55 protein-coding genes and 1 pseudogene (1 of these 56 running past the window's edge) are annotated in these 57,671 nt (G+C 35.7%); 11 read left to right on the top strand and 45 right to left on the bottom strand.

The window, feature by feature from the left end; translation table 11 throughout:
• Positions 1-63: 63 nt before the first annotated feature.
• The 5 genes and pseudogenes from DFR78_RS04765 to DFR78_RS04785 all read right to left on the bottom strand — a co-directional run.
• Positions 64-393 (bottom strand): annotated as a pseudogene (locus tag DFR78_RS04765) (sodium:proline symporter); the annotation flags it as partial.
• A gap of 198 nt (positions 394-591) precedes the next feature.
• Positions 592-1,239, bottom strand: coding sequence for a protein-L-isoaspartate(D-aspartate) O-methyltransferase (locus DFR78_RS04770; protein WP_199505551.1), 648 nt, complete (start codon positions 1,237-1,239; stop codon positions 592-594).
• A gap of 64 nt (positions 1,240-1,303) precedes the next feature.
• Positions 1,304-2,800: a long-chain fatty acid--CoA ligase gene (locus DFR78_RS04775; protein WP_114457698.1), complete on the bottom strand. Its 1,497-nt coding sequence runs from the start codon at positions 2,798-2,800 to the stop codon at positions 1,304-1,306.
• A gap of 108 nt (positions 2,801-2,908) precedes the next feature.
• Positions 2,909-3,868: a D-Ala-D-Ala carboxypeptidase family metallohydrolase gene (locus DFR78_RS04780; protein WP_114457699.1), complete on the bottom strand. Its 960-nt coding sequence runs from the start codon at positions 3,866-3,868 to the stop codon at positions 2,909-2,911.
• A gap of 20 nt (positions 3,869-3,888) precedes the next feature.
• On the bottom strand, positions 3,889-5,649 hold the full coding sequence (locus tag DFR78_RS04785; RefSeq protein ID WP_114457700.1) for a murein L,D-transpeptidase: 1,761 nt from the start codon (positions 5,647-5,649) through the stop codon (positions 3,889-3,891).
• A gap of 519 nt (positions 5,650-6,168) precedes the next feature.
• Between DFR78_RS04785 and DFR78_RS04790 the strand changes: the two genes are divergently transcribed.
• The 4 genes from DFR78_RS04790 (at position 6,169) to DFR78_RS04805 (ending at position 9,780) form a co-directional block, all read left to right on the top strand.
• Complete coding sequence (locus tag DFR78_RS04790) at positions 6,169-7,074, top strand: ABC transporter substrate-binding protein (protein ID WP_114457701.1); 906 nt, start codon at positions 6,169-6,171, stop codon at positions 7,072-7,074.
• Positions 7,074-7,811, top strand: coding sequence for an ABC transporter ATP-binding protein (locus tag DFR78_RS04795; RefSeq protein ID WP_114457702.1), 738 nt, complete (start codon positions 7,074-7,076; stop codon positions 7,809-7,811). Before DFR78_RS04790 ends, DFR78_RS04795 begins: the two co-directional genes overlap by 1 nt.
• Before the next feature lie 5 nt (positions 7,812-7,816).
• Positions 7,817-8,638, top strand: a complete 822-nt coding sequence (locus tag DFR78_RS04800) for an ABC transporter permease (RefSeq protein ID WP_233486982.1) — start codon at positions 7,817-7,819, stop codon at positions 8,636-8,638.
• A 65-nt stretch (positions 8,639-8,703) separates the two neighbouring features.
• Positions 8,704-9,780 carry an ATP-grasp domain-containing protein gene (locus DFR78_RS04805; protein WP_114457703.1) on the top strand — a complete coding sequence of 359 codons (1,077 nt, stop codon included), beginning with the start codon at positions 8,704-8,706 and terminating at the stop codon, positions 9,778-9,780.
• Between the two features lie 451 nt (positions 9,781-10,231).
• Here DFR78_RS04805 and DFR78_RS04810 read toward each other — a convergent pair whose 3' ends face one another.
• From DFR78_RS04810 to DFR78_RS04960, 31 genes are all read right to left on the bottom strand, one after another.
• Entirely contained in the window at positions 10,232-12,232 is a 2,001-nt protein-coding gene (locus DFR78_RS04810; protein ID WP_114457704.1) for an FAD-dependent oxidoreductase, read from the bottom strand.
• 314 nt (positions 12,233-12,546) lie between these two features.
• Entirely contained in the window at positions 12,547-13,047 is a 501-nt protein-coding gene (folK, locus tag DFR78_RS04815) for a 2-amino-4-hydroxy-6-hydroxymethyldihydropteridine diphosphokinase (protein ID WP_114457785.1), read from the bottom strand.
• A 175-nt stretch (positions 13,048-13,222) separates the two neighbouring features.
• On the bottom strand, positions 13,223-13,606 hold the full coding sequence (gene folB, locus DFR78_RS04820; RefSeq protein WP_114457705.1) for a dihydroneopterin aldolase: 384 nt from the start codon (positions 13,604-13,606) through the stop codon (positions 13,223-13,225).
• Positions 13,596-14,456 (bottom strand): dihydropteroate synthase, encoded by an 861-nt coding sequence (folP, locus tag DFR78_RS04825; protein WP_233486983.1) that lies wholly within the window; start codon positions 14,454-14,456, stop codon positions 13,596-13,598. Before folP ends, folB begins: the two co-directional genes overlap by 11 nt.
• Positions 14,449-15,453, bottom strand: coding sequence for an ADP-ribosylglycohydrolase family protein (locus DFR78_RS04830; RefSeq protein ID WP_114457706.1), 1,005 nt, complete (start codon positions 15,451-15,453; stop codon positions 14,449-14,451). Before DFR78_RS04830 ends, folP begins: the two co-directional genes overlap by 8 nt.
• A gap of 143 nt (positions 15,454-15,596) precedes the next feature.
• Positions 15,597-16,310 (bottom strand): hypothetical protein, encoded by a 714-nt coding sequence (locus DFR78_RS04835; RefSeq protein WP_114457707.1) that lies wholly within the window; start codon positions 16,308-16,310, stop codon positions 15,597-15,599.
• Positions 16,311-16,370: 60 nt separating this feature from the next.
• Positions 16,371-17,417 carry a hydantoinase/oxoprolinase family protein gene (locus DFR78_RS04840; RefSeq protein WP_114457708.1) on the bottom strand — a complete coding sequence of 349 codons (1,047 nt, stop codon included), beginning with the start codon at positions 17,415-17,417 and terminating at the stop codon, positions 16,371-16,373.
• Positions 17,404-18,132: a (5-formylfuran-3-yl)methyl phosphate synthase gene (locus DFR78_RS04845; RefSeq protein WP_114457709.1), complete on the bottom strand. Its 729-nt coding sequence runs from the start codon at positions 18,130-18,132 to the stop codon at positions 17,404-17,406. Before DFR78_RS04845 ends, DFR78_RS04840 begins: the two co-directional genes overlap by 14 nt.
• Before the next feature lies 1 nt (position 18,133).
• Positions 18,134-19,135: a GTP cyclohydrolase MptA gene (mptA, locus tag DFR78_RS04850; protein ID WP_114457710.1), complete on the bottom strand. Its 1,002-nt coding sequence runs from the start codon at positions 19,133-19,135 to the stop codon at positions 18,134-18,136.
• Positions 19,136-19,171: 36 nt separating this feature from the next.
• Positions 19,172-20,104, bottom strand: coding sequence for a triphosphoribosyl-dephospho-CoA synthase (locus tag DFR78_RS04855; RefSeq protein ID WP_114457711.1), 933 nt, complete (start codon positions 20,102-20,104; stop codon positions 19,172-19,174).
• A gap of 33 nt (positions 20,105-20,137) precedes the next feature.
• Positions 20,138-21,001, bottom strand: a complete 864-nt coding sequence (locus DFR78_RS04860) for a RimK family alpha-L-glutamate ligase (protein ID WP_114457712.1) — start codon at positions 20,999-21,001, stop codon at positions 20,138-20,140.
• A 1-nt stretch (position 21,002) separates the two neighbouring features.
• Positions 21,003-21,968 (bottom strand): methenyltetrahydromethanopterin cyclohydrolase, encoded by a 966-nt coding sequence (mch, locus tag DFR78_RS04865; protein WP_114457713.1) that lies wholly within the window; start codon positions 21,966-21,968, stop codon positions 21,003-21,005.
• A complete protein-coding gene (locus DFR78_RS04870) occupies positions 21,953-22,807 on the bottom strand; it encodes a formylmethanofuran dehydrogenase subunit C (protein WP_114457714.1) in 855 nt (284 codons plus the stop codon). The genes mch and DFR78_RS04870 overlap by 16 nt, the downstream gene beginning before the upstream one ends.
• Positions 22,800-23,702 (bottom strand): formylmethanofuran--tetrahydromethanopterin N-formyltransferase, encoded by a 903-nt coding sequence (fhcD, locus tag DFR78_RS04875; protein WP_114457715.1) that lies wholly within the window; start codon positions 23,700-23,702, stop codon positions 22,800-22,802. The genes DFR78_RS04870 and fhcD overlap by 8 nt, the downstream gene beginning before the upstream one ends.
• Positions 23,693-25,363, bottom strand: coding sequence for a formylmethanofuran dehydrogenase subunit A (locus DFR78_RS04880; RefSeq protein WP_114457787.1), 1,671 nt, complete (start codon positions 25,361-25,363; stop codon positions 23,693-23,695). The genes fhcD and DFR78_RS04880 overlap by 10 nt, the downstream gene beginning before the upstream one ends.
• Positions 25,356-26,642, bottom strand: coding sequence for a formylmethanofuran dehydrogenase subunit B (locus DFR78_RS04885; RefSeq protein ID WP_114457716.1), 1,287 nt, complete (start codon positions 26,640-26,642; stop codon positions 25,356-25,358). The genes DFR78_RS04880 and DFR78_RS04885 overlap by 8 nt, the downstream gene beginning before the upstream one ends.
• Entirely contained in the window at positions 26,639-26,992 is a 354-nt protein-coding gene (locus DFR78_RS04890) for a molybdopterin dinucleotide binding domain-containing protein (RefSeq protein ID WP_114457717.1), read from the bottom strand. The genes DFR78_RS04885 and DFR78_RS04890 overlap by 4 nt, the downstream gene beginning before the upstream one ends.
• Positions 26,993-26,994: 2 nt before the next feature.
• Positions 26,995-28,209, bottom strand: a complete 1,215-nt coding sequence (locus DFR78_RS04895) for an ATP-grasp domain-containing protein (protein ID WP_114457718.1) — start codon at positions 28,207-28,209, stop codon at positions 26,995-26,997.
• Positions 28,210-29,070, bottom strand: coding sequence for an NAD(P)-dependent methylenetetrahydromethanopterin dehydrogenase (locus DFR78_RS04900; RefSeq protein WP_114457719.1), 861 nt, complete (start codon positions 29,068-29,070; stop codon positions 28,210-28,212).
• Positions 29,071-29,171: 101 nt separating this feature from the next.
• Positions 29,172-30,659: a DUF2193 domain-containing protein gene (locus DFR78_RS04905; protein WP_114457720.1), complete on the bottom strand. Its 1,488-nt coding sequence runs from the start codon at positions 30,657-30,659 to the stop codon at positions 29,172-29,174.
• Between the two features lie 288 nt (positions 30,660-30,947).
• A complete protein-coding gene (locus DFR78_RS04910; protein ID WP_158531712.1) occupies positions 30,948-31,931 on the bottom strand; it encodes a beta-ribofuranosylaminobenzene 5'-phosphate synthase family protein in 984 nt (327 codons plus the stop codon).
• A 401-nt stretch (positions 31,932-32,332) separates the two neighbouring features.
• Positions 32,333-32,884: a DUF447 domain-containing protein gene (locus tag DFR78_RS04915; protein ID WP_114457722.1), complete on the bottom strand. Its 552-nt coding sequence runs from the start codon at positions 32,882-32,884 to the stop codon at positions 32,333-32,335.
• Between the two features lie 162 nt (positions 32,885-33,046).
• Complete coding sequence (locus tag DFR78_RS04920) at positions 33,047-34,432, bottom strand: DUF6513 domain-containing protein (protein ID WP_114457723.1); 1,386 nt, start codon at positions 34,430-34,432, stop codon at positions 33,047-33,049.
• Entirely contained in the window at positions 34,411-35,688 is a 1,278-nt protein-coding gene (locus DFR78_RS04925) for a HisA/HisF-related TIM barrel protein (RefSeq protein WP_114457724.1), read from the bottom strand. The genes DFR78_RS04920 and DFR78_RS04925 overlap by 22 nt, the downstream gene beginning before the upstream one ends.
• 4 nt (positions 35,689-35,692) lie before the next feature.
• On the bottom strand, positions 35,693-37,291 hold the full coding sequence (locus DFR78_RS04930; RefSeq protein WP_114457725.1) for a sigma-54-dependent Fis family transcriptional regulator: 1,599 nt from the start codon (positions 37,289-37,291) through the stop codon (positions 35,693-35,695).
• Between the two features lie 173 nt (positions 37,292-37,464).
• Positions 37,465-37,797, bottom strand: coding sequence for a DUF5320 domain-containing protein (locus DFR78_RS04935; RefSeq protein WP_114457726.1), 333 nt, complete (start codon positions 37,795-37,797; stop codon positions 37,465-37,467).
• 127 nt (positions 37,798-37,924) lie between these two features.
• The gene (locus tag DFR78_RS04940; protein ID WP_114457727.1) at positions 37,925-38,257 is read right to left on the bottom strand and encodes a NifB/NifX family molybdenum-iron cluster-binding protein; all 333 of its coding nucleotides are present in this window, start codon (positions 38,255-38,257) and stop codon (positions 37,925-37,927) included.
• Between the two features lie 2 nt (positions 38,258-38,259).
• Positions 38,260-39,132, bottom strand: a complete 873-nt coding sequence (locus tag DFR78_RS04945) for an ATP-binding protein (RefSeq protein WP_114457728.1) — start codon at positions 39,130-39,132, stop codon at positions 38,260-38,262.
• The gene (locus tag DFR78_RS04950) at positions 39,110-39,976 is read right to left on the bottom strand and encodes an ATP-binding protein (protein ID WP_114457729.1); all 867 of its coding nucleotides are present in this window, start codon (positions 39,974-39,976) and stop codon (positions 39,110-39,112) included. Before DFR78_RS04950 ends, DFR78_RS04945 begins: the two co-directional genes overlap by 23 nt.
• A gap of 10 nt (positions 39,977-39,986) precedes the next feature.
• On the bottom strand, positions 39,987-40,349 hold the full coding sequence (locus tag DFR78_RS04955) for a NifB/NifX family molybdenum-iron cluster-binding protein (protein ID WP_114457730.1): 363 nt from the start codon (positions 40,347-40,349) through the stop codon (positions 39,987-39,989).
• A complete protein-coding gene (locus tag DFR78_RS04960; protein ID WP_114457731.1) occupies positions 40,350-41,192 on the bottom strand; it encodes an Mrp/NBP35 family ATP-binding protein in 843 nt (280 codons plus the stop codon).
• A gap of 513 nt (positions 41,193-41,705) precedes the next feature.
• Here DFR78_RS04960 and mnmH point away from each other — a divergent pair.
• Positions 41,706-42,794, top strand: a complete 1,089-nt coding sequence (gene mnmH / locus DFR78_RS04965; RefSeq protein WP_233486985.1) for a tRNA 2-selenouridine(34) synthase MnmH — start codon at positions 41,706-41,708, stop codon at positions 42,792-42,794.
• Here mnmH and DFR78_RS04970 read toward each other — a convergent pair.
• The 3 genes from DFR78_RS04970 to DFR78_RS04980 form a co-directional block, all read right to left on the bottom strand.
• Positions 42,760-43,260 carry a nitroreductase family protein gene (locus DFR78_RS04970; protein ID WP_114457733.1) on the bottom strand — a complete coding sequence of 167 codons (501 nt, stop codon included), beginning with the start codon at positions 43,258-43,260 and terminating at the stop codon, positions 42,760-42,762. The genes mnmH and DFR78_RS04970 overlap by 35 nt on opposite strands.
• 155 nt (positions 43,261-43,415) lie before the next feature.
• On the bottom strand, positions 43,416-44,891 hold the full coding sequence (locus DFR78_RS04975; RefSeq protein ID WP_114457734.1) for a sodium-dependent transporter: 1,476 nt from the start codon (positions 44,889-44,891) through the stop codon (positions 43,416-43,418).
• Positions 44,892-45,077: 186 nt separating this feature from the next.
• Positions 45,078-45,974, bottom strand: coding sequence for an MBL fold metallo-hydrolase (locus tag DFR78_RS04980; protein WP_158531713.1), 897 nt, complete (start codon positions 45,972-45,974; stop codon positions 45,078-45,080).
• Positions 45,975-46,345: 371 nt separating this feature from the next.
• Between DFR78_RS04980 and DFR78_RS04985 the strand changes: the two genes are divergently transcribed.
• Together DFR78_RS04985 and rlmD are read left to right on the top strand one after the other, a co-directional pair.
• A complete protein-coding gene (locus DFR78_RS04985) occupies positions 46,346-47,674 on the top strand; it encodes a sodium-dependent transporter (RefSeq protein WP_114457736.1) in 1,329 nt (442 codons plus the stop codon).
• An 80-nt stretch (positions 47,675-47,754) separates the two neighbouring features.
• Positions 47,755-48,921 (top strand): 23S rRNA (uracil(1939)-C(5))-methyltransferase RlmD, encoded by a 1,167-nt coding sequence (gene rlmD / locus DFR78_RS04990; protein ID WP_114457737.1) that lies wholly within the window; start codon positions 47,755-47,757, stop codon positions 48,919-48,921.
• A 357-nt stretch (positions 48,922-49,278) separates the two neighbouring features.
• Here rlmD and DFR78_RS04995 read toward each other — a convergent pair whose 3' ends face one another.
• Genes DFR78_RS04995 through DFR78_RS05005 form a run of 3 tightly spaced genes read right to left on the bottom strand, consistent with a single transcriptional unit; the run spans position 49,279 to position 51,890 of the window.
• Positions 49,279-49,914, bottom strand: coding sequence for a nitroreductase family protein (locus tag DFR78_RS04995; RefSeq protein WP_114457738.1), 636 nt, complete (start codon positions 49,912-49,914; stop codon positions 49,279-49,281).
• Between the two features lie 27 nt (positions 49,915-49,941).
• Entirely contained in the window at positions 49,942-51,291 is a 1,350-nt protein-coding gene (mgtE, locus tag DFR78_RS05000; protein ID WP_114457739.1) for a magnesium transporter, read from the bottom strand.
• 41 nt (positions 51,292-51,332) lie between these two features.
• Positions 51,333-51,890 carry a manganese efflux pump gene (locus DFR78_RS05005; protein ID WP_233486987.1) on the bottom strand — a complete coding sequence of 186 codons (558 nt, stop codon included), beginning with the start codon at positions 51,888-51,890 and terminating at the stop codon, positions 51,333-51,335.
• A 144-nt stretch (positions 51,891-52,034) separates the two neighbouring features.
• Between DFR78_RS05005 and DFR78_RS05010 the strand changes: the two genes are divergently transcribed.
• From DFR78_RS05010 to DFR78_RS05025, 4 genes are all read left to right on the top strand, one after another.
• A complete protein-coding gene (locus DFR78_RS05010) occupies positions 52,035-52,451 on the top strand; it encodes a HutP family protein (protein ID WP_199505552.1) in 417 nt (138 codons plus the stop codon).
• 198 nt (positions 52,452-52,649) lie between these two features.
• On the top strand, positions 52,650-53,633 hold the full coding sequence (locus DFR78_RS05015) for an ABC transporter substrate-binding protein (protein ID WP_114457742.1): 984 nt from the start codon (positions 52,650-52,652) through the stop codon (positions 53,631-53,633).
• Positions 53,634-53,731: 98 nt separating this feature from the next.
• Entirely contained in the window at positions 53,732-54,598 is an 867-nt protein-coding gene (locus DFR78_RS05020) for an ABC transporter permease (RefSeq protein WP_114457743.1), read from the top strand.
• A 4-nt stretch (positions 54,599-54,602) separates the two neighbouring features.
• A complete protein-coding gene (locus DFR78_RS05025) occupies positions 54,603-55,400 on the top strand; it encodes an ABC transporter ATP-binding protein (RefSeq protein ID WP_114457744.1) in 798 nt (265 codons plus the stop codon).
• 52 nt (positions 55,401-55,452) lie between these two features.
• Here DFR78_RS05025 and DFR78_RS05030 read toward each other — a convergent pair whose 3' ends face one another.
• The 3 genes in view from DFR78_RS05030 to DFR78_RS05040 are tightly spaced (at most 33 nt apart) and all read right to left on the bottom strand, a layout consistent with a single transcriptional unit that may run on beyond the window.
• On the bottom strand, positions 55,453-56,427 hold the full coding sequence (locus DFR78_RS05030) for an ABC transporter ATP-binding protein (RefSeq protein ID WP_114457788.1): 975 nt from the start codon (positions 56,425-56,427) through the stop codon (positions 55,453-55,455).
• A gap of 5 nt (positions 56,428-56,432) precedes the next feature.
• Positions 56,433-57,464: an ABC transporter ATP-binding protein gene (locus DFR78_RS05035; RefSeq protein ID WP_114457745.1), complete on the bottom strand. Its 1,032-nt coding sequence runs from the start codon at positions 57,462-57,464 to the stop codon at positions 56,433-56,435.
• A gap of 33 nt (positions 57,465-57,497) precedes the next feature.
• Positions 57,498-57,671, bottom strand: partial view of an ABC transporter permease gene (locus DFR78_RS05040; RefSeq protein ID WP_199505553.1) — the final stretch only. The gene runs 744 nt beyond the window's last position; only the last 174 of its 918 coding nucleotides appear in the window; its start codon lies beyond the right edge, outside the window; its stop codon occupies positions 57,498-57,500.

The following is a 57,671-nucleotide window of genomic DNA, read 5'->3' on the forward strand; positions in this document are numbered from 1 at the left end:
TTATTAGCTAAACATAATAATTGAAATTCAAAACCGTCTGCTATTTTCTCGGGGCAAGCCCACGAGGTTTGCTAGCAGACTATAACTTCTATCACGAAAGCGGTCCTCGAAAAAAGATGGGAGTGTCATAGAATCTGTCACTTCTGTATATACACGCAGGCGGCTGGCAACATATTTCCAGTTCAAAAATGTGCCGATAAAAAGACCAATTGCTATCCAGGACTGGCTTAATCCACCTAAATATACTGCACCGGGGAGCCCCATAAGAAGCCATCCACTCATATCACTTGCCTGAGCTGAAAGGGCTGTTACCCAGCTTCCCATAGCTCTTCCTCCAATAAGATAATCCTCAAGACTGGCTGTTTTATTATAAAAATAAACTCCAATTCCCATTAAAAAAATCAGATAAACAGAAAATGATGTATAAGTTGCTGACAATATTCCTCCACTCCTATCTTCTTAAATTAATTATAGTAATTATATATACTATACCAAAAAATTATTGCTAAATAAAGTTTCTGCAGCTGTATACATTTTTTCAATCAGAGATTTAAATCTGGCAGAACTGCTGCTTCAATATATAATAATTCATTAGTATCCATTTTCTCCAATCAAAGGCACAAATCTTACATAATCAAGTTCCCTGCAGCTGAACTTCTCTGCCGACTTTCTTTCTATCAACATCAGCTGCTGTATACCACCTTTTTCGCCAACAGGAACAACCATTAAACCTCCATCAGCAAGCTGTTTTTTCAACTTTTCCGGTACTGATGGAGCTGCCGCAGAAACTAAAATTTTGTCAAAAGGACTGTATTTTTCCCAGCCCAGAGTCCCATCAGCAGTTTTAACCATAATATTGCTGTATTCGAGATCTTTAAATCTTTTTTCTGCTTTTTTAGCAAGCTCAGCTATTCTTTCTACAGTATAGACTTCAGCAGCTATCTGGGCCAGAACTGCAGCTGCATATCCGGAACCTGTACCGATTTCCAGTATTTTATCTTCCTTTTTGGGTTTAATTAACTGAATCATGGCTGCAGCAATATAGGGCTGGCTAATTGTCTGCCCGAAATCAATCGGAAGTGCACTATCTGCATAAGCCCTATTTTTGTATTTTCCCAGCACAAATTTTTCGCGGGGTACAGTTCTCATCGCATCAAGTACATTTTTATCATTAATTCCCCTTGGAACAAGCTGTTTTTTTACCATTTCTTCTCTCATTTTTTTGTAATCAGCTGTCACAAGTAATCCCTCCAGTTTTTTAAGGCAGCACTAATAAAATACTGCCCGGTCTGCAGTCAGCTAGTTATAAATCTCTAAGCACTTTTTTGTCAATCTTTCCAGTAGTTCCTTTGGGCAGTTCATCCACAAAGTCCACCAATTTGGGTATTTTATAATTTGCAAAATACTCCATACAGTATGTTCTTATTTCTCTTTCAGTAGCAGTTTCTCCTTCTTTCAGCACAATCACAGCTTTTGGTATTTCACCTCTGAGCTCATCCTTTGCTGCTACAACTGCTGCTTCCAGTATTTTAGGATGTTTGTAGAGCTGTTCTTCTATTTCACGCGGATACACGTTCATACCCCCAACATTAATCATATCTTTTTTCCTGTCAACTATATAGATATAGCCGTCTTCATCCATTTTCCCGAGATCTCCAGTGTGGAACCAGCCACCTCTCAATGCTTTTTTAGTTGCTTCAGGATTTTTAAAATATCCCTTCATAACATTATCACCCTTAACAGCTATTTCTCCAATTTCTCCTCTGGGCAGTTCATTATCATCTTTATCTACTATCTTTACTGCTGTTCCAGGAATAGGCAGTCCAACAGAAGTGGGTTTTCTGATACCTTTTGGTGGATTGGCGTAGGCAACAGGTGAAGTTTCTGTTGGTCCATTACCTTCAATTATTGTTACATTAAATGTCTCTTCAAACTCTTTCATAATCTGCTGAGGCATGGCTGCTCCACCAGAAAGACATAACTTTAGATGTGAGAGATTATACTGATCTCTGTTTTTTACATTTAATAAAGCTGTATACATGGTGGGGACACCAGTAAAAAATGTTACATTTTTCTCCTGAATTGTACGCAGCACCTTTTCGGGGAGAAACTTTTCGGCAATAACTATATCTGCCCCTAAAAATATAGGCATCAGCATACACACAGTTTCTGCAAAAGCGTGGAACATAGGCAAAACACATATATATCTGCCGGTATCATCTACATGCAGATGTTCTATCGTAGCCTCTGTATCATAAATTAAATTATGGTGTGTCAGCATTGCACCTTTAGGATCACCAGTAGTTCCAGAAGTATAAAGACAGGCTGCCACTGACTGTTCATCTACATTTTGCAATTCCGGCAGCTTATCTGATTTATCAGCAAATTCATCAATATGGATTGTTTCCTCTTCCTTTTCATCAACCAGTATAATATTCTCCAGATAATCAAGCTCACATTTTTTCAGCAGGGGCAAAAAGCCTCTGCTTGTTATTACTGCTTTAGCTTCAGAATTATTAAGAATATATTCGACTGCAGGAACTTTAAACATTATATTTATTGGAACCATTGTGGCTCCAGATTTTATAACACCAAAATAGGCTGTCAAAAATTCCAGACTGTTGGGCAGCATTATACTAACCATATTTTCTGGCTCTATACCCAGATCTATCAGCCCATGGGCCAGTTTGTTTGATCTGATATTTAGTTCTTTATAACTTATCGTATCATTAGCAAAAAAAGCCGCTGTCTTATCACCTTTTTCTGCTGCAACTTTATTTAAAACATCTCCTACTAACACTTTTTTGCCTCCTTTAAATTAAATAAAACAAATTGATTTTCTCCGCTCTACTCAGCTGCTCTGTAATTTAATTTTAATCAAACAATATTAGGAAAACGTCAGATGTAATTACCACCTTGCTTTAAAGCCTCTACTGTCTAAATGAATAAATGGGCCGCGGATTCCGTTTGCCCTGTATTTTGCAATTCCTCCAATAAGTGGTCTGTAAAATTCTTTATTTTCTAGGGAAATAAAAATACTGTACAGAACATCTGCATCTCTAATATCAATTCTTCCATCACCATTTAAATCATCCATAACTCCATTCTGATTTTGATCTATAAAAATATCGACTGCATCTCCAAAAATATGACGGCTGTGCTCAGAGTTACCCAGTGAGCTGTTGTAAAAGGGTGTCCTGTATCCACTCATTATGTTAAAGGTATCTGCTTTGATACCTTTCTGATTTATTTCTATTAAAAAATATTCCAGCTTAATCAGTATATCTTCTTTTAAAACAAGATATTTAGGGTAATCACCTTTCTGACTGCAGATAAACTGTCCCAATTTAAAATGTGGGCTTACTTTTACATCCAGTATAGATGGCATGATCTCGACAAAACCGCTTGGCGTTTGATAATACTGCCTCATTTTTTGTGGAATCGATGGATAATTACCTATCCGATAATTATTAATAAAACTTCCCTTTTCATTCTGATAGGGATAAAGGACAAAAACTTTAAAGTTTATCTTACAGTTGTTAGAAGCACTGCTTCTTCTCAGCTCCAGTTCATAGAGTCCTACCTCTTCTGGTGCCTTCCACCTGAAGCTGTATTTTCCTTTTTTGATCAGCTGACCTGAATCATAGAGCAGCTCATAACTGCTATTTTGGAATTCTTCTGCTGCTGTAAGTTCTATAGTTTCTCCAGGTATAACAAAAAGGCTGAATTCTTTAAAAGGTATTCTATGATTTTTATAATTTACTGCAAAATCTGCTTTTTGAAGAGAAAAAGCCTGCAGTGGAGCTGCTGTAGTGATTAAAAATGCTGATGTTATTAATATTAATACTGCTGTTTTTCTTATTTTCATCAAAGTGGTCTCCTTATGTCTTAGTTTAATCGCTCTTTTTTAAAAAATGATTCCTTTAATTTTGCATCTCTTCCATAGATATCTTTTCTAAAATTTATTTTCCCTTCTTCTCCAACCCAGGCTGTAGAATACTGAAGGTGAATGGTAAAGGGACTGCTTAAAGTTATATATTTTTCTTTATTTTTCTGCAGCTCTTTGTCTATCTTTTCTTTAGTCCACTCCGGATTATCTCTCAGCAAATATTGGGCCAGCTCCAGCGGCTTCTCGATACGAATACAGCCTGAACTGAAGCTCCTCTCACTGTGATCAAACAGCCCTCTGTTGGGTGTGTCATGAAGATAAACACTAAATTTGTTGGGAAAAAGAAATTTTACCCTCCCCAGTGCATTGTTATCACCGGGATCCTGTCTTATAATAAAATTAAAATTATCTTTATCTATATTTTTCCATTCAATATCTGCCGGATCAACCTCTACCAGTGAGCCTTCTCTGTATTTAAAAAGTCGGTAGTTATTTTCCGCTAGATATGATATATCTTTTTTTATCAGAGGAAGTTTGTCCTCGACAGCTATTGTTTTGGGAACAGTCCAGTAAGGATTCAGCACAACATATCTAATCCTGTCACTGAAAACAGGTGTGCTCCTCTGATCATTCCCGACTATAACCTTCATCTCCATAACCTTTTTGCTGTTTTCCACAACATCAAGGCTGAAATCAGCAATATTGACATAAATATAATTTTTACCAAGGCTGTCAGGCAGCCAGCGCAGTCTCTCCAAATTTACTGTAATCTGATTTATTCTGTCGTCAAGGTTTATATTAAGCTCTCTAACAGTATTATTGCCCAAAATCCCATCTGTGGTCAATCCATAATCAGACTGAAACTCCATAAGAGCTTTTTCTAAATTTTTATCAAAATAATCGTCAGAAGCATCTCCACCTATACTGTAGCCGTGTGCAAGCAGATTCTGGCGCAGCAGTTCAACCCTCCTGCCTGAAGCTCCAACTGCAAGCAGTTCTCCAGGTGGTATATAAGACCACTCGGAAACACTTTTTTTTCTGCAAAATTCCTTAAGCTTTTCTCTTAAATCACTGTACTGCTCAAATCCCGGCAGCAGAGTCTGGAGAGAGCCCTCTATATTTTTATTTTTTAAAGCCATATTTAAATAGCTCATAAAATCCATATTGTTTTTTTCTATATAAAATTGAGTTTCAAATTCCAATGTTTCCGGATCTATCTTTCCCAAAAGATAGTCACCGGCAAGAGTAAAATATGCATCAGTAAGCAGTATATCCAGCAGATAAAGATCATCAAATTTCTCAGGCTCTTTACTATTATATTTTTTCAGCAGAGCTGTCAGCGAATCAGCATGATAATCAGCTGGGTTCAGTCCTTCTTCCCGGCTCCTTTTTACCTCTGCAATAAGGTCATATGCATTATTATCTATCATATTATTACTAAACCAGATCAATTGATATTCATTATCTTCATAAAAGGATAGTATTTTATCCCGGTAGTTAATGCTTTCTCCTTCCAGCAGTCCTTTACTAAAAGAAGGTGCTTTTAAGAGATAATTTTTTACAGAAGTGTCAAGAACAGCAGAAGCTGACAGGCTGAAAGATATAATCAGCACTGCTGCTGTAATAAAAATTAATTTAATTATTTGAAGCTTCCACCTGCTGTCCTCTTCTCTACTATGTTTTTCTATACTATTCTCTCCTGTACTGCACTTTTTCCTGCTGAGTCTGTCAAAAATATATTTTTCTGCTAATTTCTGCATAGAGTCCCCCTTGTATATCTATCTTTTACCTCTATTTACTTAATTATCTTATCTGATATGCTTTCACTGTAAAAAGTATTAAATGATAATTTTTGACTTATATAATCCCTATCTTAACAAGCTTCTCAAATTGGCATGATATTAAAAATCGACTTTTTTCGCACTGCAATCATGATATACATTGACACTCCACTGGGCAAGTACGTCAGGTTTTCTAGTGTCTAACTTCTATAACTACTAATTATTTTATCATAAAAAAGAAAAAGCCGAAAGTTACATATTTTAAGGGCAGCCAGCAATATTTTTTATCCATTCAAAACAAAAAACTGCCAATAATAAATAGTTTAGCTGTTGTCAGATAAAATTTCGTTGATGACTAAAGCCCCCTTTTTGCAGCTTGAAAATAAATTTTGGGGAAACTCCTATTAATTTTGTAAATTGTAAAATGTGCTTAAAAGTTATATAATATATTACAAAGTTAAATTTATCACATTTTAAATATTATGGAAGGATGATAAAATGAAAAAAATAATTACTCTACTTATACTAACAACTGCAGTTTTAACTATCGGCTGCTCAACTATAAACTATGCTGAGGCTGAAGACCTTTCTCTAAAGATAGGACTTATGCCTGCTGTTGATTCTGCCCCGATTTTTTTAGCTGAAGAAAAGGGGTATTTTGCAGAGCTGGGTTTAGATGTTGATATGCAGATCTACAGAAATGCAAATAACCGTCAGACCGCCCTGCAGAGTGGTGCTCTGGATGGTGCTATAACAGATCTAATCGCCTTTATTAATAATGTTAACAATGGTTTTGGTATAAAGATAACTACCAGTACTGATGGAAGTTTTCCCTTTCTTGTAAAAAAAGATTTTAAAGAAAAAGATAAAATTGAAATAGGTATGATGAAGGTAAGTGTATCCAATTTTCTTTCTGAAAAATTTTTGGCTGATAAGTATGAGCTGAAAAAAATATATATTCCAGCTATTCCAGCCAGACTGGAAATGATCGCTGCAGGTCAGCTGGATATGGCAATTATTCCGGAACCGATGGCTTCAATGGGAGAACTGAGGGGCCTCAAAAAAAGGTTTTACGAAAATAAAGATGAATTTATGCCTGAAGCAATGATTTTTACAGAAACAGCTTTAAAAAACAAAGAAAAAGAAATTGAACTGTTCCACAGAGCTTACAATAAAGCGGTAGAAGATATTAAAAAAGATGATGCTTGGGCAAGAAAAGTATTGATTGCAAGGCTTGAGCTTAATCCAAAAATAGAAGGTATGATAGAGATGCCTGAATACCATTATTCTCGTGTGCCGAGCCAGGAATATATGTCAGAAATTATTGACTGGGTGGAGAAGGTTCAAAATGAAATTATTGATGTAAAATATGAAGATATGGTTGAAAGGAAGTTTAATAAATAGTGATTAAGATTAATAATCTCTCAGTCAGCTACACTGATAAAGAGAAAAAACTTTTTGCTCTGCAAAATATTAATCTCACCATAGAAAAAAACAGCACCTGTGCTGTGATAGGTCCTTCTGGCTGTGGAAAAACCACCCTTATTTATGCTCTGGCAGGTCTGCTTGAAAAAGAGAGCGGCAGTATTGAGATATTTGGTGAAAAGCAGAATGGCATTCGCAAACAGACCGGACTTATTCTTCAAAATTACGGTCTTCTGCCCTGGAAAATAGTTCAGGAAAATATTGCCCTTGGTCTTAAAGTTAGAGGTGAAGATCCAAAAGTTATTGAAACAAAAGTAAATAAAATATTAAACAAACTTGATATAGAAGGACTTGAACAAAAATATCCCGCACAGTTGAGCGGTGGACAGAAACAGCGGGTTGCTATCGGGAGGTCACTAGCCTTAAGTTCTGATCTGCTTTTGATGGATGAGCCTTCTTCTTCACTTGACGAAATTAGTAAAGAAAAACTGCAGAACCTGATATTAAAGCTGTACAAGGAAAATCAACTTACACTGGTCATTGTTACCCACAATATTGCTGAAGCTGTATTTTTAGGACAGAAAATTGTAGTTATGAAAGATTCTGGGATAAAAGATATTCTGGATAATCCCTATTTTGGAGATGAATCTCTGCGCTATAAGATGGATTTTTATAAAATATGTCTGGAAGTAAGAAAAAGTCTGGAAAAGGAATGAATTTCATGAATAATAAAGAAGAAAAAAAAGAGAAAAAAATATTATATAGTAAGAATAAAAATAATGATAAAAATTCAATTTACAGATTGATAGAAAATCTGAATACTGCTTACGGAACTTTTATGATTTTTCTTTTCTGGTATGGCTTTTATTATCTTATTGATTCACCTGTTATTCCAGCACCACACCGAGTTCTGCTCAACTTTATCGAACTGTTCCCTGAAGTAATATTTATCCATTTAATAAGAAGTCTAATCCGCATCACAACAGCTGTATCTATCTCTCTTCTGCTCGGTGTTTCAATTGGTCTGGCCCTGGGCATGAACAAAAAAGTGGATGAAGTATTAAGTCCGGTAATTTATATTTTATATCCCATTCCAAAAGTTGCCTTTCTACCTGTGCTGATGATACTGATGGGGCTTGGAGATTTGCCGAAAGTAGTTCTTATTACGTTGATTATCATCTTTCAAATTATTGTTACAACCAGAGATGCAGTTAAAGGTCTGGGAAAAGAACTTTTTTATTCTGTCCGGTCACTGGGAATGAATAAAAAGCAGATATATAGACACCTTATTATCCCTGCTGTACTTCCGGAAATACTGACCTCACTGAGAATCAGCGTCGGTACCAGTATTGCTGTCCTCTTTTTTGCCGAAAATTTTGCCACTACATATGGAATAGGATATTTTATTATGAACAGCTGGTCTACTGTCAATTATACTGCTATGTTCAGCGGTATTCTGGCCCTCAGCCTGCTCGGACTGGCTTTATTTAAAATTGTAGATATTATTGACGCAAAATTGTGTGCCTGGGTAAAAGTGAGCTAAATTGCTTCAACTTTCTTGAAAAAAACTGTTTTATAGAATAAATATAAAAATTTGGAGGTAAATTGATGAAAATATTAATTTTGGAATACTTCATCAGCAGAGGCGGACTTTTAAACCAAAAAATATCTTTTTACAGTGAGGGAATAAAAATGCTGAATACCCTCCTCCACTCTTTTGCAGATATTGAAGGTGCAGAAATAACAACTTATATAAACAGCGATTTTTTTCACTTTTTTCCGGAAAGATATAAAGATGAAAATATAAGATTTAAAAAAGCTGATATAAAAAAGGACGTGGATTATTTTTCGTATTTAGACAAGAATATTTCTGATGAATACGATTTTTTTCTGCTTACTGCTCCAGAATCCGATAATATACTGTACAAACTCAGCAGACTGCTGGAAAATAAAGGTATAATTAATCTCGGATCCAGCTCTGATACTGTTTCTACGGCAGGAAATAAATGGACAGTTTATAATTCTCTTAAAAACAGAGCAGTCAGGCAGCCTCCCACTTTTTTGATAAATAGCTTAAAAACAAAAAACGGTTTTAAGATTAACAATCTGACTTTTCCTGCTCTGGCCAAAGCTGTCCACAGTGCAGGTTCTGAACTGGAATTTATAAATAAGAAGCAAGATCTGGACAATCTCGATAGACAGAAAAATTACCTGCTGCAGCAGGTAATAACTGGAATTCCGGGCAGTATTTCTGTTTTAACAGCTGAAAATAAGTTTGAAATTTTAAGCATAAATAAGCAGATTATTGATCAGAAAAATTATAAATATCTGGGAGGTATTATAGATTATCCCTTTCCCTACCAGGAACAGCTAAAAAAAATGACAGCAGAGGTTAAAAAAGCTTTCCCCTCTCTTACGGGCTATTTTGGCATCGATTTTATCTATAGTGAGGGAAAATATTATCTGCTTGAAATTAATCCAAGAATCACCAGTTCAATTATAGGCTTAAATCAAAAAATTCCACTGGGCAGATCAATAATAAATTCTGTCCTGATGAACAGACTTCCTGCCGACATATCTTCTAAAGGTCAATATACTTTTTATCTGGACTTTCCCCATTTTTTATATACTGCTGCAAAAAAGGGAGATGCAGGAATATTGAAATTTTTAGTCAATGAATCTTAACGAAATGAAGGAAGAAATAGGGTTGAACTGCAGGATGGAGTGAGCTAATCATGAGTCAGGAAGACTCATTGATTAGTGTGCCCTATTTCACACCCGAATTGAGTTTTAGATAAATCTAAAAATTTCGTTGATGACTAAAGCCCCCTTTTTGCAGCTTGAAAATAAATTTTGGGAAAACTCCTAACTTTTTATATAAGCGAATTTCATAATATGCTTATATAAAAATTGATGTTATTTCTTCAGCGAGCGGTTGGCATTATTAACTCCCCAAATCGGATTTTCAGTGATTTGAAAATATTTATGTCAGGAAAACACAAAAAAAGGCTGCTGGAGAATAACCAGCAGCCTATACAGAACTTATGCTGTGTTCGTTGCAAAAAGTTGGGGAATAGCTATTTCCTTTCTCCTTAATTAATAAAAAGGAATATAAATTATTTTCTTGTTAATATTTTTATATATTTAATGCCACTTCATTTGCACTCCAAATAGCATCCATAATATTTGATGGCTCCTGGGCATCTCCAACCATATAAACATCTGATCTGGCAGCATATAGTTTTTCATATAAATCCTGCTCAGAATTAAATCCACTTGCAATTCCAATTGTATCAGCTTTGATAGATGTTTTATTATAGTGATTGTTTATTAGTACAGCTCCTTCATCAGTAACTTCTAATAAACAATTATTGGTCATGACTTCTATATTATAATAATTCATTAAATCAATTAACATTTCTCTATTCATATGCGGCACAGGTTTTCCCTTGCTTAGAATATCATCCATCATTTCTACTACAGTTACATTTTTTCCTTTTCGAGCAAGATATAGAGCAGTTTCACAGCCTACCAGCCCACCACCAATCATAACAACATTCTGACCTGCTTTTTCCACATCATTTAATAATTCTACAGCAGTTAACACATGTTCTTTTTCTATACCAGGTACATCTAGTTTTGCTACTTCAGAACCTGTGGCAACAATTATAGCTTCTGGATCTTCCTCATTTATTAACTCTTCAGTAACTTCACTGTTTAATACAACATCAATATCAAGTTTGTTTATTTCATGTTTATACCATTCTAACAGCCTTTTGTCTTCATATTTAAAATCAGGAATGGCTCCTGGTATAATATTTCCTCCTAGTTCTTCACTTTTTTCATAAAGAGTTACATTGTGTCCGCGCAAATGAGCTATTCTGGCTGCCTCCATTCCTGCTACTCCACCACCAATAATCATTATTTTCTTAGGTGAAGTAGTAGGTTCTATCTTATAATATCTTTCTCTGCCAACAGCTGGATTTACCGCACAGCAAAGGGGTTTGCCGTCAAATCCTCTTCCCAAACACCCTACATGACATCCAATACAGGGACGTATACTTTCTTCATCATTATTCATTACTTTTTTCGGCCATTCAGGATCAGTCAATAATGGTCTTCCAAGACCTATAATATCTGCCTGATCATTATCAAGAGCTTTTCCAGCTACTTCAGGATTACCCATTTTACCAGCAACAATAACAGGTACATTTACTACTTCTTTTAATTGTTCACTAAATTCTAGGTAACATCCGTCACTTTGATATAGTGGTGGATGGGCCCAATACCAAGCATCATATGTCCCTGCATCAGCATCAAAAGCATCATATCCTGCTTCCTGTAATATTTTAGCAGCTTTCAACCCTTCTTCAACAGTACGTCCTTTTTCCTGGTAATCTTCACCTGGAAGACCACCCTGCCTCCAGTCTTTAATACAGCTTTTTATACTATATCGTAATACTACCGGAAAATCCTGACCAGCTTTTTTCTTGATTTCCTGAACTATTTCAATCGGCAGTCTTAATCTTCCTCTTAAATCTCCACCGTATTTATCTGTTCTTCTATTAAAAATCGACAGAGTAAATTGATCAAGCAAATACCCTTCATGCATAGCATGAATTTCTACTCCATCATAACCTGCATGTTTAGCAATGGCAGCAGCTTCACCTGTTTTTTCAACTAATGTTTCAACTTCTTCTGTAGTCAATTCTCTACAGGTTGTTTCAGGATCCCAATAGTTAGGAATAGCTGAAGCTGAAACAGGTGGTGCATCTAAAATTGCAGGAGCCCCACTTCTTCCAAATCCCAGTGATAATTGCAAAAATACTTTTGTCCCGTATGAATTACATCTTTCAACTAATTCTGCCGAAGTCATCCCAAATTTTGCAGGGTTTTGTGAAATACATGGGATAAGTCCGGTTTTAATTTTATCAAGTTCATTTTCTACTTTAGTAAGACTTGTTATTATTAACCCAACATCGCCCTTAGCCCTTTCGACATAATAATCAATTCCTCTTTGAGTAAAACATCCTTCAGAATCAACAAGACCAAATGCCCCCATAGGTGCCATAGCTGTCCGGTTTTTAATTTTTACATTTCCAATACTAATCGGTGTGAATAAATTATTCCTAGACATAAAAATTATTCCTCCTTCTCTGTTAAAGTATCTCCTAAAATGTGAACTTTTAAACAAATAATCTATTGATTAATTTGTTTATTTATTCACATTATATCTTGATAGATAATAATTGTCAAAATATTTACGAAAATTACGCAATTTAATTTTTAAAATTATAAAAAAATAGATTTCGTCATAAATTAAATTTTTAGATTCATCTAAAACTCCAACTATGGTAGGAAATAGAATTCCTTAATCAAAGAATCCTCCTGCCTCATGATTTCGACACACAGGATGTGCTGGTGTTCCAAATTGCTGCAGGATATAGTAAATTAATCTGTAAATTTGCAGTATTTTGAAATATCTCCACTATCATAATCAAGATTTTTTATATAATATTCTAAAGACAATTTATCAATTATTAAATTTTTAGGATCTGCAATTTCAGCCAGAGGTATAAGCACAAATGCTCTTTCTGTCATTCGTGAATGAGGTATTTTAAGATTTTCACTTTTATATTTTTTATCCCCATAGAGAAGAATATCTATATCTATTGTTCTCGGACCCCATTTTTTTGTCCTTATTCTTCCCAGCTTTTTTTCTATTTTCAGCAGCTTTTTGAGCAAATTTTCTGGAGAAAGCCTGCTTTCTAATTTAATTACTGCATTTAAAAAGTCGTCCTGGTCTTTATAACCAACTGCTTTTGTTTCATAAATAGAAGATTTTTTAGTTACTTTTGTTTGCGGCAGCCTGTTTATCTCTAAAACAGCTTTTTTTAAATAGGATTTGCGCGGATCAATATTTGATCCCAAACCCAAATATATTGTTTTCAAATTATCACTTCCTTTTTCTACTCCAAAACATATTACTCTTCCTATTATCCTGCCGATCAACTTTAACGTCCATCATTAATAATTTTATAGCTGATTATTTTATCATCATCAATTTTATTGTTAATATTCCAGTCATTAGCGTTTTTACCATATCTTATTAATATATTAAAAATTATTATTTTTCAAAATTTGATCTCTGTCTTTTTAATACTATAGAGGCATCTTTAAGTATACCTTCAATAGGTGCTGATGGTTTTTTTATTTCTATCTTAACTGAATCCAGTCTATTAAATTCCGAAAATAGTTTTTCTATAATCCTCAATCCAAGTGCTTCTATAAGATCAAAACGCTCATTTTCTACTACTTCTTTAATCATTCTAAAGATATCACCATAATGAACTGATTTTTCAAGATTATCTTCTCTAGCTGCAGCTTCAAGATTCAGATAACCTGTAAAATTGACTGTAAAACGCTGGCCCATTTTTTCCTCTTCTTTAAGTGCTCCATGATATCCATAAAAAATCATCTCATTTAATGATATTTCATCTTTACTGTTCATTATTTCCCTCCCATTTTACCGCATCTGCCATAACTGTAGCCCGTTTTATTTCTTCTACATCATGAACCCGGACAATGCTGGCCCCATTGAGCACAGCAGTGGTCACAGAAGCAGCCGTACCAAAAATCCTGCCAAATTTTTCGTCTTTAGTCACATATTTAATTAAAGATTTGCGGGATGTACCTATCAAAATTGGGTAATTCAGCTCCTCAAAGCTTTTAAGCCTGTTTAAAATCTGAAGATTGTGCTGCTGTTTTTTCCCAAATCCAATTCCTGGGTCAATAATTATTTTTTCATCCCTGACACCTGCTTTTCTGACAGCTTCTATGCTGGTCCAGAGATATTTCTTTATTTCAAAAATAAGGTTTCTATATTCAGGATTTTCCTGCATCGTTTTCGGTTTACCCTGAATATGCATTAAGACAACTGGAGCATCATAATATGCTGCGGTTTCTGGCATTTTCCTGTCAAATCTCATCCCACTTATATCGTTTATTATCGAAGCTCCCATCTCAAGTGCCGCTGCTGCTGTTCCACTCTTATAAGTATCTATAGAAATTGGTACAGATACTGCTGCCAGTACTTCTTTCAAAACTGGCAGCAGCCGCTTTTTTTCTTCCTCTAGAGAAACCCTGTCTGATCCAGGTCTTGTAGACTCTGCCCCCATGTCAATAATATCTGCACCCTGTTTTTCCATTTCGACTGCCCGCTGAACTGCTCTATCAATTTCATTATATTTTCCACCATCAGAAAAAGAATCAGGAGTTATATTTAAAATACCCATAATAAGTGTTTTTCTGCTGTAATCAAGCTCTCCTCTATTTGTTTTGATTATTTTTTTATTATCCACTAAAATCACTCCTTAAAACTGTAATTTTTTCTGCAGTTTTTTGTATTTCCAAATTATTTATCTGCAAAATATCTTTTTCCCATTTTTTGGGAAAAGACAAATATCCCTTATAAGCTCCCAAAATTGAACCGGTTATTGAAGCAATTGTATCTGTATCTCCACCAATAGAAGCTGCTTTTTTTAAAGCCTGATAACCATCATCAGCATATAATTTGAATATTACCAGAGCGGCAGGAAAAACATCAGCAGCACTGATTCCTGTACCAATAACTTCAGAAATAAAAATGAGCACTTCTTCTCTAGAAAAAGCAGACCTGCTGAATTTTAAAATATGTTTTGTGCGTGCAGAAACAGAAGGCTGGTATGTTTTTATTCCCAATTTTTCTCCTTTTTCCATCATATCAATAGATTCTGATATAATTTTATCCAGACAGCTGCCTGCTGCCGCTTCTGATACTGCAGCTGCTGCTCCACATGCTGCAGTAATGGCTGTATCTGTATAATGAGAATAGTAGGCTGTCTGTTCTATTATCTGCAGCATAAGACTCTTTTTAGCAGGCGGAAAAATCAGACCTACAGGTGAAATTTTCATTACAAGTCCGGATGTTGTACCTGTTCTGTCAGACAGCAGAAGTTTTTCTCCCTTTAAAAGCTTTTTAACTATATTACTAGTACTGGGTCCTATAAGTGATCTTTCTATAAGTTTGTTGGTCTTTATGTATCTGGCAAAATCTAAAATATAATCATCTTTATCCATTTTCCCATTATTTTTAAGCAGGTAATCGGCCAGATGAAAAGTCAAAAAAGTATCATCTGTAACCTGAGCTCTGGATAAATCTCTTTTCAGAAAATTTTTTTCAGGAATATCATAAAAATCATTAATCTGCTTATGAATTAACTTAATTTCTTTTCCGGACATCATTTCAAAAGGCATTCCCAGCGCATCACCAACAGCCGTACCCATTAGTGAAGAATAAATCCTCTCATATATATCCAAAAACAGCCCTCCTCAGCATATTTAACATTCACTCATCCAGTATATTGAACAGATTAAGTATTTCTTCAGCACAGCATATCTAACAAATTAAATTCCTGTCCAGTACAGGAGTTGAATTAAATTTAGAGATTGTTTTAATGAATTCAAGTAATTCTTGTTAAAATTGGATTTTCACCCTTTAAATATTCGACTGTCCGTTCACTGTAACTTCCATTGATAATAGTGGTTTTTATGTTAGTTTTATAAAATAAAGTAGGAAAATAATTATCTATTAATCCCTCTTCTCTGAGTGATTCTGCAGCCTGATAATATATTTTTTTAGTTTTGCTGTCATTTCCTCTAATCCCGGCTTCTTTAAGAAAAAGTGGATCTCTTGCTTTTAATAATATCAGTTCTTCTGCACATGCTCTGTCTGCCAGCTCAAGAGCAATACTGTCTGAACTTACGTCCCAGCTGTGTGGAAGTGGATCATATTTTCTATAGTAAGCTGACGGCAAAAATATACTTATTTTATTTTTCTCTATTTTGCTTTTATTAAATTCTCCGTCTCCTGTTTTATTAAAATCGCCATCAGCAGCATTTAAAAATGTATAATCATTTAAAAAACTGCTCAACATATATGCATTTATTTCCACAGCTGATATGGCAGCAAAATGAGCACTACTGTCATTTAAATCATATTTTCTGTCAAATTCTCTTATCAAATCAGCAGATTTTCCACCACCTACAGTAAATACTAATCCTTTTATATCAAGTGCTGAAATATCTTTTAAAATTTTTTTTAGACTGTTAAAGATATCAGATGAAAAAAAGCTGCCCCCTATTTTTATTACTTTAATATTGTTTGTTTTTTTCACTGTTTCACCTGCTTTTTAAAGTACTGTTTTAAATTATTATTAAAATTCTAGAATTATCTACTAGCCGCTAATAATATTATCTGCCAGTATAAAAGCTGCTGCTGATGTGGTCAAAATATTGTTTTTTATAAATGGAACTTCTTTGCAAATCTTTTTACTGTCAGCTTTGAGATCATTTAGATAGGGATATAATTTTTCTGCGCCTCTATTTAAAAGCAAGGGTATATTGAATTTTGGATCAATCTGAGAATATATCTGATAAATATTTTCTTTAATAAGATAAAGTTCTCTATTTAAAATATATTCTGCTGCCAGATCTATCTCTTCAGCAGCAGAAATATCCATATCACTTCCGATCAATTTTGCAATTCTGTTCCTGGCCGATTTTTTGTCTCCGGGTCTTCCATCTGCAGATGGAATAAGATATTCCTCACTGCTGATAATATCTGTCAGAAGATGAACATCGGCTGTAGAAGCAAAATATTCCCTCATTACAGGAATAAATTTCCCTCTATAGGGAATCTTATCTACAATATCAGCCAGACTGGTGCGTAAAAGTCCCAGATATATTAATTCTCCCATATATAATCTTTCTGTATCTGTTCTGGCTTCCAGGGCCAGCCTCCTCCTCATGACAGGCACAAGATCAGTAGTAGTACTCCCCAGATCAAAAAGAACAAAATTTTCTACAAAATAACTCAAAAACTTTGCCGACACAGCCCAGTTGGCGGCTGCAAGTTTGCTTATATCTGTAATTTCACCTGCTTTTTTTAATTCAGCAGAATGATTAAAAAAATATAACTTTTTCTGCGGAAAATTATCCACAAAAAGTGATATTACATATTCTATTCCCTCTCTTTTGCTAAAAAATCTGTCCGCCAGCTCTGCAGTCATTACCACAGCAAAATAGTCAGCATCACCCAGCTGATCTGCTATTTCTCTGATCATTTTGACAGGAGATAAACTTTTATTCCACATGGGAAAATATCGAGATAGTGATTTAATTTCTCTTACACAGCCTAACTTAGATTCTGATGTATAAACAATTCTGGTTGCCTTAATATTTGCTCCACCAATATCCCAGCCTATTACTTTAAGTCCGCACATTATCTCTGCTCTTTCTATTAATCAATTTGTAGAGGCTGTCAATTTTTTCCGGGCTTATTTCACTCAGCCTGTTATTTTTCCTGCACACCGCACCTCTAAATCCAATTATATCAGCACCTATCTCCATCAATAAATCGATATCTTCTGCTTTTAAAGAGCCGGCCAGTGCATTTAGTAAACCAGACTCTGCAGAAGAGCTGACAAATTTTTTTAACTCATCCACTTCCATAAAATCAAATAGATTTTTTCCACTTTTATTAAGGGTATCTATCATAACCCCATCAATATCTGCTTTGGCAGCTATCTCAGGCAGGAACAGCGGATTTAATGTATTGTTTTCTGCATAATCAGCATAGCTGACAGCTATAATATTAGGGCTGTATCCTGATTCTCTAACAGCAGACTTTACATTCTGCAGCAGATAAACGGCTTCTTCCGTCTCTTTGGGACCATATAAACCTATTTTTATATAATCAACCCTGCAGTTTGCAAGTCCATATGAGACAAGAGAAGCAAGGCCAGGCAGATTCGGCATATCTCCACCAGCTGCACTGATCGGAAAACCACTGTACAGGCGGCGAATTTTATTTATTTGCTGAGGAAAATTAGCACCGAGTGAACCTTCCGCAGGATTTTTAATATCAAGTATATTAAATCTGCTGTCTTTTATTTTTAGCGCTTCTCTGTAATCTTTAACACTTATTAAAAGCTTCAATTTAACATCCCCCACATTCTTCAAGCCACTCTTCTGGAGCAGTATTCTGACAGATAATATAATGATTGTTTTTACGAAATTCATCATTTCTCTGTTTTAGTTCATTTCTAATTTCTCCAATTTTTCCTCTTCTTTCCGCACAAACTTCATAGCTGTGTATTCCCTCATAATTTATCTGTTTTGCCAGCAGATAGTCTTCATCATCAAGCCATTTAAATTTGCTGATAGTTCCTGAAACCATCTCTCTGACCACATCTTCTACAAATCTCGGCTTAAGGTGAGCGTTTTTTACTATTTCCAGCTCATCAACCCTTTTTAAGAGATCCAGCACCCTGCTGCTCATCGAATTTTCTACTATTTTGACAAGTTTTTCGGCATCAATACTTCTGTCTGTACCAATCATTAGTGTACCTTGTCCCCGCTGATTGTGTGAGGGTAGGGGAAGATATTTAAAAACTTTTTCCAGTTCTTTACTGGTAAAACCTTCTTCTTTTAATTTTTTTTCTGCAAACTCTTTTATCATCTGCTGTGCACAGGGGCAGACTGTCATCCCATTTGTTTCCACACCAACAAGGTGCCTGCTCCCTTCTTTACTGCTGACCGCCCAGCCAATAATTGTATTGATTTTCTGCGTTTTTTTACCTGATACAGGTGCTGTTTCATCAACCGGATATTTTGCCTTTATTCTGACTTCGGCCTTATTTGCATGCTGTCTTTCTCTGGCCATTTCAGCCATATAAGTTGCAAAATCTTCTATAACCATCGATTTTTTTCTTATAGTCTCATCTATTATTTGAGTAATTGTTTCATCAAAACGCGACATATGGGCACCTTTCTGCTCAGGCAGCAAATCTACATAAATATCAAAGGTGGAATAAAAGAGATTATCACTATCTTTATTTTTTATTCTAATTATTTTTTGGATATTAGTTACTCCCACTCTGTTAAGTCCTACGACAAAACGGGGTTTTTCTTTTTGCACATCACGTTTAAAATCTTCCATAATTATCAGCCTCCTCAATTATCACTCCAGTTCTAATTATCTGGTCCAGCTTTTTACAAATTTAGGTCCTCCAATTAAAATGCTCAAAAAAAGTGCAGCTGTAATAAGATCAGCTGTTGTTCCAGGATTAACTTTTTCTTCTCTGCTCCTTAAAAAACCATCAAATTCTTCTGTCATTTTTTGGCCAGTTTTAGTTTTAAGTCCACCCCGGTCAATTATTTTTAGAGCTTTTTGTGAAACTAAGTCTGCTGTTTTGCTGCCGTACTTGCGAAATATTAAACTATCTCTGTATCTGCTGAGCACTTCAAGATAGGTCTGCACTACAGCAGATTCTATATCATCAAAGTAGAGTAAATTGTTTTTTAATCGGGGATAAGTAAAGTCCAGAGTTAATGCAAATCCGCCTGCATATTCAGCTGCTATTTTATCTCTTTTTTCGGCCAGCCTCATTGCCTCCAGCAGAGTTATATTCACTTCTTCTCTTATATCTGCTTCTTTTACTTTAGACAGATTGCCGGCTCTGGAAAGATTAATCGCCTGATAGGCCGCCTCTGCATCTGCTTTTGTCAGACTGTTCAGTACTGATTTGATTTCTTCTTTCAACAGTAAAATAATATCATTTTTTTTTATATTATCCAGTTTATTATTTTCTCCAAGCTGACAGAATGCTGCAGCAACTGGAACACAGAGAAGTATTATACCCAGATTTGTATTGCTGTCTACATAAAGATGGGTGTTTTCTACAGCTTTCAGAATTCCCCGACCTGGGTTTTTGAGATCAGAACAGTTAAAGGCATCAGATGCCGCAGCAGCACTAATAAGAAAATCCCTGTAGTGAAGATCAGAAAAAGATCTGCCTGGATAAATATTTCCTGGTTTTGGTGAAGAAACTTCTATCAGGCAGGCAATCTCAAAAGCATGAGAAATTTTGCTATCTTTTAAATCCATTATTCTCCTTTCTAAATCCATTATTTCCCTTTCCAAAAAAATTTTATTATAAATTTAGACAAGCATATCAATAATTTTGTCTGCTATATTAAAATCTGTTACCTGCTGCAGACCATGCCAGCCAGGGATACTGTTTACTTCAATTAAATAAGGCCTCTTATAATCTCCTTCTTCAAGAACAATATCAATTCCTGCATATTTTAGTTTTAATATATCGGCTGCATGTACAGCCATATCTACAATATGACCTGGCAGATCTATTTTTTTACTGCTGGCACCTCTAGCAACATTAGTTTTCCAGCTGCTGCCACACCTTTCGGAAGCAGCAATCAGCTGTCCATTACAGACAAAAACCCTGATATCACTTTTTTTATGAGGAATATATTTCTGCAGATAAAAAACATAATTGTTCATCTCCCAGGCCCTAAATACTCTATAGGCAGTATCCTCGTCTGTTATTCTTACTATCCCCTTACCTAAAGAACCGAATAATGGTTTTAAAATGATATCCTGCCATCTGTAGTAAAACTCCATTGCCTCAGTAAAATCTTCACTGACAAATGTTTCTGGGGTTGGAATTCCTTCATCTGCAAGTAAAAACTGTGTATAATATTTATCAACTGTTTTTTCAATCACAGAAGGATTGTTAATAATCTTTTTCTCTCTAGCTGCCATCCTATTAAGTATATCCATTCTGAGTATAATCTGTTCTAAACTCCCATTAGGTATAACCCTAACAAAAATATAATCGGCACTGTCCAGAACAAAATCTTCACTTTTTACATCAAAATCAGTCCCGATTCCTGCTCCCAGTTTTGAAATAGGGATCCTCCTTGCTTCAATATTTTTCTTTTTAAGTGCTCTAGAAATCTCCTTTACATGCCAGCCGTCATAAGATGCCAGTATTACTGCCTGCAATTTACTGCCCTCCAAAAAAAGATTTTTTCAATATTTCATAATTTATACTGCCGGCAGAAAAACTGCTGCCTGTCTTCCTGTTTGTTATAATAACTCTTGCTGGACTAAAGAGCATCGGATCGATATCATAAAAATTATTATATTTTTTAAAAAGTTTTAAAAAACTTTCTCCATAATCTTTAGATGAATTTGATGGGATTTTATCTATCAGATCTTCTATTTCCTCATCTTCACAAAATACTGTGTAATATGCTGTACCCCCATACAGCACTGCATCATTGGTTCTTCCAATAGCTGTCAGGTTATCTGCTGCCACTGGAGAAATAGGACAGCTCCCCCAGCCGCTTTCTATTTTACGGAGATCAAAGTTGAGTTCATGCATTTTATGCAGTCCGGTCTCTACTATCCTGCCGCTTATCTGTATTGAACCTGTCAGTGATTCTGCTGGTGCAGTAAGTATATAGACATCATCACAGGGAGTTGACAGTTTATCTGCTATATAGTCTGCTGCTTCTAAATCTGGCAGCTCGGAAGATTCCAGAACAATAACTGCCGGTACCCTTTCGTTTTCATGATATTCACTGAATTCTTCATATAACTCTTCTTCTTTTAGCAGTATCCTGCCTGGACCGGAAGCCATAGCAAAAAAATCTCCACTTTCTACTTTCCAGCCTGCATACTGAGAAAGCATACATGCTTCCAGTGGATGATCAACCCGTACTTCCACAGACGGAAGCTGATAGCTCTGTAGATCAAAGCTGCCAAAACTTGCTTTCCCCATTCCTCCGAGACAAATTTCTATAAAATATTTACCCGCTCTGTAACCTCCTTTAGTTTTAACACCTCCATCTATAATCATAACACCATTTTCCATCTGTTGAACATCAATATTTAGATCTTCTTTATTTTTAATCATTTTTTTAACCAGCATAACTGCATTTTTATTGAGAGTTAACCTTCTTTCCATATAAGGATCTCTCCCTTCCCTATTTCTGTATTATCACCTGTATATCTATGATAATAACCGGAAAACATATTTTGGGGAATATCTATCTTAAACTCATTTTTGAGGTGGGCAAAGGCAATTTTTAAAAATTCTGGATAATAGCTGATATTATAATTAAAAGTGGGCAGCATTTCCAGCTGATGGGCAGAAATAATTGTTCCACGCTTCATAGCAGCACCTGTTCTTTTACCTGCTTTACCAAAAAGATAGATAGAACCTGCCACCATTTGAGCTCCGGCCATATCTCCACAGCTGCCGCTGACAATTATCTCTCCTCTCCTCATTCTGCTGCCGAGAAAACTGCCAGCACTGCCCTTAATATAAATTACCCCTCTGTTCATGCCTAGCTTATCTCCCCTAAAGGCTGAACCTACATAATTACCTGTATTCCCATTTACCTTAATATATCCACCCTGCATTTCTGCTCCCAGCCAATCACCGGTGTCTCCATTGACCTCTATTTTACCTCCACTCATTTCTGAGCCTGTATGCATACCAGTACTGCCATTAATAAAAATTTCACCGGTTGTCATACCTGCTCCTATATATTTAAAATTATCCAGCTCTCCGTCTATAAATATGTTCTGAGAGGGCTCTCCTTCTATTTTGAAAAAATCTTTAAGCTTATACTTTTTTCTTCCTGCCAGCAGAGTCAGCTCAGCTATTTCGGAAATAGTCTTTTCTGCAGTTATATCAGGAGATATATTTTCTGCTTCTACCGGCAGTTTACCTGCTGTTTTACCTTCTGGCTGAATTAAAGATGGATTATCCTTTTTTAAAATCAGCTTTAATTTACTCATCAAGATCACCCCTCAGTATTTCGTGCAGGTAAATATTTTCTGTGCCGAGATCTCCACCATAGTTTCCTGCAGTTATTTTTATTATCCCTGGTATACAGGCATTTTTTATGCCAACTGCCATTGCGTCTGATACAGCTTGTGTACTTAAACCATCTATAACTATTTCCAGAACTGAACCTGCATTTTTGGTCAGCATACTGTCTTTAACCTGTGCTTTAATGGTTGGACAGTAGGGTGTATTGGTAGATGCATTAAGAAATTTATATTTTGAACTGACTTTACTGCCACTGCTGACTATTCCCCCAGGGAAAGGCATTATCACATCATTTAATCTGTGCACTGCTGCCACTGCTTTTTCGGCGGCTTCAAGTGCTGCCTGACTATCTTCCCCTATTATTAAGAAATTTCCACCACCAAGTCCTTTTTTGATACCAAAACTTTCTTCTATTAAGAATTCACCACTCATTATTGGAATCCGCCAGAATCTTCTGTCACTGTATAATTTGGAGATCTGATATCCATCACCAAAATAGCGAAGATTACCGCCCACTTTGATTTTCTCGTCTGTATGCAGACCGTTAAAACATGAAGTGGTGGCTGCAGTCATGATGGTCTGTCCTATTCTTTTTGTCAGTTCATTTAACATACTTTCTTTTTTCATAGTAAAAAAAAGCAGGCTGCAGCCGGGTCTTCCATCCGATGTTTCCTCAGGCAGCAGTTCTTTTTCCAGCCCGGCCTCTATCCCACACTCTATGATAGATGTTGCAAAGCCGACTGCTTCTCTAGCAGCTGTTCTAGCCCATTTTTCGTTTCTTGCTGTGACAATAACTCTGCTTCCGTACATAGTAAATGCTTCTGCAAAAGTATCTTCAATTTCTACACCTTTCAACTGCATGGAATCACCTCCAGATTATTAAAATAGCTGTCTGAAACCGGATAGTTTTCAATCGAAATACTGTAGTAATTTTTGAAATCTTCACCGATTATTTCACTTATATTTTTATCATAATCCGGTCTGGCGACAAGTGTTTTTCCTTCTCTCAATTTTTCTACCAGCTTTCCATCTTCAACAATTATTTTCCCTGATTTAATTACAATTTCAGGATGAGCAAATACTTCTGCTATTTTATCTTTGCTTTCCAGCCTGCTGTAAACTGTAATATCTGCATCTGCTCCCACACCAATATGACCTTTATTTGCCAGACCTAGTGCTCTGGCCGGTCCAGATCTTGTAATCACAGCTATTTCATCAAGGCTGTATTCTCTTTCCAGTTCTGCTATATCTGTATAATTTCCAAGTTTATTGTGCATTTCTGATATCATCTTCAGCCGATAATCTCTACTCATCAGCAGTTTTATTATCCAGGGATAGGCAGTAAATGGACCTGCATTTGGATGATCTGTTGTCAGAAAAACCTTCCAGGGATCATCTATTTTTAAAAACAGCTCCAGACCAATTGCCCACTGTATTCCATTTATAAGATTTTTCTTTTTGTAGTTCATGGGCACTATACCTGAACCGGTTTCCATCTCTACATCTGTATTAACCCATTTGCTGCCTGTCAGCTTATGAAGATTATATTCTAAAATACCATCAGCTGTCATGGTTGTTACCTCACCAAATACTATCTGACCAATATCAACAGTTAACTTATCATCATTATTTACTTTTTCTGCTATCTGATCTGCCGCAGAGACAAATTTAATTTTGCTTTCTTCATTAAGACCATAACTGCTGAACTGGATATGTGTTATATGTTTTCGGTAATCTTTGAGCAGATCAAGTGTGGAAATTGTAGTTTTATAATTGCCAGGTGAACCTAGATCATTTGTATGAATATGAACAGGGTGCGGCAGTCCCAGCTCGTCATTTGCTTCTGCCAGTGCCAGCAGTATTTCTCTTGGAGAAAGATTAAAATGTGTCCCTTTTTCTTCAATTCCCCTGAGCCTTTTTCCTTCTTTCCAGGCCTCCACTCCACCTGGATTAACTACTTTAAGTCCAAATGCACCTGTGACATTTATCAGCCAGGCAAGATAATCTTTTAAGGCTTTTTTGTTTTTCTCTTTTATAAATTTAAGTACAAAATAATTATTGCCGCTTAGGACAAGAAATCCCTTATCAATAAATGGAAGTCCTCCGAACTCTTCGTGTATATGTCTGGCCTTCATGGGGGGACCTGCTGCTTCCATAACCGTAGTATATCCCATCAGGCTGTAGCGGTATCCTGTCACATAACTTGTTGGTACTGTTGAACCTACACCGGACCGCAGTCCTCCTTTTTTGGGAACATTATCGTGGCGATGATCTTCCGGCCTCAACACACGACCGGTATTAATTTTAGGTCCTGCAATATGTGCGTGAATATCTACTCCTCCCGGCATTACAATTTTTTCTTTAAGATCTATTTCCTGATAACTACCCTGATTTTTTGCACTCTCTATCTCTTCCGCTGAAGGTTTTGAAACTATTTTTTCATTTTTAATCCATATATCTTCTTTTACAGCAGACTTATTATTTTTTGGATCATAGATAATTCCGTTTTTTAATCTAATCATTTTCAATCAGCTCCCCTATTCTGGATACTGCAGAAGCATCATCCGGCCAGCTGTCGTCGAGAAATTTTCTCAGCTGAAGTGGAACATGGTCCATCCTGTAAACTGTTCCGGAAGCACCAATACCCTTTACAGCAGATGGTATTACTACATCTGCTATTTCTGTAGTTAAATTCCAGTGAGGATCCAAAACTATGGTTGGTATTTTCTTTAGATATTCTGCTGCCTCATGTGGCAGACTGGCTGCAGGGTCAGAAGCAATAATAAAAGCTGCATCTACTTCTCTGCGGGCCAGCAAATCAACTGCCGAAAATTCTCCTGGATTATAGCGGGGATAATTTCTGCTGAAATTAACAGCAAACGGATAACCTGTCTGCCAGGCCATTGTAATTTCACTGCCGGCAACATTTCCATGTCCCCGCATAGGTATCATTACAAATCTTCCATAATCATTAAGATTTCTGACCAGGCTCATCGCAGCCCAGGTATTCATATATTTTCCTCTACTCATAGTTAAACCCATTCCATAAAAAACAGACCCATATTTTACCTTTTTCATTTTCTCAGCCAGATCTTTCAGCTTTACCAGCTCTATACCACCTATTCTGCCGTCTTCTGAAGTCGGTGTTCTGCCGCTTACTAGCATCTGCAGAGCCATCAAAATCTCGAAATCAGAATTTGGTTTTACCTGAAAAAAATGATCTGCCAGTTTGGCAGTGGGAGTTTTTCGGACATCAAAAACAATTATTTCCCTATCCTTTCTATTCTTACGATACATACCCTGTGATAATATCGAATATCTTTTGGCATGATTAGGATGAGCTTCCACTGGATTTGCCCCCCAAAAAATCATCATATCTGATCTGTTTTTTACCTCACCTAATGTAGCAGATACCATCCCTACAAGCTGTTTTGCCAGTGTTCCCGGGCCGTGGCAGACAGAAGACGTGCTGTCTATATTGGCACCACATTTTTCCGCCAGTTCAACTGCAGCTTTTTGTGCCTCTGCAGTTGTACTGCTGAGACCGTAAATAAGTGGATTCCTGCTGCTGCTTAAAATTTCTGCTGCTGCAGAAACCGCTTTATTATATTTAACTTCTTTACCTTTTATCTGGGGAACAGTTCTATCTTTTTGAGCATGTTCGTATTTTTTTCTGGAGATAGCACAGGCATTTTTTATATTTTCTATTTTATTATTTTTAACCTTTATTTCAATATCATCACATAGTGCACCACAAAAGGTACAAATTATATTTTGATAGGTTTTGCTTTCCTCATTCAACTATCCTCCCCCTCCTTTCTTTTTATCATTACTTTTTTTCCTTTCGAGCTGGGCATTCCAGTTCCATCTGTATCTGTACCGATCAATTTATTTGCCTGGGGACCATAGGGAATAAAAACTATTTCTTCCGGCAGATCACCTTTTTTACAGCTCAGCTCAACCTCTCCGGAATCGGTGTAAAGTAATATTTTTTTCCCTTCACTTAAATTATATTCTTCTAAAATATTTTCATTTAATTCTACATAAGCTGTACTGTCTTCATAATTCTGATTATTTTTACCCGAAACAGATGCCATTCCCTGTTTTATAGTTCTACCAGTTATCAGAGTAAATGATCTTTTATCAGCCAAATTTACACCTCCTCTACAACAAATTCTTCCAAAAAAGAAAAAGCATTTCTGCACAGCTCAAATAATTTCTGCCTACTTCCTGCACGAATCAAAACTGTGCAGACAGGAGAAGTCTTTTCTATATATTCTCCTGGATGAGGCAGATCTCTAAATTCGTATTTTCCGCTCATATTAATTTCTTTATAATCAAGCAGTTTTGTTATCTCTTTTTTTACAGTCAGATTAGATTTTGCATAATATATTACCTTCGCATATAACGGCATTTCGGAAAAAATAAATTTTTCTCTGAGATTTTCATCTATACTGCTGCTGAAATAAAGATTAAAAAGTTCTTTCCCAAAAATAGGCAGCAGAAGCTCAACTGCTGCAGTGAAGCGGGGATTTAACTCTATAAAATATATTCCATCTGGTGCAAGTATAAAATCTATTCCACTGATACCTTTAAGTCCATACTCCCGGCTCAGGCTTTCTGCCATATTCTGCAGCTTCTTTATAATATCCGAAGTGCTCCTGATTAATAGATTACCTCCATAGCGAAAACTATTCTGAAAATTTAAATCTTTAAGCTGTTCTGTAATTCCCAGAATTTCCGCACTTCTGCCGTCAGCTGCAAATATGGCTGAAGATACTCTACCTTCGATATACTGCTGCAGATAAAAATTTCCCCACATTTCTGTATCAATTTCTTTTTGAGCTTTATTGAGATTGTTATAAACTGTTATATTTTTACCTCCACCACTTAAATATGGTTTTAAAAGATATTTTCTATCTGGATTGATCCTGCTTTGTTTCTTCAGTTCTTCTCCGGTCTTTATTATTTCAGGCAGGTTAAACCCTCTTTTTTTTAGATAACTGAATATGTCACTGCCTTTTTCTCTGCTGACTTTACTGCTGATTTTCTTAAGAACTTCTGCTGAATTTCCCAGCAGTTTAATTTCTTTTTCTGCCAGAACTTTATTTAATAATTCCGGCCTATTATCCCAGTCAGAACTGTAAACAAAATACTGTTCTTTATCATAATGTTTTTCTATCAGCTTAAGCAGTCCTTCAGTACTGTAATTCTGACCTGCTGAATTTCTTTTGATACTGAAGCTTCTGCTGCAGAATTTTTTTAAATCCAGATCTCCAAAAAAATCAATACAGCTAACATCACAACCTGCTTTTGCTGCTGTTTCCGATAGAGCTCGACCAGAAAATCCGCTGACAAGTACTTTCATCTAGTTCAGCTCTTTGTAAAGTTTATATACTTCCACAGCATTAAAAATACTGTCAGTGCTTTTAAACAGTTCAGCTACTGCTTTTTTGTGCAGTTTCATTTTTAAACCACCTATTCCCAGTGCTCCAAATACTTTAACTCCATCGATAATATCACCATCTGCTCCAGGCTTTATACCTTCTATTCCGGCCGGACTTACAGCATTAATATCTCCCATAACTTTTATGCTGTCTACTTTTTTCCACATATCTTCTGTAAGAAAATTAATTTTTGGTGGGCCAGCCGATAAAATTACATCTTTACCACTTATTATCTTTTCAAACTCTTCTTTTTTAGAGCCCTGAACTCCAGAAATATTTTTAACATCATATTTTTCCATTATTTCTTCTGCCTTCTTTTCTGCCCTTTCCCGGCTGCGTGATGTGATAACTACTTCTGCTCCTTCTCTGGCTAACAGCATAGCTGCTCTTACTCCTACCGGTCCTGTACCGGCTATTACGACAGCTTTTTTATCTTTTAAGTTCACAGAATTTTTAATTTTCAGGACTGCTGCTGCAGCTGTTGTATTTGCTCCATTTGAATCAAGAAGCACTGAAACTCTAAAATTGGCAAAAAATACATCTTTTACTGCGGCAAGGATTTCTTCACCTTTATTTACATCAGAACCACCAATAAATACAGCCGTGTTGTTCATTTTTTTCGGACTCCTGGTAAAAACAGCACCATAGATTATATCTTCCACTTCTTCTTTTTTTATATCAGCATGAGAAATTATATTATCTGCTCCTGCATCATAGGCAACCACCTGGTCGAAAGTGCTGGCCCTCTTATCTGTATCAAGCTGAATAAGTAGTTTTTTCATTTCCGCTGATCACCTCTGTATAATTTTTGAAGACAGTGGGAAATCCCACTGTCTTCTTAATACTTAATATTACATCTGCCGTTTTTTTAAATTAATTTGAATTAAACTGTATCCTTCCAATTGCAGTGTTTGTGCTTTTTAACATAAGTACATACAGCACAGTCCTTACAGTAACGGGCAGGTGCAACTACTGCTTCTGGCTTTGTGGCAATTATATTTGTCATCAGTGTTGCAGTAACCGGCTCACTTGTCAGCAGACATGGGAAGTCAGCCAGACGCATCAGTGATGAGAATTTAACTGTAATTGCACAGGCAGGATATGCATAGCGCTGTGTATTCTGCAGTATTTCACTGTTTTCTATCGGGCTGAAGTCTATTTCGATACCTTTAACTTTACACCCGGCACCAATTGGTTCATCATCTATTATCTTGTCACCACGGTGAATCATATCCATAAAGTCAACATTGTGCAGCTCTACAGCCTGACCTCTACCTGGATTTAAGTTAACATAGTTGTGGAATCTCTTTGTTAAAAGATCAATAACCATTGGAGCAGTAAATCCTTCGTCCCAAAGCATTGAAGAAACTGCTGCTGCTGTTGAACCTGTAGCAACACTTAGAACATCATAGAGGCTGTCATAGCCTTTTTCCAGACCTTTTTCCAGTGTGTTTTTCATTACATTGGAAACAACTTCTACAATTTCCATTGTTACATCATCTTTAAGCATATTGTAGGTTGACTGTGCAATGTGGTGGGCAATATCTCCAACACAGTATGCAGGTACTACAACTATATTTGCGGGATGAACTCCTGCTTTTTTAGCTGCAAGTACATAAGGCTTCATCCATTCTTTGTAGCGTTTCATATACTCTTTTGCATCAAATGAAGTCATACCTTCATCTTCCATCAACTTAACCTGTGCATCTATCGGCTTATCATAGAGCATCTGCATAGTTTTAACTTCTTTATCAGCAGCTTCTGCTGCAGTTTTACCACTTTCTACAGCTTCTGTCCAGGCTCCACCAATACCATAAGAGGTATTCATACCCCAGGATTTGGCTGCCAGCAGTGTCTTTTTGTAATCTCCATCAATATCAGTATTTTTGAGAATTTCATTTACTACATTACTTACTGATCCAGGACTAAAGGCAAAGTCAACAACACAGGTAGGCCCATACATTCCACCATATCTGCGCATTGCTTCACGGGCGATAAGAGCTTCTTCTTTTTTAATCTGCTCGATAAACTTCTCTGCTGCTTTGCGGAAATCCGGATCATCTTCATATAAAATTTCAAGAATTGGAGGTGTCTGATAGTGCTCAACAAATGGATCATCCTCAGGACGAACAGTATCTGTTAAGTCTTTCAGTATTTCATAATGGGCTTTAACAGACTCAATGTGAAGATCAAAAACCTCTTTTGACTGTCCTTCAATTGGCTTCATTTTTTTAACAGCATCAACATAAGGCTTCGCATCGGTAATTTTAAATTTCTTACCTCTTTTTTCTTTAAAAACACCAACATCTGCAAATTGAGCTGCAACAGCCTCATCAATCATTTTCTTAGCAATTTTAGCTTTGTCTACCATAAAATATCCCCCTTCATGAGATTATTGTCAATTACAACTACACCTGCTTATCCCTACTCAGTATTAACAACTCTCCAGATTTCCCCCCCTTTCTATATTGATAATTTTTAGATTTACTATATCCATTATATATTAATATGCATATATCGTTCCATTAATTTATATCTGAAGAATTATTTTATCTTTCCCTATCTGTCAGCACTTTCAGTACAGATAAATGGCATAAAATGTTTTCCAAGTTTGAATTTTCAGATATAATACGCTTAAAAATTAAACAATGTTTAAAAATTAAACGCACTTTTCAATTTTTACCCCCTCAGCGGCTGCTTTTGTGGTGATTATATCTGTAACATCACCTTTAAATTTATTCAGCAAACTGATTTTTAACATTTCTGCTGTTTTTTTATCTGCACAAATTCCGTAAAGCGAGGGACCCCAGGAGCTCTGCCCTGCTCCATATGACCCATTTTGAAGCATAAATTTTACTATTTCTGCAGATATTTTTGTACTGTACCTCCCTCCCTGTACCTGTTTAAAATAATCTCCCACATTTATTTCCAGCTGTGTTAAAGCTCTGCCGAAACTTTTAATATCTTTTTCCACCAGTGCAGGAAGCATACCCAGGAGAATATGATGAGCATTTTCTGCAGCAGTATCTCTTGACATAGATTTTAAATTTCTGAAAGTTTTAATTTCTTTTCTTCCAGAAAGGCCTGTTTTATCTACCTGTGGAAAAACAATAACTAACCTCCATTTTTCGGGCACTTTTTTTTGGAAAATAACAGGTGGTAGATAACTGTCATTTTCTTTTTCAGCCACAGGACGTCCACCATCTACAATAAATCCACCGGTATAAAATACTCCAAAACCTATTCCCGATCTGCTGTGCTTTCTGTCTACATATGCAGCTACCTGTTCAGGTTTTAAATTCAGCTGGTAGAGATTGTTCAGACCTTCCCCAATGGTAAGTCCAATCTGAGTTCCGGAACCAAGTCCCTGATGAAATGGCAGAATTTCTTCTATCTCTACCACAGCACCCTGATTCTGGCCCAGCATATTTTTACTGTGGAGCTTTTTTATAAATTTTTCCAGAATTTCTGCAGTTTTTTCTGAATATTTTCCTGTAACAGAAATGTTATCAGATTTTTTGAATTTCATAATACAGGCAGGATTTTCTACTCCTATCCCTGCTCCTCCATAAATTCTGCCTCTACTTCCATCTAAATCGATCTGCCCGAAATGTATTCTGGCCGGACTTTTTATCTTTATCAATATATCACCTCTCAGAATAATTTAATAGTATAGCGTATAATTGTCAATAGTTTTTTAACAGGAGTTTCCCCAAAATTTATTTTCAAGCTGCAAAAAGGGGGCTTTAGTCATCAACGAAATTTTTAGATTTATCTAAAACTCAATTCGGGTGTGAAATAGGGCACACTAATCAATGAGTCCTCCTGACTCATGATTAGCTCACTCCATCCTGTAGTTCAACCCTATTTCTTCCTTCATTTCGTTAAGATTCATTGACTAAAAATTTCAATATTCCTGCATCTCCCCTTTTTGCAGCAGTATATAAAAAATGGGGAAAGTCCAGCTTTTTAAGCAGCCTCATTGGAAAATATATTTTTTAATGCTCAGTTAACAGGTTAAAAGTTCTAAAGCACAGTGGAAGATTAATTTAAATAATCTTTCAGAAAATGATAGCATTCGATTTCTCTGCTGCCTGCAGTTTTTATTATAATTCTTTTGTTTTTCTGCAGAAACTCCTTAACTTCTTTTCGGCTGGTGCTGATGCCGATCCGTGATGCTCTCACTGCTGCCTCTACAAGCAGATTACTGGCCCGATTGAACCCTCTGTATTCTCTGAGTATGACTCTGGAAACTATTTCTGCTTCAATACTGTATTTCTCTTTTTTTTCTGCGGTGCTGTTTACGTTAAATTGCAGATAACTGCAGGCTCGGCTTAGATAAAATCCATCTTTATCAGGGGTTTTTTTTACTTGAAAATCAGGTTCTATAAGGGCAGATTTAACAAGATGCAGTGCACTATCAGTTATATTTATTACTCCCTTTTTTGTCTTGAGTAAATTTTCTGCTGTAATTGAATCTTTATAAAAGTAAAATTCCACTCTATCTGATTTATCTGAAAAAAGTTCTACACCTGCAGCTGCAAAATGAGGAGTTTTATTTTTATTTATAGTTGTCATTACAGTTTCTATAATCACTGCCTTCTCCTTCCTCGTTAAATAGCATTTACATCTTTAAATAATTTTCATCTCGTTAAATAGCGTTTACCCCGTTATATATTTTTTACCTCGTTATATAGTATTCAACACTTTAAATTTCGTTTAGATATTTAATACTCTTTTAGCGACAATATCAAAAGATTACTCTAAATCAAAATGATCTAAATAACCCCAGCTGAGTTCATCTTCCTGTCGATAATTTTTCTTCAATTTTAGTGCTGTCTCTGCTTTTTTTAGTTCTTTACCCAGGTAAAATGCATGAGATAAACTGCCCACATAATTCAACCTGTCAAACAGCTCTTTTATATCCTGTCCATGGTAGTATTCTTTTCCATTAAAAATATGAATTTCCTTTCCATCACTGAGGATTCTGTAATTTGTATCTCTGACAGAGGCCCTAATCTCCTCTATTTCTTTACTGCTGTAATTCTTGTTTTTTCTGTCTTTTAAAGTTATCAGAAGTTCAGACAGTTTATTGGGCAGCATATTTTCTTCTTTAGCATATTCATTGATCTTCAGTGCCAGATCCAGCTCTTTTACAGAACCTGAGGTTTTAGCAGATGCTTCTGTTGTCAGAACATAGTCTATTCCCAGCTCTGCTGCTAGTCCGGCCGAAATAAAATTGAGCCCCGTACTGTCGGCATCTGTAAGTTCTATCAGATTTCCAACCCCCATCATAACTGCACTATTTCTGCTGCTGTCTGTGCAGTATTCTATATATCTGGAAAGTGATTTTTTAAAGCCAAAGTTAATAGGATCCAGTATGGGATCGGCAATATAATTTCTGCAGCCTCTTTTTTTAACTTCCTCAATATTTTTGTAAAGTGAATTTAATCCAACCTCTGGATCGGGAATTATAACAGGAATAAAGCCTGCTCCTTCAACAGCACTATAGTTGCTGCTGTTAATACTTAGAACATAGTCTATATTTTCTCGGTCAGCTCTTTTTATTTCTTCTGCATTTAAACTGTCCAGACTCAGCTTGAAACCCCGCTTTTTTAGCTCATATATTGTTTTTTCCAGATGGGGAAATTCTCTCCCATTGACACAACCTAGATCCACTATATCAGCCCCACTCCGGTGATAATACTCAGCTTTAGTGATAATTTCTGGAAGTGAAGTAAGGGCTGCTTCGTTAATTTCGGCAATAATTTTTATCTTACGTTCTTTTTTTTCGAAATCAACTGCGGCAGGTTTTTCTCCAAAAAATTCCGGCAGATCAATTATTTCATCAGGTCCCCGTACTACCTCAACCTGATAGTCAAATATTTTGTTAATTTCTGTTTCAATTTTATCTTCTTCTGCTCTGGAGCGTCCGGGCAGATATACTATTAGTTTATCTTCAGTATAGTTTTTCAGCAGATGACTTTCTTTGAGCTGTCTGATAATAAAACTGCTGTCTAAAAGCGCAGCAACTGTAATCGGTATTTTTAGTATGCTGTATTTTTCTTCAAAATTTATCTGTCTCAGTTTTTTCTGCAGAGAAGAAAAAGCAAGTTTCCCAGTTATAAATAGTTTTTCAGCCATAACTCCACCTCATTAGGATGTGTAATTACCTTTACTCTTTCTACTGATTTTAACTTTTCTGCATTATCAAGATCAATTTTGCGGGGAAAAACATCTACCATTTTGTCTGGTGCCGGAGATACTAAATTTTCCTCTATGTCTGTCGGCAAAACCAGAACCGGAACCTTTGCTTTACCGGCATGTGCCATCATATTTGTAACCAGTGTATCCGAAATCCCATATAAATATTTTGCAGCTGTATTTGATGTTGTCGGTGAAGATACAACAAAATCGTAATGGCCCTTATATAATCTTCCTATTACAGCCGCACTGGGACTGGTGTCTTTATGAATCTCACAGTTTAGCTGTTTCAATTTTTCGTAAAGGCTGTATATTCTCAGCACTTCAGATCCGGCATCACTTAAATATATATCGATCTTCCACCCAGGATATTTTGTTTTTAAATATTTTATTTCTGCCAGAGTTTCCTCCAATAGATGGCCGGCTCCGGTTATACACCAGGCTATTTTCCCTTTCAAACTGTCATCTTCTATCAGCTTTATTTCTGCTCTACCCAGTGATCCACTGTGGAAGGCTGAAGCTATGAGGAGCCCAGAAAACCCGGCTTTTTTCACTATTTTTACATCTCTGTAATCCTTAATTCCTCCCCCTGTGATAAACTCCAGATCGGGAAATGACGCTTTTATATCCAGCAGATATTCGGCCAGTCCCATCCCGGTTCCCACATGAGCAAGATCCAGCATAATAAACTTTTGATAGCCGTATAATTTTATTTCTTTTACTATCTGCTGTGCCTCCATCTGCTCCCATTTTTTAATTTTGTGGATCAATCTGCTATTTTTGAGATCTATGCTGATATATATTCTTTCTCTGTATTCTTTTAATTCTTCTAACATGCTCAGATCGCTGAGGGATTCTGTCGCTATTATGGCATAATCTATACCTTTTTTTAAAATTTCTATCACATCTTTACTGTTTTTAAAACCACCGTCCAACAATATATTGTAATCCGGAAATTCTTTTTTTATTTTCAAAGCTGATTTTAAGTTTCTGTCGTTTCCTGTTATTGCATCTAAGTCGGCAATATAGAGTTTTTTTAGACCCAGCTTTTTCCGAAAAGCTTCTGCAATTTTTTCTGGAGAAGCTGTAAATTCATCAGTAAGCCGGCTTTTTACCGGCTGATATTTTTGCCTTTCACCTGCTTTACCCTGTACTGCTAAACCATCTTTAATATCTATAACACCGATAGCTTCCACATAATCACTCTCCTATTTTTATCTGATATTTGTCTATTTTATTGTAAAGGGTAGCCCTTGTTATACCGAGAATTTCTGCTGCCTTTGTTAAGTTTTGTCCTGATTTTTTTAGTGCATTTATTACCGCCTTTTTTTCCATTTCTTCCAGAGACATAGGTCCAGCTTCATCTGTTTTTTTTGTCGATTTTTTGCGAATTTCTTTTGGCAGATGTTTTGGTTTTATAATTTCTTCATCCATGGCAAATGTAATTACACCTTCCAGCATATTTTCCAATTCTCTTACATTTCCCGGCCAGTCATAATTGATTAAATATTCTAATGTATTACTGTGAAGCTTTTTGCTGGGAATCCCAAATTTGTGGCAGTGTTTTTTAATAAAATTTTCCGTTAATAATTTTATATCTTCTTTTCTCTCCTTCAGCTCTGGTAGTGGTATTGTAATTACATTTAGGCGGTAATAAAGGTCTTCACGAAAATTTCCCTTTTCCACTTCTTTGAGGAGATTTTTTTTGGTTGCTGTTATTATTCTTACATCTATCGGCAGAGCTCTTGTTCCACCAATACGTGTTACTTCTTTTTCCTGTATCACCCTCAGCAAGTTCTGCTGTGCTGAAAGAGACATCTCTCCTATTTCATCCAGAAAAATCGTGCCCCCATTGGCCAGCTCAAATTTGCCAGGTTTTCCACCTTTTATGGCACCTGTAAATGCCCCATCTTCATAACCAAAAAATTCGCTTTCCACAAGATCTTTAGGAACTGCACCAACATTTATGGCTACAAAAGGTCTATTGCGCCGATAATTATAATTGTGTATTGCCTGGGCAAACATTTCCTTACCTGTACCACTGCTGCCGACAAGCATTACTGTAGAATCATTTCTTGCTGCTATTTTTGCCACTTCTATTGCTTTATACATTTTTTCGGATTCTGTAACTATACTGGAAAAATCGTAGCGCACTCTGGAACCGATTTTTGGACTTGATTTTATTTTTTGTTTTGAAATTAATGTATCAATAGGTGTTTTTTCGGTCAGAGTCAGACCGATAATATGAATGATAAGTTTAAGTAGATCAATATTTATTTCTGCAGGAGAAAATGCCCCTACTACTCCAAGCAGTTCACTGTCTTTATTAAGTATTGGATAGGCAGCAGAATTAAGTTCTGTCAGATTGTTTTTGAAATGTTCGTTACCAATAACATGAGAAGGATTTTTAGTAAAAAGTGTCAGTCCAACTGCTGAGGTTCCTTTATGAAATTCACTCCAGTTATCTCCGGTCCTAATATCTAAAAAATCTTCAAGATGATTTTTAACAGATAAAATATAACCTTCCTCATCTGTAATCAGAAAGGCTGCCGCGATATTTTCCATTATCTGATTTAATTCATCAAATATAAAATCAAATTTGTCCAGCTCATCTCTATATTTTGCTATTTTTTCTGCTGCTCTATTTTGATCCAGCAGCTGGCTGGCCGAAAATTCGTCTGTTTTTATACCATAATCAGAACTCCTCTTCCATGAATTTTGTATAACTTTTCTAAAAGGTGTATAACTTCTTTTTATTTGAGTTAATAGGCCGTCAAAATCAAAATTATCTCTTTGCAAAGTTTAGGTACACCTCCTTATAAACTTAACTTTCATATTCTTCTTACTAATGATTTCTCTAAATATTCGTTTAATCCTGCTGTACAAAAATAGTTTTTGCTGTAATTAAAAAAGATAAAAAAAGACCACAGCCTGATATTTAAATCAGATTGCGGTCTTTAAATCTTATTTTACTATTCAGCTGATAAATCTTCTATCTTTTTCTTAACTATCTCCAGGTCGTTTTCCAGAGAATTGGCAAGATTCTTAAGTTCTGTAAGCTGAGTTTTCTGTATTTCTTCTTTACTTACAGGACTTACAGGAGCTGCTGGTGCGGTACCATAAAAGCGGGCTCCGCGTCCACGACCATAACCGCCGCCTCTGCCGAATCCTCTTCCATAACCTCTTCCGACATATGCCGGTGTTCCAGATACAAAACCTGGACTGTCTGCTCCTGCACAATAACCCATTGCTCTACCTGTCATTGGTCCCATTCCTTCTGGACCGGTTCTATCTCCTCTTGGCATAAATATCACCTCTTTTAAATATTTTTGAACATATGCTCTTTATATTTATTATTATAACTCTATTTTGGGCATATGTCAACAATTATTTTAAAAAAATCCCCCCTTTCTTTCTGGGGGGATCATATTCTTAGTGATCACATGCATTCTGGTCTGTCGTCAGATTATCGGCAAGGTAATCCACAACTATTTTTTCTACATCCCCTAAAGCACCACATATTACGTTTATTCCATTTGCTTCAAAAATATCAACAGCTTTCTGGCCCATACCTCCAGAGATTACTGTATCTATTCCGTGTTCATTTAAAAATTTGGGTAAAAAACCGGGTCTGTGTCCGGGATTTTTTAATATGTTCTTATCCTTGATATGATTATTTTCTACTGAAAAGACTACAAACTGTGGTGCATGACCAAAATGCTGTGAAACTGTCTCTCCACTGCTTGGTAGTGCTATTTTTCTCACAATCATTCCCCCTTAAAATTATTCTTTATTTTTGATACCACCTGCAGCATCATCTCTTTTAAATCTTCATTTCCTGGATTAGCGGCAAACAGTTCTCCCTTCTGCAGAGAGTCAACTATTTTTTTGCTGTAAGGAATTCTGGCAAAAAGTTCAATATTTTCATTTCTGCAGTATTCTTCTATCCTATCAGATATAGCTTCATTTATATCAAATTTATTGATAATAAGTCCTGCCTCGATATTAAAATGATCTATAACTTCTATAACTCTTCTCAAATCGGAAAAACCGGTAAGTGTAGGTTCTGTAACAAGAAGAGCCATATCTGCATCATTAAGTGATGCAATAACAGGACAGCCTATACCAGGTGAGCCGTCAACTATAATCCAGTCTGCATTAATTTCTTTTGCTTTTTCATCGGCAATTTTTTTGACCTCAGATACCAGTTTACCGGATGTATCTGCTCCTGGAATAAGGCGGGCATGTATCATAGGACCATATTTGCTTTCAGCTCTGTAAATATTACCTGTCACAATCTCTTCCATTTTTAGTGCATCTGTTGGACATACTTCAGCACAGACTCCACAGCCTTCACATTTTAAATCAATTACAGAAAAATCGCTTTTCCTGATCGCATTAAAGCGGCAGTTATCATAGCAGATGCCGCAGTCTATACACTTTTCCTCATCTTTAACTGCCAGCTTTGCTCCTCTATATATTTCATCATTCCTGTTTTCAGGTTTAAGCAGCAGGTGCAGATTGGGAGCATCTACATCACAGTCAGCTATTACTACTTTATCCATCAGGGATACCAGATTAGCAGTAAAGGTCGTCTTTCCTGTCCCTCCTTTACCACTAATTACTGTTATTTTTTTCATTATTATTTACCTCCCTGACTATATCGTAATATAATAATTGAAATTTTGATTTCCAGCTTCCCATTTTTTTCACAAAAGCAGTTCCATCAGAGTAGAGTTCTGCAATTTCGCGGGAAAAAGGAATTTTCAGCAGAATATTTATATCATTTTCACTGCAGTAGTTTTCTATCAAATGATCCGAATTTTCATCTGAACGATTAATAACTACTCCAAATGGCTGCTGAATCTCCTGCAGCATTTCTATTACCATATCCATATCATGCAGGCCAAAAGGAGTCGGTTCTGTGACAACAATTGAATAATCTGTATCAGCCACAGCCTCAACAGATGGACATGTTGTTCCTGGTGGAGAATCTATTATAACCTTTTTGTCTGTGTCTATTTTTGTTTTTAGTTTTTCTATTACAGGTACTGATTTTTCTTCTCCGGTGTTTAATTCACCCTGCCAGAAATCTATTTCTCCACTGACGGCATGGTAAATTTTGCCGAGTTCTCTTTCTATTTCTGTAATTGCGTTTTCCGGACAGACAATTTTGCAGCCACCACAGCTGTGGCAGATTTCCGGAAAAACCAGCACCTGATCCAGCATCATGGCAAGTGTATTATATTCACAGAAATCAACACATTTTTTGCAGGCAGTACAGAGGTCATCATCTACTTCTGGAATTAATCTCAGTACTGATTCAGCTTCTGTGTCAAAAATATCTGGACTTATAAAAATGTAATCATCAGGCTCCTCAACATCTGCATCAAGAAGCTGCACATTTTTTAGTGAGAGGGCCATATTTACTGCCAGAGTAGTTTTGCCTGTACCACCCTTTCCACTCAATATAGAAATTTTCATCTCTACACCCCTATCTCTTTCCTCTGGATGTTGGAACTGTAACTCTGGTCAGACTTCCACTCTGCAGAGATTTGATGGCAGAATTTAAACTATCTTCAGCCGAAATCGAATACATTTCTATTCCTGCTGAATCCAGTGCATAAAATGCTTTAGGACCAAAATCATTGGCTATTATTACATCAGCACCTTTATCAGCACAGAGCTGGGCTGCCCCAACACCAGCACCACTGGCCTGACTGGCAGAATCATTTTTAACAAATTCAATCGACATATTTTCCGAATCTATAACAGCAAAATATGAAGCTCTGCCAAATTTGCTGTCTATTTCAGCTTCAAGGCCTTTATCTGATGAAGATGGAATAATAATTTTCATTTAATCAACCTCCATTTTTAATTTGACTGGTTCCAGTTCTTCGTCAAAACCATTTTCCATTTTGTCTATTTTTTCAGCAATAGAAATAAATTCTCTGCTTATTTCTGAATCCGGTTCTTCATACATAATAGGATTACCGGAATCACTTCTTTTCCTTATATCTGAGACCAGCGGCAGCTGACCTAACAGTTCTGTTTCCATATAATCAGCCAGATTTTTCCCACCATTTTCTCCAAATATATACTCTTTATGGCCGCATTCTGAACACTGATAATAGGACATATTTTCTATTACTCCGAGGACTTTTCTGTCCATCTTTTCAGCCATCTTTCCGATTCTTCCAGCCACTTTTGTTGCAGTAACCTGTGGAGTTGTGACAACAGCTATATCAGAATGAGGAACTTTCTGCATTATGTTTAAAGACATGTCACCTGTTCCTGGAGGAAGATCCATCAGCAGATAATCCAGTTCTCCCCAGCGAACATCTTTAAAGAACTGTTCCAATGCTCCTCCTAAAAGTGGTGCTCTCCAGATTACAGGACTGTTTTCATCAACAAAAGAACCCATGGAGATAACTTTTATCCCATGTGCTTCAGGTGGAATAATTTCTTTTTCATCCACAGCCTTTGGCTTTTTTTCAACACCCAGGATTCTGGGAACACTAAATCCCCTTACATCGGCATCAAGAATTCCAACATTATATCCCAGTTCTGCAAGTGCTGTTGCAAGATTGACTGTTACAGTGGATTTCCCTACTCCGCCTTTACCACTTGCTACTGCTATAATTCCTTTTTTGATCGAACCATGTTCCAGCTTAATCTCTTTATTTTCTACTTTATACACTATATATCACCTCTATAATATATTATGGTCATTTGTTCATATTTACTATATCACTTTTAACCTTCTGGTGCAAGAAAATATCATTTCTAATTCAAATCGTACATTTAATTATGCAATTTAAGTTCTAATTTTTTTTATTTAAAAAAGTTTCCCCAAAATTTATTTTCAAGCTGCAAAAAGGGGGCTTTAGTCATCAACGAAATTTTTAGATTTATCTAAAACTCAATTCGGGTGTGAAATAGGGCACACTAATCAATGAGTCCTCCTGACTCATGATTAGCTCACTCCATCCTGCAGTTCAACCCTATTTCTTCCTTCATTTCGTTAAGATTCATTGACTAAAAATTTCAATATTCCTGCATCTCCCCTTTTTGCAGCAGTATATAAAAAATGGGGAAAGTCCAGTCAGTATTATTATTTGATATTAAATCCTCTCTCCTTTATAATTAACAGAGAGAAATGATAATTTCAACAATGAAAGGAGATGAATGATCACAAAGTGGTCTGTTTATTATGAAAGTAATTAAATATGAAGATACTCTTGACTTAAAAAATAAAATTTATATAGATGTCAGGACAGAAGAAGAATTTACAGAAGCAACAATTCCTTCAGCTGTCAATATTCCGCTGCTCAATTTTGAAGAACGTAAATTGATCGGTACCATGTATAAACAGGAGAGCCCCAAAAAAGCAAAACTAAAGGGAGTGGAGATAGTTGCCCCTAAGATTCCGACTCTGATTAAAAAAATAAATAATTTAAATGAAAAGTACGATAACTTAATTCTATTCTGTTCCCGCGGTGGTCTGAGAAGTGAAAGTCCGGCCAGATTTGCAGAACTTGCCGGTATAGAAGTATTTAAGTTAAAAGGAGGCTATAAAGCTTACAGAAACTATATACTTGATAGACTTGATTCTTTTGATATAAAAAACACGTTTGTTACACTGCACGGCAATACAGGTGTGGGTAAAACTAAAATTCTGCTGGAACTCGAAAAAATGGGGGAAAGTATACTGGATCTGGAGGCTCTGGCCAATCACCGGGGATCTGCGTTCGGCAGCATCGGTCTCGGCAGCCCCTATAATCAAAAAATGTTCGATTCCTTATTATATGAAGACCTCAAAAAGAAAGATAAAAAGGGAGGATATATTTTCCTTGAAGCAGAAAGTAAAAGGATCGGTTATTCTATAATACCTGATATTGTACTGCAGGCAATGCAGGCTGGCCCTAAAATCCTCATTAAAGCACCGATAGAAAAAAGAGTAGAGATAATTTATGAAGAATATGTAAATGATATTATAGAAAATAAAGATAAATTTATCCACCGAGCTGAGGAATCTCTTAAAGCAATAGAAAAATATGTAGTACAAAAAGCAGGAAAAAATGTATATTCTTCCATGCTTGAAGATCTCAGACGTGGAGATTTTAAACCGCTGATTAAAAAACTGCTGCAGAAATATTATGACCCTCTTTATGCACACTCGCAGAATAAAATAGATCAATTTGCTGCAGAAGTTGAGTCTGACAATATCAGAAAAGCCGCAGAAAAAATTCTGCAGCTAGTGAATTCTACCAGTTTTCGTAATGAACACGCTCAGGCTTAAATCGATCTGACTCAGGTTTATCTCCAGCTGGATACCCTACTGATATTATTGATAAAGGCACTACATTTTCTGGAAGTTCCAAAAATTCTTTAATATCCTTAACTCTTTTTTCGGCAGGATATACTCCCAGCCATACAGCACCAAGATCAAGATTAACTGCTTCCAGCAGAATATTTTCTGCTGCTGCAGAACAGTCCTGTACCCAGAAGCCTTCGTATTTCTGTTCATTTAGATCTGCACAAACTGCAACTGCCAGTGGAGCTTCTTTCAGCATAGATGCATATGGATGAATCTCTGACAGCCTGTCCAAATGTTTCCTATCTTTTATCACTATAAAATGCCAGGGCTGTTCATTACCTGCTGATGGTGCAGCCATTCCTGCCTTTAAAAGTTTTTCGACCTTCTCATCTTCTACTTCTTTATCAAGATATTGTCTTATACTTCTCCTTTTAAAAATTTCATCCATAATTAATTCCTCCTTCAAAAATAATTATAATATATTTTTAACTTTAAAAAAAGCCCCCGGCCAAAAAAACCGAGGACCTGATATATTTATTATTATAATTTCTCTTTAACTACTGATTAATTTTTAATAATTTAATGTTCTAATCTTATTTAAAATTAAATTTCGTTCTGACTTTTACCGGAAATAAATACTGCAACAACAACAAGTAATGCTGCAACTCCCCATCCAAAAACAACAAGTTCACTTGTTGGGTAGCCGCCATAAGCATTGCTGAATTCTGAAATAGTATTCTGAATCAGACCATAACCGATAAATAGTGGTGCTACAATCTTTATCATAGCTGTCCAGCTCCTACCGACATGCATATCAGTGCTTTCATTCATATTATCTTTAATTACATTAAGATCAAATGCATAACTTAATACGAGCATTTCAACAAAACCTACTGTAAGCAGACCAAAGATATTGACAAAATGGTCAACTATATCTAAAATAGCCAGTCCACCCTGTGTAGTCATCGGCACTCCTAAGATAAATCCAATAATAGCAACAATTGTAATGGCTTTTTTGCGGCTGAGGCTGAAGTTGTCAATTAAAGAAGACACAACAGACTCAATAAGCGAAATACTTGATGAAAGTCCGGCAATTGTCAGTGACAGGAAAAATGCAAATCCAAACAGCTGCGGCAGTCCTGGTAAAAGATTAATCGCTTTTGGAAATGCTATAAATGCCAGTCCTATTCCAGATGTTGCAACATCCTGTATTGCAACTCCCTGCTGATAGGCCATATATCCTAAAATACCGAAAACACCAAACCCTACTACAATACTGAATATACTGTTTGCTACACCGGCAATAATACCATTTTTAACTACATCTGATTTTTTGGGAAGATAACTGGAATAAGCTATCATAATCCCAAAACCTAAACTTAAAGTAAAGAAGATCTGACCATAGGCACCAACCCAGATATTAAAATCCGTTATTTTGGAAAAATCAGGTGTGATAAAAGCTTTAATTCCTTCCATCGCTCCAGGTAATGTAACACCTCTGGCAACAATTATAAGTATCATTAATGCTAATAAGGGCATAAAAATTTTGCTGGCCTTCTCTATACCTTTTTCTATTCCACCAGCAATGATTAAATAATTGACCAACCATACTATAAGCAGTGCAAAGAAAATATGCCACTGCATACCACCAAAAGTAAATGCACTTCCTGAAAAACCTAAAAAATCACCAAAGAAAAATGCTTCTGGATCAGCAGTCCAGCCTAAAGAAAAAGATTCTAAAACAAATAATAAACTCCATGCTATAATAACAATATAATATACTACTACGGTAAATGCTACCAGTACTGACCACCAGCCGACCCATTCAAATTTCTCACCTACTTTGCGAAAAGAACTTGGTGCCGAATTTCTGGTAAAAAATCCAAATCCCATTTCAAGTAATAAAAGCGGTATTCCGGCAGTTAAAAGAGCAAAAATATAAGGAAATAAAAATGCTCCACCACCATTTTCGTAAGCCTGATAAGAAAAACGCCAGATATTACCCAAACCAACAGCTGAACCTATTGTTGCTAAAATAAAACCAAGCCTACTACCCCATTCATCTCTCTGTTTTTCCATTTTCTCTCTCCTCCTTAACATCTTTTCTAAAAATTACCCGAATTTATGCTCTCTTCTTCCTGCTAAAAAAATTCAGGTTGTAAGTATTATACCAAATAAGGTAAATAATTTCCAGAAAAACCACAAAATAATTTCTTTCTTTTGTTAAAATTCTGATAACTGCATATTTTCGCAAAGTAATTTTTATTACACTGATGATTTAATCCAATAAAGTTTATTGTCTTTTATAATTGATTCTAGTTCCCCCTCACCGGCCAATTTAGAAACAAAAGCATTTACAGTCGTTTTTAAAAGAAAGTATTTCTGCATTGAATTTATTTTTATCTTCCGATCTTCAACAACAGCTGCAAAAAGTTCTGCCTCTTCTTTTTTTGTTTTAAGAATATTGCAGATCAAATCTTCCATCTTTTTAAAAAAATCTAAGTTTAAGCGGCATACCTCAGCTGGATTCTTTAGCAGTTCTCCATGACCTGGCAGATAGTAATCAAAATCACTTTCAACTAAATAATTTAAAGTTTTTACTGCTGAAGCTATATCTGCATAATAAGGTATGCCGTGTTTTTTTATAATATCCTCTTCTACATAGGAATCAGCTGTAAAAATTACATTTTGACAGACTACACCTATCTGATGTAAACTGTGTCCTGCCAGTGAAACAAATTCTATTTCTATGCCATCAATATTTATCCTTTCTCCTGCTGAAATTCTGCGGTCAACTCTGGATGGTTCTGCTTTTAGAAATTTGCTGCACAGTTCTGGTGGTGGGTATGCTCCCCCAAAAAAATATGCAGGTTCATATTCAGGGAATTCAAGCAGATGTGCCTCTCCACGAGGAGCCCATACCTGAAGATCTGTTTTTTCTATCAGGTGGGCATTACCTCCATAGTGATCTGCATGTCCGTGTGTATTTATTATAATATCTGCTGTTAAATTGTTTTTGCTTAAAACTCTTAAAATCTTATTAGCAGTAGATTTATCCAGGCCACTGTCAATTAAAATTGTATGGTTTTTAGTTTTAATAAGTCCAATATTAACTCGATCAGATAAAAATGAAACATTTTCTGTTATTTCACAGTATTTCACAGCTATTACCTCCATTATTATAGTAATTGTTTTTAATTTTTTATTATTCAATAATCTTTTTAATATTATAACAGATATTCTGCAGGCTTAGCAAAAATATATAATAATTATTCTTCAAAAATATTTTTAAATTATATTTGATATGTCCACAAAAAAGATATTTGCGAAAAATGAATTAGAGACGCAAATACCCTTTTTGTGGGAGAACCATATCTTAAATCAAAATAATTTTCAGAAAAATTATTGTAGAATAAAAATAGGAAGAATTTTGGGGAAACTCCATTTAATAAAAGGAAATTGATGATTTAACAATAATATGGTAAAATAATAACAATTTAATAAAGATTAAAAAGTTAAAGGGAGGTATAATGGTGGAGAGAGAAAATTGGACGTCAAAGTTTGGATTTATACTGGCAGCTTCTGGATCTGCTATCGGTCTGGGGAATATCTGGCGGTTCCCATATATTACCGGTACAAATGGAGGAGCAGCTTTTTTATTAATTTATATTACAGCAATAATATTAATCGGTTATCCAGTTCTAATCTCTGAAATGGCAATAGGCAGAAAAACTGCCAGAAATCCTATTGGTGCTTTTAAAAAACTTGCCCCTGATACACCATGGTGGCTTGTAGGAGCTTTAGGTGTTCTTTCTGGTTTTGTTATTTTAAGTTATTATTCTGTTGTTGCCGGCTGGGGTATGTCATATGCTGTTAAATCTATTGGTGGTTTTGCAGATGGAACTGATTTTGCAGCACTTTTTGGCAGCCATATTTCCAGTACATTTTCCCCTATTTTCTGGCATGCTGCATTTATGTTTCTGACAGTTGCTGTTATTGGTGCTGGTATTGTTAACGGGATTCAGAAAGTAGTAAAAGTACTGATGCCTATGCTGTTTTTAATTACATTTTTACTTATTTTCCGCTCTCTTACTTTAGAAGGAGCATTAAAAGGACTGATTTTTTATCTTAAACCTGATCTGAGTGCTGTTAATCTGCAGACATTTGTTGATGCGATTTCTCAGGCTTTCTTTACACTGAGCCTAGGTATGGGAGCCATTATTACTTATGGAAGTTATTTGAGTGAAAATGACAACATAAATGAAAGTGCTGGCTATGTTATGTTTTTCGATACAGCTGTGGCTTTTTTAGCCGGTTTTGCTATCTTCCCGGCTGTTTTTGCACTTGGCTTTGATCCTGCCGCTGGCCCGGGACTTACATTTATTACTCTCCCGGCTGTTTTTGCAAAAATGCCGTTGGGGGCACTTTTTTCTTTTCTCTTTTTTATACTGCTGACAATAGCTGCCCTTACATCTTCTATTTCTATGCTGGAAGTGGTTGTTGCATTTCTGGTAGATGAATACGGCTGGAACAGAAAAAAAGCCTCCTATTTTATGGGTTTTTTAATCTTCTTTGTTGGATTACCTCCACTGCTCGGCTACAGTTCTTTTTCTAATTTTAGATTTTTGGGTATGGATGTACTTGATACTTATGACTGGTTTTCAAATGTTATTTTTCTACCTACAGGTGGTCTCTTAACTGCCATATTTGTGGGTTACTACTGGGGAAGTACAAATGCAGTTGAAGAAGCGAACAAAAATAGCAGTTTTAAAATTGGAAAAAGCTACAGATTTTTAATCAAATATATTGTACCTGCTGCTATAATTATCATAATTACTCTCAGTTTGATAAACAGTATTTAAATTAATTATATTACCCATATTATTTTTCAGATGTAATTCTAACACTAATTTAGTTTACTTACTTTTCAGGAGGAATTAAATTGCAGACAGACAAAAACAATTTATGCATTCACTATGATAAATGTGGTGGATGCTCTATTCAGCATATTGATTATAAAACTCAACTTGAACAGAAAGAAGAAATGCTTTTAGAAATATTTGAAGACAATCATCTGGGCACTGAAAACTATGAAGAAATTATTCCAAGTCCGGAGATATTTGAATATAGAAATAACATGGAATTCAGCTTTGGAGATTTGAAAAAAGGTGGAATTCTGCAGCTGGGAATGCATCCAAAAGGAAAACGCTTTGATGTCATAACAGTTGATAACTGCCTTCTGGTTGATAATGATTTTAGAATTATACTAAAAACTATATTGGATTACTGCAGAGAGCATGATTTTAAAAAATATCATATTAAAACCAGAAAAGGTTTTTTGAGAAATTTAGTTATCCGCAAAGGAATAAATACCGGGGAAGTAATTGTTAATTTAATTACCACTTCACAAAACTCTCATTATTTTACTGAACTGTCAGATGAGCTTTATAATTTAGAATATAAGGGAAAGATAGTTGGATTTATTCAGACAATTAATGACAATTTTTCTGACACTGTTGTTTCAGAAAAAGAAACAGTGTACAGGGGAAAAAATTATTTTTACGACAAACTTTTAGGACTGAAGTTTAAAATAAACTCCCTTTCCTTTTTTCAGACAAACACACTTGGTGCCGAAAAGCTCTATTCTGAAGCACAAAAATATGTGGGCAGTTCAAAAGGGAAAAATGTTTTTGACCTTTACTGTGGAACCGGAACTATTTCACAGGTAATTGCTTCAGAAGCAGACAATATCTTTGGTATTGAAATTGATAAAGAGGCTGTCAAAATGGCAGAAGAAAATGCAGCTCTAAATAATATAGAAAACTGCCGCTATATTGCTGGAGATGTTTTAGAAAAAGTTGAAGAGATAAATATCAAAGGAGATCTGATTATTATTGACCCTCCCAGACCGGGTATAAACCCAAAAGCTCTGGGAAAGATCATATCTCTTAATACTCCAGAAATTTTATATATATCCTGTAATCCAAAAAGTCTGGCCAGAGATTTAACAGAACTTATTTTTGCTGGCTATAAAATAAAATCTTTCAAAGCAGTTGATATGTTTCCACATACAAAACATCTTGAAACAATAGTTTATCTCAAAAAATAAAATTGATTTAATAAATACTTTCAATACACCTTCAATTTTTGTATTACTGTTCAATAGAAAACAGCAATTTGTTTTCATTTAATCTGCAGTTGATTTGAGTGGATCTTACATTATGATTCTCTATAACCTAAAACCTGTTTAACTATAATCTAAAATAATATGGTTTACAAGATAATCTGTATTCGCATAATCTAAATATACTTCAGTACAGGCTGAAGTATATTAAAAATAATAAAGGAGTTTCCCTCTGCCGCATTAAAGGCAGAATATCTGCAGGGAAACTCCTTGAATATTATTATATGATATGCTCACAAATACTTTTTTGTTGTAAAAAATTATATAGATTAGTTGATAATTTTACTTAATCCAGGTTACAACTTCAGATAGATTCTTTCTTTTGGGAGAACTCACTTCTTCAGCCGGAACACCAAGAGGTGTAATTAAGGCCAGATAATATTTATCTTTATCTATACCCAGATATGATTGAATCTCCAAAGCTGCATAATTCTGACTTGTCATCCAGCAGGTTCCATAACCCATATCTGCTGCTTTTAACATAAAATTTTCTGCAGCAGCCCCTATATTCTGAATCCCTGGATCTGCTTTAAACAAAGCTTTTATTTCAGATTCAGATGAACCTGCTTTTTCCATAATATCCAGTCCTGTCACCGGATAATCTGAAGCAAAAATTAATACAAGCACCGGTGCCTCTTTAAAATGAGTACTGAATTTTAAATATTTTTTAAAATTATTTTTTAAATCCTCATCTTTTATAGCAGCTCTTAACTTATTATTTTTAACTGAAATAATTTCAGCTATATCATTTATCTTTTCACTATTTTTAACAATTACAAAATGCCAGTTCTGAATATTTTTGCCGGAAGGTGCTTTTACTGCTGCCTTCAGCATTTCTTCGATATCCTTATCCGGGACATCATCATCTGTAAATTTTCTCACACTACAGCGTTTGTCGAAAATATCTTTTTTTTCCATAATTAAATCAACCTCCATTATAATAGTTTAAATTAAATATACCAAAAACATTTTTGCTAGTCCCAGGAAAATAAAGAACCCAAAAACATCAGTAACAGTTGTTAAAAATATTGCAGAAGCTAAAGCAGGATCAATTCCAGCCGATTTTAAACCAAGTGGTATCAGGAATCCAAATAATCCGGCTAATAAGAGGTTAAATACCATTGCCAGAAATATAATTATTGCCAGATAATAATTTCCATACATATAGTATAATATGACCCCTGTCAAAATACCTGTTGCAGCACCATTAATAGTTCCCAGCATACCTTCTTTAAAAATTAATTTCCAGCTTTCTTTAAAATCAACATCTCCTAAAGCTATGCTCCTGATAACAACCGACAGTGTCTGACTGCCTGCATTACCTCCCATACCGGCTACTATCGGCATCGCTACTGCTAAAGCTACAACCTGTGCAATTACATCTTCAAATATTCCAACTGTAAATGCAGCCAGAAAAGCTGTACCCAGATTGATAAACAGCCAGGGAAGCCTCCTCTGTACTGATTTAAAAAGCGGTGAATCAACACTTTCCTCTTCATGTACACCAACCATTTTGTACATATCTTCTGTGTTTTCAGCTTTTATGACATCAATAATATCATCTATAGTAATAATACCTATCAAAATACCTCTTTTGTTGACAACCGGCATAACAGTCAGATCATATTTAGAAACCTGACGTGCAACAACCTCCTGATCAACATCTGGAGTTACTTTAATAATATTGTCTTCCATTATTTCAGATAGCTTTGTTTCATCTGATGAACTTAAAATTTCGCGCAGATCAACAACACCTACCAGTTTTTTCTGGTCATCAGATATAAAAATGGTATCAATTATTTCTGTATCAGGTCCAATACCTTTAATTTTCTTCAAAGCTTCAGTAGTGGTGAGGTTCTTGTTCAGCAAAATATATTCTGTTGTCATTATTCCGCCGGCTGACTCTTTATCATAACCCAGCAGTTTTTTTACTACTTCTGCCTCTTCCTGCTTCATATGTCGGAGGAGCTCTTTCCTTCTCTGAATGGGGAGAAGTCCCAGTATATCTGTAATATCATCTGCTGCCATATAAGAAAAAATTTCTATTATTTCTTCATAACTTTTATTTTTTAATATATCGATCTGCAGTTCTTTTTCCGATTCTTCAAAAATATCTGCCAGATCTTCTGTGTTCAAAAGTGAAGTGAAGTTTTCTATTTTTTCTCTGTCGAGTTCTGATAAGGCTTCAGCAATATCAATTGGATAGTTTTTTTCCACCCATTCTTTAGAAACATTTTTGTTTTTATCCAAATATTCAAATATATCATGTTTAATATTATCAAGTTTTTCTGCCATAAAATCACCTCAATTTTTATTTATCTAAAACTGATTTATACTCATCTCATAATCATACTATTCAGCCCCATTATGATTAAAATAGTACCTCCAATAAAATCAGCATATTTTTCCACCAGTTTAATATGCCTAACATATTCTATTAATTTGAAAGCTGCCGCAGTCATTGTAGAAGCAACTATTCCAATAATTAATGTTTTATGAATCATAACTGCTGAACTTAAATCATAAAAAAGCGAAAATCCTGCTCCCAGTGCATCAATACTGACACTTATCCCTAAAACAGCAATAGTTATCAGTGTTAAATTTTTATATATGCACTGTTCATCATCTTTAAAACCTTCATAAAAAAATAAAATTCCTAGAATTAAAATAACACTACCGCTTAAAAAATCAGATATTCTAAAAAAATTTTGATTTATATAATGACCAAGCAGTGCACCGGAAAATGCAAATAAAAATTGGAAAAATCCAAAAGAAAAAATTATTTTAATTCTATCTTCTTTAGAAGGATTTGAACCACAGCCAATTCCCATTGAAACACCAAATGCATCTAAAGCAAGCGCTAGTGCAATTAAATAAATATTTATTGTGATCACCTCAGTACAGTAGTTTAAAGTGTGTTATTTATTATTTTATCATAAAAATACTCAAATTTATAATTTAATTGGAAGAAGGATTTTTCCTATTTTTTAAATTATGTTATAATAAATATATAAATTAAATTAACAGGAGGGTAAATTGTGGAACACAACAGTTTAGAAACCGCTAAAGCAGCAATAAAAATGGCCATATCTACCAGAAGTGAAGAAAAAGAATTGAAAAAATTATTTGCTGAAGATAATATAGAGACAGCCGCCGTAGATTTTGGTGGAGAATTTAATAAATCTGTTCCAGAAATTATAGAAAGAGCTGTAATCGCAGCAAAAAGGGAAAAAATCATTACAGCTTCTCATGTTGATCAGGGAACAGTGGCCGGTGCTGCACATGATGCCCTATCACAAATTATGCACAGAACTATGGGCCTAAATGTTGGAGGTAAAGTTGGTATTGCGCGCAGTGGTGAGCATTTAGTAGTATCTGTATTTTTTGGTGTAGGCATGTTCAACCTTAATGAAGTAACAGTTGGCTTAAGCCACAGATCACTGGTGCATAAATAATAAAATATATCTGTTGACAAGGTCACCCAAAGAATTATATAATAAAGAAAATAAAATAACTGGTAGTATGGTAATATGGTAGGAGAGTTATAGAGATAACTGTATCCTTTTTGGGATGGTTATTTTTGGTATTCACAGCACTCCTGACGGGGTGTTTTTGTTTTTATCCCTTCTACCAGTTAGAAAGGAGAAGGTTCGATGAAAAAAAATTTTTTTACAGATTTTAATTTTAAAATTATCTCTCTCATGATTATGACTGTTTTGATCTTCACTATTTCTACAGGTGCTGCAGAATATGAAATTGGAATATCTCAATTTGTTGAACATCCAGCTCTGGACTCTGCTCGAGAAGGATTTATCGATGCTCTTGCTGAGGAAGATTTTGTAGAAGGTAAAAATATTGAAATTACCCTTCAAAATGCTCAAGCAGATATGGCTACAGCCCAGAGTATAGCTCAGAGATTTAAACAGCAGCGGCCGGATTTGGTTCTGGCTATTACAACACAATCTGCCCAAACAGCTGTTAATGTTATTAAAGATATTCCAATTCTCATAACAGCAGTAACAGATCCTGTTGTGGCAGGACTTGTTGATTCGATGGAAAAACCGGGCGGCAATGTAACAGGCACAACCGATATGAATCCTGTTGCAAAACAGCTTGATCTGGTAAAACAGTTTATTCCTAATGTAAAGGATATAGGTATTCTCTATAATCCTGGAGAGGTTAACTCTGTTGTTCAGGTAGAAATCGCAAAAGAAAAGGCAGAAGAAATGGGTGTTAAATTACATGAAGGTACTGTAACCAACAGCAGTGAAGTAAGTCTTGCTGCATCTGCACTGGTGGACAAAGTAGACGCAATTTATGTACCTACAGATAATATTATTGTGTCTGCACTTCCGGCTGTATTAAACATAACAAACCCTAAAAAAATACCTGTTTTTGCTTCCGAAAATGGTCAGGTTAAACAGGGTGCTGTGGCAACACTGGGAATCGATTATTATATGCTGGGTAGACAGACCGGTAAAATGGCAGCCAGAGTGTTAAATGGCGAAAAACCAGCAGATATGTCGATTGAAGGGGCAGAAAATCCCAAACTTTATTTAAATAAAACTGCCTGCAGTAATCTGGGACTGGAAATACCGGAAGAAATACTAGAAAAAGCTGATGTAATTTACGAATAAAAATGTATAATAAAATATACAGCAACATACAACTATAAAAACATTAAATATTATTTATTTATGGTTAAAAACTTGATAATATTGTAAAGAGGTGTACTATGAATCTAAGTTTTGCTCTGACATCCCTTGAACAGGGACTGGCATTTGCTTTAATGGCTCTGGGAGTTTTTATTACTTTTAGAATACTTGATTTTGCAGACTTAACAGTAGACGGCAGCCTCCCTCTAGGAGCTGCCGTATCGGCCAGATTAATAACAGCAGGTGTAAACCCATTTTTTTCACTTGCTGCAGCTTTATTTGCCGGTGGATTGGCTGGAACTATTACCGGCTTTTTGAACACAAAATTAAAAATTGCTCCTCTTCTCTCAGGAATTTTAACAATGACTTCTCTTTATTCTATTAATTTGAGGGTTATGGGAAGGCCAAATATTCCACTAATCAGCCGAGAAACCATTTTTTCTATTACAGAAGATTGGGGATTGGCATACCCATGGAACAATATCATTCTACTTGCCGCACTAATTATTGCTGCTAAACTAATTTTAGATGCTTTTTTGAACACACAGCTTGGTTTTGCACTACGAGCCACCGGAGACAATCCACAAATGATAAGAAGTATGGGTATCAGCACAAACTCAATGAAAATGCTGGGACTCATTATTTCCAATTCTTTTGTAGCACTTTCTGGAGCACTGGTGGGACAGTATCAGGGCTTTGCTGATGTAAATATGGGTATAGGTACAATTGTAGCAGGACTTGCTTCTGTAATTATTGGAGAAGTTTTAATTGGCGAACACTCTATTGTTGTAACAACACTTGGTGTAATTGTTGGTTCTATACTCTATCGTTTTAGTATTTCTATTGCTTTAAATTTAGGTCTTGCTGCTTCAGACCTTAAGCTATTAACTGCTATTATTGTTGTTATATTCTTATCGACACCCAGACTTAAAAAAATATTGAGGTGAAAAAATGCTTGTTATTAAAGATCTCACAAAAATTTTTTACAGAGGTACTTCAAATGAAAATACAGCTTTAAATAATATAAATCTTACTGTAAATGAAGGGGACTTTATTACAATTGTAGGAAGTAATGGAGCCGGGAAATCTACTCTTCTCAATTCCATTGCCGGAGTTTTTCCTGTAGAAAAGGGAAAAATACTTTTAAACGGAAAAGATATTACCTGTCAGACTGAGTATAAATGTGCTAAAAATATAGGGCGCGTATTTCAGGACCCTCTTTCCGGTACTTCACCGGAAATGACAATAGAACAGAATTTATCCCTTGCAATCTCTAAATCAAATAATCTTTCTCTGAAGTGGGGATTGACATCATATAAAAGAAAAATAATAAAAAAACACCTTAAAAAAATTGATTTAGGCCTTGAGGATAGATTGACCACAAAAGTTAAACTGCTTTCTGGTGGACAGAGACAGGCACTAACTCTTCTGATGGCCACAGTTGCTGATCCGGGCCTGCTGCTGCTTGATGAACATACTGCAGCTTTAGATCCCGCTACAGCAATTAAAATAAAAAAATTAACTGCCGAACTGATAAATGAAAATAATATTACCACACTTATGGTAACACATAATATGGAAGATGCTATAAAAATGGGCAACCGACTGATTATGATGGATGATGGTCAGATAATTTATGATATCACAGGTAAAAATAAAGATAATCTCACCATAGAAAAGCTGCTCAAAATGTTTGAAAATAAACATGGAAGTAAGTTTAATAATGACAGAATTCTGCTTTCTGTTTAAAAGCCCTGGCTGAAAAAAGCTCAGGGCTTTTGATTATGATATTTAATTAAACTTATTCTTCCAGCAGGTGACATGCAGCAAAATGATTATCTCCATAATCTTTAAAAACAGGTTCTTCAACAGAACATTTGTCAAATGCCTTAGGACATCTGGGGTGAAACCTGCAGCCGGATGGTGGATCTACCGGACTGGGCACATCACCTTCCAAAATTATACGCTCCTTCTTTTTGGTTGGGTCTGCTTCTGGAATAGCAGATAATAGAGACTGTGTATATGGATGCATCGGATCATCAAACAGCTCAGTTTTATCAGCCATTTCTACTATCTTACCCAGATACATAACTGCTATTCTATCACTAATATGCTTTACAACACTTAAGTCATGAGCAATAAAGAGATAGGTCAATCCAAAGTCTTTCTGCAGATCCTGCAGAAGATTTATTACCTGTGCCTGTATAGAAACATCTAAAGCAGAAACAGGTTCATCTGCAATAATAAGTTTTGGATCAACTGCAAGTGCTCTTGCAACACCTATTCTCTGGCGCTGCCCACCGCTGAATTCGTGTGGATAGCGGCGCATATATTCAGAACCAAGTCCAACTCTTTCCAGTATATCTTTAACTTTTTCGTTGCGTTCTTTTTTGTTTTTGGCCAAATTGTGTATGTCAATCGGCTCACCAACTATATCTGCAACAGTCATTCTCGGATTTAGTGAAGCATATGGATCCTGAAAAATAATCTGCATATCTCTTCTGATATTTCTTAAATCTTCTTTATTAAGTGAAAGCACATCTTTTCCTTCAAAAATGACTTCACCTGCTGTTGCTTCCAGCAGACGGAGAATTGTTCTACCTGTAGTTGATTTACCACAGCCAGACTCTCCTACAAGACCCAGTGTTTCTCCCTTATTAACAAAAAAACTAACATCATCTACCGCCTTAACATAAGCAACTGTCTTTTTAAAAATTCCAGCTTTTACAGGAAAATATTTTTTAAGATTGTTTACTTCAAGTAATTTTTCTGCCATGCCGATCACCTCTGCTCCTCATATATTTTCACATTTTGCTTTTTCATCTCTTCAAGATCTTTGTATCTCCAGCAGCGGACTTTATGTCCTTCAGCTGCATCTACAATTTTCGGCTCATCTGTAAAACATTTTCCTTCAGCAAGAGGACAGCGGGTGTTGAACTTACATCCATCTGGAAAATTAAGTGGATTTGGTACAATACCTGGGATTGCCTGAAGCCTGTTTACATCTCTGTCCAGTTTTGGTATTGAATTCATCAATCCCCAGGTATATGGATGTTTTGGATCAGCAAAAAGTGTGTTTACATCTGTATATTCAACAATTTTACCCGCATACATAACCGCTACTCTATCAGAAATCTCTGCAATTACACCGAGGTCGTGTGTTATCATCATAATAGACATCCCATAACTAGCCTTAAGACTGTTCATAAGTTCCAGTATCTGAGCCTGAATTGTAACATCGAGAGCTGTTGTTGGCTCATCTGCAATTAACAGTTTTGGATCACAGGATAAAGCCATGGCGATCATAACTCTCTGCCTCATGCCACCAGATAACTGGTGTGGATATTCATTAATCCTTTGTTCTGGAAGGGGAATTCCAACTTTTTTAAGCATTTCAACAGACTCTTTCATTGCCTCTTTTTTACTGAGGCCTTTATGAATAATTATAGCTTCAGAAATCTGATCACCAATTGTATAGACCGGATTTAGAGAAGTCATCGGCTCCTGGAAAATCATGGATATCTCATTACCCCTTATTTTCCTCATTTCGGCCTGGCTCAGTTTTGTAAGATCTATTCCTTCAAACAAAATTTCCCCCTCAGCAATTTTTCCTGGGGGAGATTCAACCAGTCCCATTATTGAAAGTGATGTTACACTCTTACCACAGCCTGATTCTCCAACTATACCAAGAGTTTCTCCAGGATAAATTTCGAAATCTATCCCATCAACGGCTTTAACTACTCCTTCTTCTGTATAGAAGTATGTTTTTAAGTTTTTAACATCTACAAGTTTTTCCTTATTTTTATTTGCCAAAATTTTTCACCTACCCTTTTGTATTCTAAACTTCTACCTACTTTTTGGATCAAGAGCATCTCGGAGTCCATCACCGAAAAGATTGAATCCAAGCACTGTTAAAATAATAGCAATGGCCGGAAATACTCCCCACCACCACTGCCCCTGTGCCAGATATCCCTGGCCCGCAGAAATCATATATCCCCAGCTGGGAGTAGGAGGCTGTGT

The organism is Halanaerobium sp. MA284_MarDTE_T2, from assembly GCF_003337245.1.
Lineage (GTDB): Bacteria > Bacillota > Halanaerobiia > Halanaerobiales > Halanaerobiaceae > QPJE01.

Coding starts and splice junctions, on each gene's coding strand:
- DFR78_RS04780 (WP_114457699.1), bottom strand. CDS start 3,868: ATGAAAATAAGAAAAACAGCAGTATTAATATTAATAACATCAGCATTT.
- DFR78_RS04785 (WP_114457700.1), bottom strand. CDS start 5,649: ATGCAGAAATTAGCAGAAAAATATATTTTTGACAGACTCAGCAGGAAA.
- DFR78_RS04790 (WP_114457701.1), top strand. CDS start 6,169: ATGAAAAAAATAATTACTCTACTTATACTAACAACTGCAGTTTTAACT.
- DFR78_RS04800 (WP_233486982.1), top strand. CDS start 7,817: ATGAATAATAAAGAAGAAAAAAAAGAGAAAAAAATATTATATAGTAAG.
- DFR78_RS04805 (WP_114457703.1), top strand. CDS start 8,704: ATGAAAATATTAATTTTGGAATACTTCATCAGCAGAGGCGGACTTTTA.
- DFR78_RS04810 (WP_114457704.1), bottom strand. CDS start 12,232: ATGTCTAGGAATAATTTATTCACACCGATTAGTATTGGAAATGTAAAA.
- folB (WP_114457705.1), bottom strand. CDS start 13,606: ATGAACAGTAAAGATGAAATATCATTAAATGAGATGATTTTTTATGGA.
- DFR78_RS04840 (WP_114457708.1), bottom strand. CDS start 17,417: ATGTGCGGACTTAAAGTAATAGGCTGGGATATTGGTGGAGCAAATATT.
- mptA (WP_114457710.1), bottom strand. CDS start 19,135: ATGGAAGATTTTAAACGTGATGTGCAAAAAGAAAAACCCCGTTTTGTC.
- DFR78_RS04855 (WP_114457711.1), bottom strand. CDS start 20,104: ATGGATTTAGAAAGGAGAATAATGGATTTAAAAGATAGCAAAATTTCT.
- mch (WP_114457713.1), bottom strand. CDS start 21,968: ATGGAAAGAAGGTTAACTCTCAATAAAAATGCAGTTATGCTGGTTAAA.
- DFR78_RS04870 (WP_114457714.1), bottom strand. CDS start 22,807: ATGAGTAAATTAAAGCTGATTTTAAAAAAGGATAATCCATCTTTAATT.
- fhcD (WP_114457715.1), bottom strand. CDS start 23,702: ATGCAGTTGAAAGGTGTAGAAATTGAAGATACTTTTGCAGAAGCATTT.
- DFR78_RS04880 (WP_114457787.1), bottom strand. CDS start 25,363: ATGATTAGATTAAAAAACGGAATTATCTATGATCCAAAAAATAATAAG.
- DFR78_RS04895 (WP_114457718.1), bottom strand. CDS start 28,209: ATGAAAGTACTTGTCAGCGGATTTTCTGGTCGAGCTCTATCGGAAACA.
- DFR78_RS04900 (WP_114457719.1), bottom strand. CDS start 29,070: ATGAAAAAACTACTTATTCAGCTTGATACAGATAAGAGGGCCAGCACT.
- DFR78_RS04905 (WP_114457720.1), bottom strand. CDS start 30,659: ATGGTAGACAAAGCTAAAATTGCTAAGAAAATGATTGATGAGGCTGTT.
- DFR78_RS04920 (WP_114457723.1), bottom strand. CDS start 34,432: ATGGCTGAAAAACTATTTATAACTGGGAAACTTGCTTTTTCTTCTCTG.
- DFR78_RS04935 (WP_114457726.1), bottom strand. CDS start 37,797: ATGCCAAGAGGAGATAGAACCGGTCCAGAAGGAATGGGACCAATGACA.
- DFR78_RS04945 (WP_114457728.1), bottom strand. CDS start 39,132: ATGAAAAAAATAACAGTAATTAGTGGTAAAGGAGGGACAGGAAAGACG.
- DFR78_RS04950 (WP_114457729.1), bottom strand. CDS start 39,976: ATGAAAATTTCTATATTGAGTGGAAAGGGTGGTACAGGCAAAACTACT.
- DFR78_RS04955 (WP_114457730.1), bottom strand. CDS start 40,349: ATGAAAATTATTATTCCATCTTCATCAGATAAAGGCCTTGAAGCTGAA.
- mnmH (WP_233486985.1), top strand. CDS start 41,706: ATGAAAGTAATTAAATATGAAGATACTCTTGACTTAAAAAATAAAATT.
- DFR78_RS04970 (WP_114457733.1), bottom strand. CDS start 43,260: ATGGATGAAATTTTTAAAAGGAGAAGTATAAGACAATATCTTGATAAA.
- DFR78_RS04975 (WP_114457734.1), bottom strand. CDS start 44,891: ATGGAAAAACAGAGAGATGAATGGGGTAGTAGGCTTGGTTTTATTTTA.
- DFR78_RS04995 (WP_114457738.1), bottom strand. CDS start 49,914: ATGGAAAAAAAAGATATTTTCGACAAACGCTGTAGTGTGAGAAAATTT.
- mgtE (WP_114457739.1), bottom strand. CDS start 51,291: ATGGCAGAAAAACTTGATAATATTAAACATGATATATTTGAATATTTG.
- DFR78_RS05015 (WP_114457742.1), top strand. CDS start 52,650: ATGAAAAAAAATTTTTTTACAGATTTTAATTTTAAAATTATCTCTCTC.
- DFR78_RS05020 (WP_114457743.1), top strand. CDS start 53,732: ATGAATCTAAGTTTTGCTCTGACATCCCTTGAACAGGGACTGGCATTT.
- DFR78_RS05025 (WP_114457744.1), top strand. CDS start 54,603: ATGCTTGTTATTAAAGATCTCACAAAAATTTTTTACAGAGGTACTTCA.
- DFR78_RS05030 (WP_114457788.1), bottom strand. CDS start 56,427: ATGGCAGAAAAATTACTTGAAGTAAACAATCTTAAAAAATATTTTCCT.